Raw genomic sequence first — 57,671 nt, forward strand, 5'->3', positions numbered from 1 at the left:
AATTTCCTAGATCCGCTCGATAGCTCGCGCACGATCGAGGGCTACCCCGCCCCGCGCCGCATCTACGTGCGGCTTAGGGCGTGATCCGCGCCTTTAAAACGTGTAAAATTTTACTAAATTTAATCGGCTCGCAGGGAAAATTTTGATTCGGCGGGATGTGAAATTTAGCTAAATTTGACGGGCCCCAAATTGGATTAGATCGCATTGTAGCGACCAGGATCAGTGCGGCGCAAAATTTTAAATTTCGCCTCGTGTGTTACGCTTTACACGCGCGGCGGCACGAATTTTAAATTTTGCTTTTGCGTTACGCTTTGCGTCTTGCATGCTCGGCGGCACGGAATTTTACTAAATTTAATCAAGCGGCGGTAAATTTTAAAATTTTATCTACGCAGAGCATACTGGTGTAGGCATTTTGCGAACGCAGCGCAAAATTTAACGCTCGCAGCGGCAAATAAAGCTGTAAATTTTGGCGCCTGCAATGCGAGTCAAGCGGCATCAATTCCAGTGCCCGCGAGCAAAGCGGTATAAATTTCAAACGCCAACCAGCTTCACGCCACTTCGCCACTCTTTGTGTGACGAAGCGCAATTAAATTTAAACTATCAGCGCTCAAAAAGTTGCAAAAAATATTTTAAATTTTGCCTCTCGGCCGCTAGGCTCGTATTTGGGCCGTGTCCGGGATATAGCGTAAAATCGCCCTCTATCTGCAAAATTTTATGCAAAGATTCTCTCATCTGCGCGCCGCTTGAAAAGGGAAAATCCCACCTGCCGATAGAGCCTTTGAATATGACGTCGCCGCTAAAGATAACCCCGCCCGCTTCGATCATACAGCTGCCCGGCGTATGTCCTGCAAAAAGGCTAAATTTAACGTTAAAGCCCGCTATTTCAAAGCTTTGCTCCTGTCCTTTTACGAGTACGTCCGCTTCTATGGGCTCGGGCATCGTCTCAAAGGGATCCGCTCGCAGCATAAAGGCGTCTTCCTCGTGGATATAAATTTTGGCGCCCGCCCTTTGCAGCTTCGCGTCGTCATAAACATGATCGAAATGCCCGTGCGTATTCAAAACCGCGGCGATCTTTCCCGTATTTTGCATCACCCAATCAAAGCTGCCCTGCCCCGGATCGATCACTAGATCGCCCTGCTCGCCCTTTAGGATGTAGCAGTTCGTCGCGTATTCACCGAAAGCTTTTTTTAAAATTTGCATTTAAATCCTCCTTTTAAGCTTAAATTAAAGCCGTAATTTAGCCAAAAATAGTTAAAATTCGCGCAATTTAACGTAAAATTTTAAGGCTAAATATTATGTTTTTGGACGATTTGCTGCCGCAACTGACCGATTTTTTATCGGAGAAGCTCGATGAAACGGGCGCGGACGCCTTTGTAGTGGGTATCAGCGGTGGGCTTGACAGCGCCGTGGTTTCTGCGCTTTGTGCACTTACTGAGATCCCTACTTACGGGCTTATCCTACCTAGTGCGGGTTCAAATTTAGAAAATATGGCAGACGGCATCTTTCACTGCGAATCCTTTAATATCCCCTACGAAATCCAAGAGATCGCGCCATTTGTAGAAAATTTTACCGCTTTAAATCCCGGTGCAAGCGCTCTTCGCATCGGGAATTTCGCCGCGCGCGTAAGAATGAGCTTGCTTTATGATTACAGCGTGGCTAAACGCGGCGTAGTCGTAGGCACGAGCAATCTTAGCGAGAGGATGCTAGGCTACGGCACTATTTACGGAGATTTAGCCTGCGCGTTTAATCCGATCGGAGAAATTTTAAAAACCGATCTGTTTAAATTTGCAAAAATTTTATGCATAGACGATGCGATCATCAAAAAAGCCCCAAGCGCCGATCTATGGGAAAACCAAAGCGACGAACGTGAGCTTGGATACAGCTACGAGATCTTAGATAGCGTGCTAAGAGATATTTTTTCGCACGAAACGCTGCGGACGAAATTTCGCTCAGGCGAGCAAATAACCGTAAACGATCTAAAATATCTGCAAAACTCGCACCACAATCAAGAGCTGGTAAAATTTATCGTCCGTAGAATTCTTAAAAATAATTTTAAGCTTCGCGCGCCCGCGGTCGCCCGCATAGAGCCCGCGCACTAAGGAGAGATTTATGAAAGAGATACCGTTTTATAAGGCTCAAATCGATAAAAAAGAGGAAGACTTAATTAAAAGCGCCCTCTACAACAGCGATATAAGATATAGCGAAATTTTTGAAGAGGATATTTGTAAATACTTCGGCGTAAAGCACGCCGTATCGACTACGAGCGGCACGACGGCGCTGCATCTGGCGCTTTGTGCGATGGATATTAAGCGCGGAGATAAAATTTTATGCTCCGTAAATTCCTTCCCCAACGTCGCCGAAGTGATCCGCCATTTCGACGCAGAGCCCGTTTTCGTAGATATCGATCCGATAAGCTTTAACATCACGAGCGAAAGCCTTGCTCGCACGATAGATCAGAACCGCCACAAGAAGCTAAAATGCGCTTTCATCTCGCACATCGCGGGGCTTGCTGCGGATATAGACGCCATCAGCGAGGTCGCCAAAAGCGAAAATATCATCCTCATAGATGATGCGTGCCGCGCCATGGGCGCTACCTATAAGGGCGCAAAAATCGGAGCGCTTAAAAGCTCGCTCATATCGTGCTTTCAGATCAATCCTCAAGCGCAAGACGCAATCTCTACGGCAGGCTTTTTCGTTACGAACGACGATGAGATCGCAAGCGCCGCTCAAATTTTAAGAAACGGCGGCATCGTGGGAGACGCCTTTTACAAAGACGGCAATATGTCCTTTACCTACGACGTCGATCGCATCGGTCAAAAATACGATCTTAACGCCATAAATTCCGCCTACGCCATCGCTCAGTTTGAAAAAACTGACGCCTTCATAAAGCGCCGCAAGCAGATCGCCGCGGCCTACCGCGAGCAGCTCGCAAACTGCCCGCACGTGACGCTTCCAAGTGACAGCGAGGAGCATATCTACACTCAATTCATCGTAAAGATCGACAAAAACCGCGACGATTTCGCCAAAGCACTGATCGCGCGCGGAGTAAGCGTCTCGCTGCACTACGTGCCGGTGCATCTGCTAAGCTACTATAAAAGCAAATATAATTACAAGGTCAATGATTTCCCGAATGCGCTTAAAAACTATCAGCAAATTTTATCACTGCCGATCTACACGGCGCTTAGCGACGACGATGTGAGCTACATCTGCGAGCAGATCAAAGAGATAGCGCAAAATCGTGTTTAAACTCCTAATCGAGCGAAACTTATACGACCCGAGCCCCGCATGGCTTGCGCTCGGAGTGATTTTAGTGCCTTTATCGCTGCTTTATACGCTTATCGTCTGCCTAAAAAGGCTCTTTGCTAAGCCGCAAAAATTTAAAATTCCAATAATCAGCGTCGGAAATTTAACCCTCGGCGGCAGCGGAAAAACCCCGCTAGTGCGGGCGCTTTTTAAAGAATTTAACGGGGAGTTTAAAACCTGCATCATCCTTCGCGGATACGGGCGCAAAAGTAGAGGCTTGCTCGAAGTAGCTCTCGGCGGACGGATACTTTGCGACGTAGAGCAAAGCGGCGATGAGGCGATGGAATACGCGCTGTTTTTACGCGGCGCAAACGTAATCGTCAGCGAAGATCGCGCCGCAGGGATTTTGCGCGCGCAAACTCTCGGCTTTGAGCTGGTGATCTTAGACGACGGATTTTCTAAATTTAATATCTCTAAATTTGATATCTTGCTGCGCCCGCAAAGTGCGCCGAAGCTGCCCTTTTGCCTGCCCTTCGCTGCGTATCGCTACCCGCCGTTTTTTTATAAATTTGCGGATTTCATACCCGCTCCGAGCGACATTTCGCAGGAGCTTAGTATCGTTTCGGCGGCGGATCTGCAAGAGGGGCTAAACGGCACGGATGAAATTTCAAATCTTGCGGATGAAAATTCAAATTCCACCGCGGATAAAATTTCGGATTTAAATTTAAATCGCGTGGCAGATGAAATTTCAAATTTAAACCCCGCCGCCGCGGATAAAATTTTAAATTCTAAAGAGACTGTTTTTGAAAAATCCCGCACGATCTTAATCAGCGCTATCGCCAAACCTTGGCGCTTGCAAGAGTTTTTGCCGCTCGCAAAAGCCCACGCATTTTTCCCCGACCATTATGATTTCAAAAAAGAGCAGATTTTAGAGCTGCTAAGGCGCGAGGATGCGGAGCATATCCTTTGCACGGCGAAAGATTACGTGAAATTGAGGGATTTGAGCGCGGAAATTTCGGTGATTTTGTTAAATTTGAAGCTAAGCGAAAACTTTATCCGCAAAATTCAAAACTACATAAACCAAGCTATGATAAAATAAGGTTTTTAAAGGAATTTTATGATAAAAAAGAGCAAAACCGCCGAAGTCATCATCTCTGCGCTGCCCTATATCCGTAAATTTAGAGATAAAATTTTCGTCGTTAAATACGGCGGCGCGGCGCAAACCGACGATGCGCTCAAGCTTGATTTTGCCCGCGATATCGTGCTTTTGCATATGGTCGGCATCAAGATCATCGTCGTGCACGGCGGCGGCAAAAAGATCAATCAGACCCTGGATAAGATCGGCGTGCAGAGCGAGTTTCGCGATGGACTTCGCGTAACGAATAAAGACGCTATCGAAATTACAGAGATGGTACTAAGCGGCGCGGTAAATAAAGAGATCACGGCGCTTTTGAACCAAAACGGCGCGCCTGCGATCGGCATTAGCGGTAAGGACGGCGGGCTTTTGAAGGCAAAATTCCTCGATGAGAAAAAATATGGCTTCGTAGGCGAGATCACCGAGGTAAATACCAAGCTGATAAACGACCTGCTACAAAAAGACTATCTGCCAGTGATCGCCCCGCTTGCAGGCGGCGAGACGGACGAAAACGTGAGCTTTAATATCAACGCCGATCTCTGCGCCAGCAGGATTGCAGCCGCGCTAAAAGCGAGCAAGGTGATATTTTTAAGCGACATTGACGGCGTGCTTGATAAAGAGGGAAATTTAATCAGCAAACTCGATGCCGCGCTCATTTCGAAGCTTAAAAATGACGGCACGATCGCAGGCGGCATGATCCCAAAGGTCGATGCGTGCCTGCAATGCGTGCGAAACGGCGCAAATGCCGCGCATATCATCAACGGCAAAATTCCGCACTCGATCCTGCTTGAGCTTTTCACGGACGGCGGTATAGGAAGTTTGATAAAGGAAGAAATTTAGGCGCGAGGCGGATGCGGCAGGCTTAAAACCGCAATGCCGCAAGTCCGCGCAAGCAGTGTAAGCGATCAAATTTAAAGCGCCTAGGCGGGCGTAAATTTTAAAATTTTAAAAAGGAAAAAGATGAAACTGGTTTCTACGAGAGATTTTTCGCAAAAAGCGGATCTTAGCTACGCGCTACTAAATCCGAGCGCGAACGGCGGCGGGCTTTTCAGCCCCGAGCGGCTGCCGCTTTTGAGCGAGGATTTTTTTAAGCAGTGCGAGGATTTGAGCTACAAACAGATCGCGCTTAAAATCATCGATAGCTTCGATTTTGACGTAAGCAGCGAGATCTTTGAGAGTGCGCTAAAGCGCTACGATAAATTTGAAAATCCCGCCTGCCCCGTCCAGATCAAAAAACTAAGCGAAAACGCCTATATTTTGGAGCTTTACCACGGCCCGACGCTTGCGTTTAAGGATATGGCGCTACAGCCCTTCGGCGCGCTTTTAAAAAGCATCGCAAAATCCAGAAATGAAAAATTTTTAATAATGTGCGCCACGAGCGGCGACACGGGGCCTGCGACGCTGGAAGCGTTTGCGGATGACGAAAACATCAAAGCGGTCTGCCTCTATCCGCAGGGTGGCACGAGCGAGATACAGCGCCAGCAGATGGTCAAACAAAGCGCGGCAAATCTTAAAATTTTAGGCGTGCGCGGCAACTTCGACGATACGCAGCGCGCGCTAAAATCACTGCTGGCTGATGAGGATTTCAAAAACGAACTCGCGCGGGCGAATTTAAATTTAAGCGCCGCAAACTCGGTAAATTTCGGCAGGATTTTATTTCAGATCATCTACTACCTCTACGCTAGCATCTATTTCTCAAAGCACGGTGTATTGAGCTTTGGGCAAAATTTAAACCAAAGCGATCAGTGCACGGCGTGCAGTCAAAATTTAGACGCCGCGACAAGCGCAAACGGCGCGCAGAGCGCAAAACAGAACGCTAAATTTAACACATTCGACGTCATAGTGCCTAGCGGGAATTTCGGCAACGCGCTGGGAGCGTATTTCGCCAAAAAAATGGGCGCAAAGATCGGCAAAATCAAGATCGCTTCAAACGCGAACAATATCCTGACCGAGCTTTTTACGCGCGGCATCTACGATCTACGAAATCGCGAGCTCATCCGCACGATCAGCCCTGCGATGGATATTTTGATTAGCTCCAACGTCGAGCGGCTGCTAAGCGATATGTTCGGCGATGCGCGCACGAGCGAGCTGATGCAAAGTCTGGCGCGAGATAAATTTTACAAACTCAGCGCGAGCGAGCTTGCGAAGCTGCGCGAGGTCTTCGAAGCGGATTTTTGCGACGATGCGCAGTGCGCTAAGTTTATCAAGCAAGAAAGTAGTCGCGGCGTGCTGATCGATCCGCACACGGCGACCTGCTTCAAGCTACTTGACGAAAGCCGCCTAAATCTCGTCATCTCGACCGCGAAGTGGATTAAATTTACGCCGTCGATGATCGGCGCGATCAAAGGCAGGGTTTGCGAGGACGAGCGAGCCGATATGATCGCGCTTTCGAAGGAATTTCGCAGCGACATTCCGCCGCAGATCTCGCGCCTTTTTAGCGCGCCGCAGGTTCACTCCAGCGTCGTGGAGCAAAGCGAGATCAAAAACGCCATAATGGAGTGGATAAAAAAATGATAGTAATCCCCGCGCGCCTTGCTTCGACGCGCTTTAAAAATAAAATTTTATGTGAGTTTGACGGCGTGCCGATGTTTATCAAAACGGCTCAAAATGCCGCCAAGGCAGACCGCGTGCTAATCGCCGTGGATGAGCCGCAAATTTTAAAGATCGCGCAAGATTACGGTTTTGACGCCATTCTCACCGCGCGTGAGCATCAAAGCGGTACCGATCGGATCAATGAAGCGGTCGCAAACGCAGCGCTTGCGGAGAACGAGATCATCATCAATATCCAAGCCGACGAGCCCTTTTTCGAGAGCAAAAATTTGATTAAATTTAAAGATTTCTCCAACGCCATGATCACGCAAAAGGGCGCATTTATGGCGAGCTGCTACAAATACATAAGCCCTCAGGCGGCGGAGGATCCGAATTTAGTCAAGCTGGTGCTTGATAACGCGGGCTTTGCGATCTATTTTTCGCGCTCGCTCATCCCCTACCCGCGCGCGGCATGCGAGTGCTACCTCGGTCACATCGGTATCTACGCATACAGCGTGCGAAATTTAAAGCGCTTTTGCGCCCTGCCCGCCTCAGCGCTGGAAGATACCGAAAAACTCGAGCAGCTTCGCGCCATAAGCGCGGGCGAAAAGATCGCAATGCTTGAGATCGAAACTGCAAGCATCGGCATCGACACGCCGGCTGATTACGAGCGCGCGCTAAAGGAGTTCGGCAATGAAAATTGATCGCGCCTTTTTAAACACGAAATTTAAAGCGAGCAGGCTACGCGACATAAAATTTAACTATAACGAGCCGTGCGACACGGAATTTGGGATGCAGGGACTCGCCGCTGAGCGTAAAATTTTAACGGAACGCGGAATTCTAGCGACACACGGAATTTTAAAATTTAAAGATGCGAGCGCAAGATGAATTACGATGAATACAGATCCGCGGTAGATACGCTAAATGCGTGGGCGCGGGCATATTACACCGACGATAAACCGATCGCAAGCGACGAGGAGTACGACGAGCTTTATTCGCAAGCGGAGAAATTCGAGGAGCAAAATCCCGCGCTAGCACTGCCCTACTCGCCCACAAGGCGCATCGGAGGCGCGATCAGCGAGGGTTTTTCCAAGCTCGCTCACGGCGCGCAGATGTGGTCGATGGAGGATATTTTCGACGACGCGGACCTTTTAGCGTGGCTAGCTCGCGGCGAGAAGAGCGGCGCGCAGTTTTACGTCGAGCCGAAATTTGACGGCGCGAGCTTAAATTTGACCTATGAAGGCGGCGTGCTGATAAGCGCGGCGACGCGCGGCGACGGGCTTATAGGCGAGGACGTGACGCAAAACGCAAGAGCGATCAAATCGGTGCCGCTTCAGATCCCCTACGCGCAAAGGATCGAGATCCGCGGCGAGACGCTGATCGCAAAGAGCGATTTTGACGCGCTAAACGACGAGCGCGCTGCAAACGGCGAGAGCCTGTTTTCAAACCCGCGCAACGCCGCCGCCGGCAGCCTAAGGCAGCTAGATAGCGCGATCGTAGCGAAGCGGAAGCTAAAATTTATCCCGTGGGGAGTGGGCGAGCATTCGTTAAGCTTTGCGCTGCACTCACAGATAATGGAGTTTGTGCGCAGTCTCGGCTTTTTGCGCGACGAGTTTTGCCGCATCTGCAAGAGCGCAAGCGAGATCAGGGGTGCGTACGAGGCGCTGCATAGCATGCGCGCGAGCAAAGACCTGATGCTAGACGGCATGGTAATCCGCGTAAACGAGCTTTCAAAGTGCGCGCAGATGGGCTATACGGTGAAATTCCCGCGCTTTATGGTCGCATACAAATTCCCCGCGGTCGAAAAGGTAACGCGGCTGCGCGAGATCAATCTGCAAGTCGGCCGCACCGGCGCAGTCACCCCCGTAGCCGTCGTAGATAGCGTAAACATCGACGGCGCGAATGTTTCAAATGCGACGCTTCATAATTTCGACGAGATCGCGCGGCTGGGGCTGATGAAAAACGACTTCGTGGGCATCATCCGCAGCGGCGACGTGATCCCGAAGATCACAAGCGTTTACAAACAGCGCAGAGACGGCACGCAGAGCGAAATTTCGCGCCCGGATCGCTGCCCGGTTTGCGGCGAGAAGCTACTTGACGAAGGCGCGCTCATAAAGTGTCAAAACCTCGATTGCAAGGCGCGCGTGATAGGCTCGCTGATCTATTTCTGCTCCAAAAAATGCATGAATATCGAAGGGCTAAGCGATGCGACGATCACGCAGCTTTTTGAAAGCGGCAAAATTTCAAAGATCGGCGACATTTACGCCCTCGGCGCGCAGGATTTGGCGGATCTTGAGGGCTTTGCGGATAAAAAAATTTCAAACCTTTTGAGTGCGATAAATGCGAGCAAAAACGCGCCGCTTGAGCGCTTCATCGCTTCTTTGGGGATCGAGCACATCGGCGAGGTGGCCGCGCGCAAGATCGCCGCGGCATTCGGGCAGGATTGGCTGGATGCGAGCGAGGATGAAATTCTGCGACTGGATGGCTTTGGAGAGGCGATGGCAAGGAGCCTAGCGGAGTTTTGCAAGATAAATCGCGAAAAAATTCTAAATTTAAGCGAAATCATCACGCCGCGCGCGCCCCAGATGCAGACCGTCAAAAGCGCCTTCACGGACCGCAGCGTCGTCATCACCGGCACGCTCAGCCGTCCGCGCGACGAGTTTAAGGCCAGGCTTTTGGCGATGGGCGCGAAGGTGCAGGGCTCGGTATCTGCCAAGACCGACTTCGTGCTTGCAGGCGCAGAAGCGGGCTCCAAGCTACAAAAAGCCCGCTCGCTTGGCGTGCGGGTGATCGACGAGAGCGAGTTTGAAGCGCTTGCGAGCCTAGCGACGCCCGGCGCCAATTCACTTGACAAGAGCGAGCCCCAAATGCTTGCAGGGAGCGGCGAGTGAAGGTTTTTTGCTGGGTGCCGAACCCACACGCAAACGGCGCAGGATTAAATTTTAAAAGCAATCTCCGCTCTGCGGCGCTTGCGTGTTTTACGAAGTGCGAGAATTTTAAAAATTTTGTAGCGTACGAACGAGCGGCAAGAACAAAAGCGACAAATCGAGCAGCCGATGTAAGATCGCTGGGCTTTAAGGCGCATGCAAAAATAGCAAACCGAGAGGCGGTCTCTGCTAGGCGCGCGGGCTCCGCTTGCCGCGGTGCCAAGACGGCGAGCGCGATGCCGATAGATACGGCTGCAAGTAAGAATATCTCAAATTTTGCGCCGCTCAAACACTGCGCCGATAGGAAAAATTTTAAAATTTTAGCTAGCGGCAAGATAAAATTTGCAACGCACGGCGAGTCAAAATTTACACGCAGTATGGCTAAATTTGCGGCACGGCGCGGGCTAAAGTTTGAGCCTTGCGGTACTGCTGCGCACAATTTTGCTATGCGCGATAAAATTTTAAGCTCAAGGCCGCTCAAAAGCTGCACAAGCTTTAAAATTTCATTGCGGCGCGGAGAAAAAGTAAAATGAGATTTGATCTGCTCGTCGCAAACACGCTTAAAATCAGCAGAAATCAGGCCGCTGCGCTGATAAAGCAGGATAAAATTTTGCTGCGAGGCGCCGTGCAAAACAGGCCCTCCGCGCAGATAGCGCCCGAGCAGAGCGGCGAAATCAGTACTGCCGAGCAAATTTACGTAAGCAGGGGCGCGCTCAAGCTTGCAGGCTTTTTGGACGAGCTCGCCGAAAACGGGCTTTTAGCAAGCTGCGGCGCAAATTCGCCTAGCGCGGCGGCAGAAATTTCAAAGCCGTGCAGCGCCGCAAAGGACGCGGATAGAAAAGCGGCAGTGATGCAAATTTCAGGTGCAGATTTTGCGGCTACGGATAAAATTTTGGGCGCGAAAGAGGCTGATAAAATTCCAAGCGCGGCTACCGCGACGACAAGGAGCGCTAAAGCGACTACCGAGGCGATCCGTACCGCAAAAACTAGCGCCGATATGGCGGAGCTTTTACAAACCGGTGCAGGCAAGCAAACAGTAGAATTTTTACAGACGAGCGCGGGCCCCGAGACGGCAGGACTTTTGCAAACGGACGTAGACGCCGAAACGGCAGAGATTTCAAATGCGGCAAAAGCCTTCAAATCGGGAGGCAAGGCGGGCGCGTGCCGCAGCGAAGGCGGCACGGAGCCGCTACAAACAAAGCCCTCTCAAAAAGAGGTTTTAAATTTAGCGGGAGCCGATGTTTTGGACGTGGGCAGCAGCACCGGCGGGTTCGTGCAAATTTTATTGCAGCGCGGCGCAAAGAGCGTGACCGCACTTGACGTCGGCAGCTCGCAGCTAAGCGAAATTTTGCGGCGCGATCCTCGCGTGATCGTGCGCGAAAACACCGACATCAGGGAGTTTGAAAGCGAGAAAAAATTTGATCTCATCACCTGCGACGTGAGCTTCATCTCGCTAAATTTGATCTTAAAAAGCCTCGCGCGCCTTGCAAAAAGCGCTCTCATCGTGCTATTTAAGCCGCAATTTGAGGTGGGCGCGGAGGTGAAGCGAAATAAAAAAGGCGTGCTCAAAGATGAAAAAGCGGTGTGCGCCGCGCGAGCGAAATTTGAGCGGCTATGCGCCGAGCTGGGGCTTGCTGTGCTGCACGCTAGCGCCTGCAAAATCACGGGTAAAGAGGGAAATAGGGAATTTTTCTATCTTCTAAAAAGGATGAACGATGAAATTTAAAAACTTAATTATATTGGCGTTTTGCGCGCTATTTTTGGGCTCATGCGCCAAAAGCCTGAGCCCGAAAGCGCCGCTGGTAAAAAATTTCGACATCGCTAAATTTAGCGGCGGCTGGTATGAGATCGCCCGCATGAAGGGCGGCGGCGAGCTGCAAAACACCGCATACGAGTGCTTCGTCGATAAAAATTCTACGATCAATCTTCTAAAAACCGCCAAAACAAGCTCGGGAAAAATCGAAAACGAGCAGCACGTGTTGGAGTTTGCGGGCGATAAAAACGTAGGCCTGCTCTATCAAAAAGGCCTGATTTCCGACTCCCTCTACCGCGTGGCGCAGGTGGACGGCGACTATCGCTACGCCCTGATTTTCGGCGCCGATACGAGCGAGCTGTATATCCTCTCGCGCACCAAAACCCTGCCCGAGCCGATCCGCATCCTCTATCTAAAAAAGGCGAAGCACAGCGGCTACGACACCAAAAAAATCGTCTGGACAAAGCAGAAGTAATGGCTAATCAAAAATCAGGTAAAGACCATACAGAGGCTTCGCTGCGGAATTTTAAGGAGCAAAATTTCGTATCGCAGAATTCCAGCTTGAAAAATTTTACGGAACAGAATTTCACAAGCAATGGGGAAAATTCATCTCAAAATATCAAACGTCCAAGGCAAGAGCTCAGTGAAAATAAAACCGGCGATGCACACCGCGCAGATGAAGCAGACACCGACACCGCTTGCAGTAACGAAACGGCTTATGGCAACACTTGCGGCAATGGCGTAGACGCGCAAGCCCAGGGCATGCTTCCTGCTTGTGCGGAAGTACTGCGCGTGCGCCTAAACGAGCAGTTCGCACGAGGCGAGATTTTCGCAACGCTAGAAAGCGCAAACCGCGATGACGTATGCGCCGTAGCGATCGGTAACTTCGACGGCATGCACCTTGGGCATCAAAAATTATTTGAGCACCTAGGCGAGCACGGCGCAATAATCGTAATCCTAGCAGGTGGTGGCACGAAGCTAACCCCTTTTGCGTCGCGGCAGGCATTTACGAACAAAAAGATTTTTTATTGCGATCTACGCGCTATCAAAAGCCTTAGCGGAGGCAAATTTATCGCACTTTTAAGGCAGAATTTCATAAATTTACAAAAAATTGTCGTCGGCGAGGACTTTAGATTTGGGCGTGATCGGGCGTGGGACGTGGAATTTTTAAGGCGCGAATTTCGCGGGCAAACCTGCGTCGTAGGGGAGTTTTGCTTAAGCGGCGGCGGCGTGCATTCAAGTAGGATCAAAGAGCTTTTATCGCGCGGACGGTGTGAAGAGGCGGCGGAACTTTTAGGGCGAGATTACGAGATCTGCGGGCGGATCGTGCGCGGTCAGGGGCGCGGGGCGCGGGAATTAGTAGCGACGCTAAATCTTGATGCGAGCGGCTATTTTATGCCAAAAAGCGGCGTGTATGCGACCCTGATGCGCGCCGGAAGCAAGGAATTTGCAAGCGTGAGCTTCTTGGGGCACAGGCTCAGCACCGATGGGGCTTTTGCGCTTGAAACGCACATTTTAGGGGACTTTGCGGGTTTTGAGGCGGGTTTAAATTCCGCGCAAGATCGCGCGCCGTGCTGCGAGGGGCAAGCTGCACATTCTGCGCGAAATTCAGATGAAGTTTCGGCTCGTAATTCGGCCGAAATTTCTACGCAGAATTTTGCAGCGAGCGAGAGCCTGGACGCCAAAAATAAAATTTTAGAGGCTGCGGACAAAAACAGCGGCGCGAAATTTGCTTGTGTGAAATTTATAAAGTTCCTACGTGAAAATCGCAAATTTAGCGATCTAGCGCAGCTTAAAGAGCAAATTTTAAAAGACGCTACGGAAGCGGAGGCGGTACTACGAAGCCGCAAATTTTAATCTACGGCTTGTAAGCTTAAAGATGAAATTTGCGGGCTGTGCGCTTTGAATTTAATGCATTCGTCTGCGCTTCGCATCTATGGCGCATTAAATGAGCCGTCTGCGTCATCCCGTATAAAAGTCGTGTGCCCGTTGTCACTGAGAATACTTGGCGCACCGCCACATGGCTTTAACGCACTTGAGCTTGGGTTTATGTAAGACGAGGCAAGTACAAGCTGCGCCGAGAATTAAGGGCAATAACAAATCTTAGTTGCGCTGCGAAGCTTTAAAATTTAGCAGGGCTGAGCTGCCGAGCAAGAGTCAAGCGGCTAAATTATGCGCCTAGCTAAACGCGGGATTTTGTCAAGAGGCCTCATTTTGCGGCGCGTAAAATCGCAAAATGGGCGCGAAATTCTACCAATGGAGCTTCGACTATGCTTTTAGTTTAAGTTCGTAATTAAAGAATTTAAAGGAGCTGTTTTGGCAGTGCTAGATTTGGCGACGTAAAATTAATGCTGCGAAAATACGGCGTAGAATTTTAAAGATGTATTTGCGCGGCGCGGAATTTTAAAGCCTGTCAAGCAAGACGTGAAATTTAATCATGCATCGAGCGTATCTGGGCTAGAAGTTGGGCGCAAACTGGGATGCAGCTCGCTTGCATCAAAAGTGCTCATGCTGCGTTTAAAATTTAGGTATGCTTCGCGCGGGGCAAACTAAGCGCAAAAATTCCATGCGTAGCGGTCGCAAATCGAGTGTCGCGCAAGTGCAGGAAGCACGGTGTGAGAATTCTGCGCTTAGCATGCACAGGAAGTATAAATCGAGTGCTGCGCGAATAGCGAAACTAAAAAGGAAACGGATGAAAGACGAAATTTTTAAAGAGCCTATCAAAAAACAGTTTGAGTTTGACGCCAGCGTCGCGTCGGTTTTTGATGATATGATCGGGCGCAGCGTGCCGTTTTATGAGGCCAGCACGCGGCTTAGCAGCGAGCTTTTGGCACGTATACTGCCGCAAAAGGCCCGCGTGATCGATCTTGGCTGCTCGACTGCGACCGCGCTGCTGGCGCTGTTTGCGCTGCGCCCCGATCTGCGGCTGTGCGGCATTGACAGCTCGGAGGCGATGATACAAAACGCCCGCGCTAAGGCGGCGGCATTCGGCGCCGAGCTCGAGCTTAGCGTATCGGACGTGCTGGATGCGAGCCTCGCAGACTGCGATGCCGTGATTTTAAACTACACTCTGCAGTTCATCAGGCCGCCGCGCCGCGCCGCGCTCGTGAGTAAAATTTACGACGGATTGCGTGAGAGCGGAGTTTTGATCTTTAGCGAAAAGATCGTCTACGAAGAGCCTGCGCTCGCGCGTCGGATGATCGAAATTTATGAGGATTACAAGCGCACGCAGGGCTACTCGCGCTACGAGATCGCACAAAAACGAGAGGCGCTTGAAAACGTGCTCGTGCCCTACACGGAGGCGGAAAATCGCGCCTTGGCACTAAGCGCGGGCTTTAAGCGTGTCGAGAGTATCTTTAAATGGGCGAATTTTATGAGCTTCGCGGCGTTTAAATGAAAGTTTAAATTGCAAGAAGCAAAATTATTTTTAAAAATTCCAAAAAATGAAATTCTACGAGCCGCCCTATTTTTGGCGGCATGGTAAAAACTCCATCTAAATTCTTTGGAATTTGACAATTAAATTTTGATGCAGATTAGATAACCCAAACAGAGCGAATGTATAATTCTGGCTGCACGCAAGATGGCGCAGACAAAATTTATCGCCGCTCGTAATTTCAAAATTCCGTCGCGGATATGAACTGCGCAAATTATTATAATCCGGCAAAATTTCAAAATTTCTATGGAATTTTAAAATTTCATAATCTAAGCAGAATTCATAAATTTTACAAAATTCTCAAAAAATTCAAAGATTGAAAAAGTGTGGCTATCTAAATTCCGGGCATAAAAAAAGCGTCCGCCGTTTGACGGACGCCGTGTATAAATCGCAGTGACGAAATAAACGCCGCCACGAGCAAAGGAGCTTATTTATCTCTTAAATTTAACTCGCTAACGAGCTTGGAGTAAACTGCGTAGTCTTTGTTTTTAAGATATTTCATCATTCTTTTGCGCTGACCTACTAGCTTTAGTAGTCCTAAGCGAGATGAAAAATCTTTCGGATTTGCTTGCAAATGAGTGGTAAGAAGCGTGATCCTCTCGGTAAGAAGCGCGATTTGCACCTCTGCAGAGCCCGTATCTTTCTCTCTTCTAGCGAATTTCGCAACTATCTGTGCTTTTTGAGCCGTGTCTAAAGCCATGATGACCTCCTGATCGGTAAAATAGGGAGCGATTATACTTAATTAACCTAAATTTTTGCTTTCTTTGTGTAAAATGCACGCTTTGACACCAAAGGAGAGAATAAATGCTTTTTACAAAAGCAAGCGAATACGCCCTGCTTTCAATGATCTGCATCGCGGGCAAGGAGGAATCGATGGATGTCGATTCGATCTCTAGCGAGCTTGGAATTTCACGCAGCTTTTTGGCTAAAATTTTACAAAATTTAGCTCGCGCGGGACTTTTGAATTCCTTCAAAGGCGCCAAGGGCGGCTTTGTGCTCGCGCGCAATGCGGATGAGATCACGCTAAGCGAGATCATCAAAAGCGCCGAAAGACGCAAGGCAACGGTGTTTGACTGCACCGCCGAGGGGATCGACGCCTGCCCGAACGGTCGTACGCTGTGCCGCGTCAATCTAATGTTTGGCGAGCTTCAAGAGAAAGTCGATGAGTATATGGACACGATCACGCTAGCAGACATCATCGGCAAAGAGCGCAAATGAAAATATATCACCTAAGCCACACCGATCTGGACGGCTACGGTGCGCAGTTCGTCGCGGCGCACTATTTGACGGACGTAGAATTTTTCAATGCCAACTACGGCAAGGAGATAAACGAAAAATTTGATCTCATCCTCGCTAGTATCGATGAAAGGCTCGCTGCAGACGCGGACGAGAAAAGCCTGGTTTTAATCACCGATCTAAATTTACTACCTGCGCAGTGCGAGAAATTTAACGGCGAGCTGGCACGTCGAAACGCTCGCGTAATCCTTTTGGATCATCATCAAAGCGGGCTTGAGTGCGCGAAAAAATTCCCGTGGTATTTTTTGGATTCATCGCGCTGCGCCACGAAGATCACCTATGATTTTTTCAGCGCGATGTTTGGCGGCTCGCCGCGGCTGGATAAGTTCGTGCGCGTCGTAAACGCCGTGGATATCTGGCTAAAGGAGCAGAGCGAGTTTGAGCTCGGCAAGGTCTGCCTCGGCATGGTCTCGGGCGCGAAAGAGATTAACAAGATCATGTTTGAGCGGGAGAGCAGGGATTATATCTTTTTCTTGCTAGAAAAAATTTTAAAATTTCAAGATGAGGCGGACGCACACATCGCGCTAGATAGCGCGCTGCACGGCATAAAGAAAGAATTTTTTAAAAGCGATCACGACGATACGCTAAGCAATCTCGTCTCGCATTTCGTAGTCGATCGCCTAAGCGCGCAAAAGCAGCGCTTCGAGATCAGCTATCTAGGTAAAAAGGGCATTTTGACCTACAATATCGGCAACGTAAGCGTCATCGGCAACGACTTTTTGACGCAAAACCCCGATGTCGATTTTTTCATCGACGTAACGAGCAAGAAAACACTCAGCTTCCGCGCCGACGGCAAGATCGACGTAAGCGAAATGGCAAAGCTGCTCCTCGGCGGCGGCGGGCACGTAAACGCGAGCGGCGGGATGTTTGCGGGCTTTAAGGACGCGAGCTCGTACGAAGCCGTAAAGGCGCAAATCGTGGATCTGATCGAGAAAAAAACCCAAATTTCAAAGGAAGAAGATGAAAACTAATGACGAAAAAATCGCCGAGCAGGACCTCATCTACGAGATCAATATCCTGCTTGACGCGATGCTGCTTTATGCGGGCATCAAGCGCGAGCGGCTCGCCGATGCGGCGCAGCTATACATCGAAAATATCGACACGGTGCTTGCAAACTCGGACGCTAGCGGTGCAGACGAGGTGATCGCCGTTGTCGAGTTTTTACGCAGCAAACACGCAGAGCTATTCGAAAATAAGGGCTAGCTCGCGGAATTTTAAGCGAAATTTTGCGAGCTAGAATTTTACGAAGCACAAACTATGCGGAGTAAAATTTTATCGAGCGTGAAATTTATGGAGCGAGAAATCCGCGAGATAAAATTTTGCGAAATAGAATTTATAAAACGTGAAATACGAATTTTTGCGGACTTAGGCTCAAAATTTTAAAATTTAGCAGGCAGGCTTTGCGAATAAAATTTTATGGCATGGCGGTTGCAAAATTTACTTTTAAAATTTTATGCCGTCAAACAAGAGCAAAATTTCAAGGCTTAGATTTTCCGCGCAATAGCAAATTTAAAAATTTAAGTGCATTTTGCAGCACGAAATTTTGCAAAAAATTTAGACAACGCGGGGCGGCTCTGCGTAAAATTCTAATCTAGGCTTCGCGCGGAATTTGCATCAAAACTCCGCGAGGAATTTTGCGCTCAACTAAAGCGCAAAATTAAAATATAAAGGCGCACTCTCCGCTTGCCGACGCGGTACAAAGAGTGCACTGATCGTGGAATTTTAAATTTAAAAGCACAATTCTGCCGTCAAAGATCAGAGAAATGGCGTGGCATCCAGGCTTGCCGATAATGACAAAGCTCGCTTTGAAAGGAAGGGAGAATTTTATCTGCAAAAGCGCAGAGATGGCATTTTAAGATACTTTTGCCATTTCTAAGCGAAAAAGATCCGCGCTGGAGGCTTTTAAGAAAGCGCGCTTGATAAAATATTATCGCTAGATATGGCACAGGTGCAGGTAAGTACGCCCGAACGCGGCGCTCTATAGTCGCAAAGCCAGGCGTTGTAAAATAAAAAGCTTGGGTAGAGCGCTTAGAAACAAAATATCGCGAAATAAGACGTCTGCAAAGCAAGGTGCCTATAAGATGAAGCGTCGTAAAATAGAATAGAAAGCAACACGTGGATAAAATAAGTACCGTGAAGCAGGATTTTGTAGCAGTAACGCAGGACGCGAGTAAATTTTAAGCCGGCGATGCGCTAAATTTTGAAATTTTATGAATTTAAAACTTTATGAAAGGATAGAAATGAAAAAGATTTTTTTGTTTGCATGTCTCATGCTTTTGGGTTCGCAGCTTTTCGGCGACGATAAGGTTTATCGCCTAAGACTTGCTAGCACGTGGGAGGCGACTACGCCCGTTTTGGGCGCTGCTGCTGAGGATTTTAAAAACTATGCCGAAAGCCTTAGCGGTGGTAGGCTTCAGATCCGCATCGATACGCCGAGCAAGCACAAGGCAAGCTTTGGCGTATTCGACTTCGTCAAAAGCGGTCAATACGATCTAGGATATACTTCGCTTTATTATTATAAAGGCAAAGACGCCAAAACTATGCTCTGGACGGCGGTGCCTTTCGGTATGACTACTGATGAGCAACACGCGTGGTATTACTATGGTGGTGGGCGAGAGCTTAATGATAAGATGTTCGCGCAATACGGCATGAAGACCTTTTTGATGGGATCTACCGGCATGCAAATGGGCGGCTGGTTTAAAAAAGAGATCAACTCAGTCGCGGATTTACAAGGGCTTAAATTCCGCATACCGGGGCTAGGTGGAGAGGTGATGAGTAAGCTGGGTGCCACTATAAACACAGTGCCTACGGGCGAGCTATTTATGGCGTTAGAAATGGGTACGATCGATGCGGTCGAGTGGGTAAGCCCTGTCTATGATATGCCACTTGGATTTCATAAAGTGGCTAAATACTACTACACAGGCTGGCAAGAACCTATGGGAGACTGCCAGCTGCTGGTAAATCAAAAGGCGCTAGAGAAGCTGCCTGCGGATCTTCAAGCGATATTAGAGGCTGCGGCAAGACTTGCTGGCGAGAACTTCCAAAATAAGGGCTTTTACGAAAACGCTCGCATTTGGGCGGAGTTAAAAGCGCAGTTTCCGGATGTGCAGGTGCGCGACTTTCCTGCGGACGTAATAGCCGCGCTTAAAAAAGCAACGAATGAAATCTTAGACGAGGAAGCGGCGAAAGATCCGATGTTTAAAGAGATCTTAGACAGCCAGCGCGCGTTTTTGAAAATCGGTAGAGAATGGAATAAAATAAGCACCGTAGCCTACATAAATAACGTAAGCGGTATTGCGGGCGAAAGTGCAGCAAATCCAATCTCCGCAGGCTCTAGCGGTACAACAAACTCAGATTCTGCAAGCAGCGAAAATCACGGCGCTGCGAGCGATTCTAACGCGACGGACGGCAAAAATTTAGGAGCGACAAAGTAAAGTAGGTGCTGCTAGCGATAAAAATTAAAGCGAGACGAACAGACCGGCACAATAAGTAGCTCAGGCACGACAAGCGGCAGAAATTTTAACTACTTTTGCATAAAGTAAATGGAATTCTGCCGCAGCAGCTTTGGTGCAATAGCTTCAATATCAGAGCCTAGTTTCATAAATCTCGTCCGCAAGCAGGCAGAAGCTTTGGCGCAATAGCTTTAACATCGCAAGCAGCGTGATCTGGCGCAGCAAAGGGCTCCCGCGTGAAAATAGAACGCCAAAAACACACGATAAAATAAAATTATAAAAATTGTGAATTCCAAGCACAACGGAATTCGGAATTTTAAATCTAAAATTTTAAAATCAAAATTTATGGATTTCAGACGGAGCGCGAAACTACTCCGGTTATGCTAGAAACCGGCATTTGCGACCATTAAGACTAAAAGCCGCGTCTAGCGTTTTAAAAGTCTATGAGCCTTTTGCATTCATCTATTAAAATCACAAAAATCGCATTTGCGTTATTAAAATTACAGCGCTACTTGATACATAAAATCAGCCTGCGCGCGTTAAAATTTAATCAATAATGTAATTTGGTAAGATTTGTCGCGATAAAATAGCCTTATTATCATGCTTATTTTTAAAATTTACTTTATTGCGCCACTTTTATTAAGACTAAATTTATTAGGATTTGTTAAATCACGAACGACTGATCTCTTGCCGCCGCATCTATTAACGCAATAGCAGATAAATTTCTAACCGTGCTCTTATCGATAGCGTAACTACGCCACAAAAGCATATTAATACCGCGGAATTTATTAAATTTTTGAAATTTTTGATCTTTAAAATATCACAAGACGGCTAGATCGCTAAAAATTTCATATTATTTGAATTGATTGTTAAAAAATAGATTCGGAAGCATAGCCCCCGAATCTACGGATAAAATTAAATTCTTAGAATTTAATCGGATGGTGGTGGAAGTCGTCGTAAACGACTTTATTGGTTTGAAATTTAATGCGCTTAAGCTCGCGGATACGCAAAAATTCCTCTTCATCGATCTTTTTAATCTGAATCGCTGCCTTAAACGTAGGCGTTTTGGCGATGAGATCCCAGCCGCCGCTGGTTAGCTCGTTGCAGCAGCTCTCCCAGTAGTGATAAGACATCTGAATGATACCATCCATTATACACTCGGTGATGTCGGCCTTGATCGCGATATAGCCGTAGCGGCTCCACGCGACGATGAAATCGCCCTGCGAAATTCCATATCGTTCGGCGAGTTTCGGATTCATTTCCGCAATCGGTCCTATCGCGTCGCCGCCCTGCTCAACGGTCTTAGAGCGCCTAGTCATCGCGCCTCCTGCGTACTCGTAAACCTTACGCGTAGTTAGAAGCTGTATCGGGAACTCTGCATCGGTCTTCTCGTCCACGGAGCCCGCCATTACAGGATAATCTTTCGGCATATTCATACGCTTTGCGAACTCCTCTTTGGCGCTTTCAATCTTGCTCTTATCATCCACGAATAGAACTGGGACGAAATTTCCTTTACCGTCCGGAGTAAAGAATTTCTTATCAAGATACAATGCAGGTCCGCCCATAGAATTCTCATCAGGGCACGGCCAGTGAAGTCCGTGGTATTTTTTGATGCGGTAATAGCTCATTCCGCCGTAATTGTGCGGAGCTACTCTGCGCACCTCTTCCCAAATCTGCTCTGGAGATTGAAATGTGAAATAATCACCTAGTCCTAGGCGTCTGGCAAGCTCGCAGATGATAGCCCAATCTTGTCTAGCTTGTCCCGGAGGGGCAACTACAATTTCGCTATGCTGTACGCGGCGCTCGGCATTAGCATAAGTGCCCTCCTTCTCGCCGCTGCAAGCTCCAGGAAGCACGACATCTGCTTTGCGACTCGTCTCAGTTAAGAAAATATCTTGGATCACATACATCTCTACCTGCGAAATCGCGCGCAAGAAGTGGTTTGCGTTCGGATCGGTCATAACCGGGTTTTCGCCCATCGTCCAGAAAAATTTTACCCTACCGTCAAGAATTGCGTCAGGCACTTCGGTTTTATGAATGCCGATCTTGCCGTTTAGATGACCTTTTGGTAAATTCCACTGGCGCTCAAACCAATCACGGGCACTCTCATCGGTCACAGCTTTATAGCCGGTAAATACGTTAGGAAGCATTCCCATATCGCAGCAGCCTTGAACGTTTTCTTGTCCGCGGATCGGTAGATCGCCGCTTCCGAGCTCGCCTACGTTGCCCGTTACGAGCATTAAATTTGAAATATCACAAACCGCACCCACGCCGTGGTTGAAGTGAGTTACACCCATTCCGTGCGTGATAACCGCAGGTCGCGTAGTAGCGTAAATTCTAGCCGCTTTTCTAATATCCTCGGCATTTAGCCTAGTGTATTTAGCTACGGCTTCAGGCGAATAATCCTTAACCGCCTCTTTTACATATTCAAAACCCTTAGTGTATTTCTCAACGAATTCGTGATTTACCAAATCCTCGTCGATAATAGCATGGATTAAAGCGTTTATAACCGGGATATTGTGCTCCGGCTCAAGCTGGAGGTGGATATCTGCGCGATTTGCAAATTCCGTCTTAACCGGGTCAATGACGATGAGTTTAGCGCCTCTATTTAACGCTCTTTGAACGTGCATAGCTACGATCGGATGGCCATTTTCCGGGTTTGAGCCGATCATCATAATGCAGTTGCTGTGAGTTCCGATCTCCGTGAAGCTATTTGTAGCCGCTCCGTTACCGATTGTTTTGGCAAGACCTGCCACAGTCGGAGCGTGTCAAATGCGCGCGCAGTGATCGATATTATTCGTGCCTAAAATTCTAAGTAGCTTCTGCGCTACGTAGTTATCCTCATGCGTACAGCGTGCGGAATAGTTTCCGGCTATCGCGTCGGCGCCGTATTTTTCTTTAACTTCTAGCATTTTTTTAGCAACTAGATCAAGCGCTTCATCCCAGCTAGCTTCGACCAAATCGCCGTCTTTGCTAAATTTACCGTCCTTTTTTCGGATCAACGGTGTCGTAAGCCTATCTCTAGAGCCTACGTAATTCCATCCGTAATAACCTTTCAAACATAAACAACCCTGATTTACGGGGTTGTCGCTTACGCCGGTTGCGGATTTGATATAATTGTCTTCCGCAGTCAGCTCGATTTGACAGCCTGTGCCACAATAAGGGCATATGACCTTGCCTTTATTCGCCATATTTTCTCCTTTCGAAAATACTAAACATGCAAAATTACCATATATGCAATTTCGGCACAATTATATAAATTCTTACCTAAAATAAAATTGAAATTTTGCCTTAAGCTAAAAGAATTTTTTCAATTATAATTAGGAGTAAGTTGGGGTAATTTCAGTAGTAATTTAAATTTTAAAATATACTTTAATACTGATATACTAGACTTTTAAAGCAAATAATCAACGAACCGGTTTAAAAAAGAAATTAGTTTTTAAATTTAAGCTTTTAAAGCAAATTTATCAAATAAATTCCAAATATCGTCAGATAAATGACGGAATTTTTTTACGGACTTAAATATAATTACACCAAAATTTTTAGTAAAAAATTTTTAAAATTCCTTAAGTCAAGGAGAAAGGTATGAAACAACATAAATTTGTAATCTGCGATTACAAACGATGTATCGGTTGCACGACGTGCATGGCAGCCTGTTACTCAAGTGCCTACGAGCGCGGCAAGCTTGCTAAATCGCGACTTACCGTGCTTAGACAGGCTTACGGTGTTATGCCTACGCAGTGCAGGCAGTGCGATGACGGACCATGCGCAAACGTCTGTCCTACCGGTGCGCTTCGCTTCGATAATAACTATATCGAATTGCACGAAGAAATTTGCATCGGATGCAAGATGTGTACGCTCGCCTGTCCTTATGGCGCGATCAGCTCGAATGCCGAGCTTATGCCGTCAGTAAATTATGCGGTCGAGCCGAAGTATTATCTAGAGATCGAAAGCCAAGCGGGCGCCAAAAGCACCGCCATCAAATGCGATCTATGCAACGGACGCGAGAACGGTCCTGCATGCGTTGAGGTTTGCCCAACTAGCGCTATCATTATGATAGATCCTAAAGAGGGCAAGCATAAATTGGGCTTTGCGATAGACTACGATGCGGCTAATGCTTTTGCAAAAGACGTGTTAAACGGCGAAATCAGTTGCGTCGCCAAAAAAGAAGGAGGCGCAAAATGATAAGCGTCTATACTTTATTTATCGTCAGTGCAGTAATTAGTATTCTTTTATACTGCGCTCCAAAAACTGCCGTTAAGGTGGGATTTGGATTAGGTGCTATCAGCTGTTTTTATGCGATGTGCCATTTCGTAGCCAATATGGGCGTAAGCGACAGCTTCGTTTTAGGCGGCACTTTCTTATATGCGCCAAAATTTGCTTTAAGTCCGCTTGGAAATTTCTTCAGCTTCGTAGTCGTTTTTATAGGCTTTGCAAGCAGCGTTTACGGCATGAGCTACGCCGAAGAATATATCGGAAAGGCAAATATCGGCGTTTTTGCATGTTTATTTAATACCTTCATCTTATCTATGCTTTTAGTTATCAGTGCGGATAATGTATTTTGCTTCGCTGTTTTATGGGAGCTTATGACGTTAATCTCGTCATTTCTAATCATAGTAAACGATGGCAAAGGCACGCTCAAAGCCGTTATGGTATATCTAGGCATAGCGCAGATCGGTGCATTTTGTATCACCTGTGGATTACTTATCATTGCAAACTACGCAGGCAGCTTCGAATTCGCGGAGTGGGGAAAAGTAAATATGCCTATGGGCGCTTCTGTAGCAGCATTCATCTTGTTTTTGGTCGGCTTCGGCTCAAAAGCGGGAATGTGGCCTTTTCACGTCTGGCTACCGCAAGCTCACCCTGCGGCTCCGTCAAATGTCTCTGCACTGATGAGTGGCGTCATGATTAAAGTAGCGCTCTTTACGCTTGTTAAATTTACGCTATTTTTGCCATTAAGCATCTATTTTGGACTTGCAGTTTTGATCCTAGGAGCAGCTAGCTCGCTTTTCGGCGTTTTATACGCGTTGTGCCAGCACGACTTTAAAGCGCTTCTTGCGTATCACTCGGTCGAAAATATTGGTATTATCTTGCTAGGTCTTGGCACCGGAATTTACGGCGTCGCAGCAGGCAATGTAACGCTAGCTGCAGTCGGATTTTTAGCAGGCTGCTACCACGTAGTAAATCACGCGATATTCAAAGGCTTACTATTCTTATGTGCAGGCTCAGTAATCCACGCTACTCATACGCAGAATATGGACGTGCTAGGAGGGCTAGCTAAAAAAATGCCTCTAACTGCCGTCGGTATGTTTATCGGTATCATGGGTATCGCGGCACTTCCTCCGGTAAACGGCTTCGTTTCAGAGTGGTTTACCTATCAAGGAATGCTTCAAGGCGCTAAGGAAAGCGGAATTTTCATTAGATATGCCTTCTCTTTAGCGGTGGTCGCTCTTGCGCTCACCGGCGTTTTGGTCGGTATGCACCTTAAGCTTTATGCGGTAATCTTTGCAGGAACCCCAAGAGATGAAAAAATTTGGGAGAACGCAAAAGAAAGCCCATTAGGAATGGTTTTAGGAATGATCATTTTGATGATAGGCTGCGTGGGATTTGGTGTAGGCGCACACTTCATAGTCGATTACATAATGCAGGCGGTAAATTCTATCACTTCCAATAGAGAATTTGTCGCAAGCCTAGGCGCTTCGTCAATCACTTCGCCTTTGGGAAGTATCGTCTCAACTCCTCTTATTGCAGTGATTTTGTGTTCTACAATGCTGCTTCCGTTTATCATCCTAGCAGTTATGAAAGCAAATCGTGACAAACCTCGCGAGACCGATCCTTGGGCATGCGGCTTTAAATATAGCCCTCGCATGCAGATGACCGGCGGTCCTTTTACCGGTGATTTAAGAAAGATTATGGACTGGTTATTTAGAGGTCATAAACGCAGAATAGAGCAAAACGGCTACTTCGGACCGATCGAGTATCACAACCACCCACAAGACATTTGGTGGACGATGATTTATCAACCGGTAATCGATTGGAGTAAGAAGGTCGCCGATAAGATAGGAATTATTCAAAGCGGCTATGCAAATTTATATACGCTTTACATCCTAATCTATCTTTGCGCGATACTGGGCGTGGGCTTTTTCTTGATCTAGGAGGTTTAAGATGCAGACTATACAAACTATATTTTTAATGATATTTCAAGTAGCGGTTATCGTCCTAGTCGCTCCGCTTTTCGACGGTATGGCGAGAAAACTTCGAGCCAAGCTTCAGTCGAAACAAGGAAGCGATTTTTTTCAAACTTACCGCGATATTATTAAGCTTTTTAAGCGCGGTAGAACCGTTCCTGCGTGCAGCCACTGGGTATTTAGATGGGCTCCGTTTTTCCTTTTCGCTACTTCGGCAGCGATCTTGGCGGCTATTCCTATTACTTACAGCGATCCAACCACCGATAAAATTTTCGGAGCATATTCGGATATTTTCGTTATCTTATATCTAGGCGCACTTTTGCGCTTCGTATTCGGTGCGGCATCACTAGATAGCGGTAACCCGTTTGCCGCAACCGGCGGCGGACGCGAGCAGATGCTTGCCGTTTTTGTCGAACCCGTGATGATGATGTGCCTAATCGTAGTAATGATGGCTGCGGGAACTTCAAATTTAGTTGAGATTCAGGGGATGGTACGCAGCGGTCAGATCGGCTATCAAATTCCAAGCTTTGCCGTCGCCTCGATTGCATTTTTATGGTGTATGTATGTCGAGACCGGCAGAAAGCCATTTGATCTTGCCGAAGCCGAGCAAGAGCTTCAAGAAGGTTTACTTGGCGAATACGCAGGCAGCGATCTAGGCTTAGTGCAAGCGGCGCTTATTTTGAAGCAATTTGCGATGATCGGATTATTCCTAACGATATTTGAGCCGTGGAATTTTAGCAATCCGTTTTTAGCAATCATAATCTTCGTGCTAAAAACCGGCGTATTTTACGTAGCAGCCGTTTTCATCGACAACTTTGGACCACGCTTCAGAATGACTTCGAGCATGCGCAAAATTTCATGCGGCGCTCTTGCCATCGCTTTTGCGGCATTAACGCTTTACGTAGTAGGATTTTAAGATGAATAGTATCGATATTTTAGCAATTTGTATGATCGTAACGTCACTCGCGGTATTCGGACTTAGAAATTTAAAACTTTCGATCGGAATTTACGCGATTCAGACGCTACTTTTGGTAAGCATATTTTTTATGTTGTATTCTAACTTTAATGCGCCACAGCTTAGAATTTGGGCGATAGTGGCGTTTTTTACGAAGGTTCTTTTCGTGCCAGGAATTTTATTTTGGCTAGTTAAAAAGCTGGATGTGATCAGCGAGGATGAGCCGGTAGGCGGCTTTTTCGTAAGCCCCGTTATTGCGATGGGATTTTCGCTAGCGATTGCGATGACAATCAATCCGATCTTGCTTAAATTCTCTCTTATTCAAGAAAGAATCGTTCTAATAGCGGCGGTAACCGTATTTATGATGGGAATTTTCGGCTTCATGCTAAGAAATTCTTTCATCAAGCAAATTCTAGCCTACTGCCTCTTTGAAAACGGCATCCACCTAAGCCTTGCACTTATGGCTTACAACTCTCACGAGCTAGTCGAGCTTGGAATTTTAACCGACGCGATCTTTGCGGTTATTATTATGAGCATTTTGGCGGTTAGATTTTACAAAGCTTATGACGGGCTTGATACGTCTAAAGCTTCGAATTTAAGGGGTTAATGATGAATAGTTTAGCTTTTATATTAATTTTTCCGTTGCTCGGAGCGCTGATATTATTCTTATGCCCTAAGAATTTCAAGCTCCTAAGCTCGCTACACGTTTTGATTTCTGCAGTTACATCCGCAGGGCTACTCTGTAACGTAGGCAAGCTTATCAGCGGCAACTTTGAGGCTTTTTACGCATACGATAAATTCCTATTCCTAGATAGCCTAGGCTGCGTATTTTTAGTGCTAATCGCTGTAACGGGCTTTTTGGTAAATTTATACTCCACCACCTATATGAAGTGGGAGATACAGGGCGGTCATCTGGATCTTAGCGATCTTAGAAAATACTATGCGCTCTGCCACGTTTTCGTTTTTACGATGACGCTTAGCGTTATCTGCAACAACGTCGCGTTTATGTGGGCTGCAGTAGAGGCCACTACGTTAGCATCGGTATTTTTGGTCGCTATTCATAAAGACAAAAAATCTACCGAGAGCGGTTACAAATATATCGTTATCTGCTCGATCGGCTTAGCATTCGCGCTTTATGCTACCGTTTTACTATATGCGGCTACATTCAAAATCACGGGCGATGGCGAGGCTTCGATGCTTTGGACTAGCATTATGGATCACGCCAAAGGCTTAAACAAAGATGCCGCTAAGCTTATCTTTATATTCGCTCTAATCGGCTTTGGAACCAAAGCAGGACTTGCTCCTACTCACACTTGGCTTCCTGACGTTCACGCAGAAGGTCCAGCTCCGATTTCGGCACTACTTTCGGGTGTGCTTTTAAAATGTGCGATGCTAGCGATATTTAGATATTACGCGGTAACCGCCGAAGCGATAGGGCCAGACTTCGTTAAGCACGTGATGCTGATCTCGGGCACGATCACGCTATTTATAGCAGGAATTTTCCTCGTTCGCCAGCACGACGTAAAGAGGATGTTTGCTTACCACTCGGTCGTTCATATGGGTGTTATTGCATTTGCGCTAGGTATCGGCGGATATTTTGGCTTGCTTGCCGCGATCTTTCACTGCTTAGCTCACAGCTTTACCAAGGCTCTTGCATTCTGCTCTACTGGCAATATTGCTAGAATTTATGGTCACAAAGATATGACTAGAATGGGCGGTATGGTAAAAATCGCTCCGCTTACTACGATAATGTTTGGTGCTGCGGTTTGCTCGCTCGTAGGCGTTCCTGCGTTTGCGATCTTTGTAAGCGAATTTAACGTTTTCAAAGGCGCGATAGCCAGCGGTCAATACATAGCCGTAGCATTATTTGCGATCGCGCTCGTAATTATTTTCATCGCGGACTTCGCGCACTTTAATCTTGCGAGCTTCGGTACGCCTAAAGGTGAAGTGGTTTATGCTAAAGAGATGAGCTTGTTTGAAAATTTACCGCTAATCTTGCTTTGCGCTTTAGTGATAATTTTCGGCGTATGGCACGTAGGTGATTTTTGGATGCTCGTCGAAAACGGCGTTAGAATAATGATGAGAGGTTAAAAATGAGAGGCGATAAATTTATAGAAATTTTAAAGACCAAAGTCAAGGTCTTAGAAGTTACCCGCCAAGCCGAGGATCAAATCACCGTTTTAGTGGATAGAAATGATCTACCGCTTGCGGTTAAGACGCTATATTATGACATCGGCGGTTTTATCAGCACGATGATCCCTAACGATGAGCGCGAGCTAAACGGAAATTTCGCGCTTTACTATGCGATATCTATGGAAGGCGGTAAGATGACTGAAGCGGAGGATTTCGCCGCAGAGGATAAATGCTTCATCACCGTTAGGACGCTAATTCCTGGATCGGATCCTACGTTCCCGTCGGTTACTCCTTTAGTGCCTGCTTGCGTATGGTACGAAAGAGAAGCTTTCGATATGTTCGGCTTAATCGCTGAGGGCTTGCCTGATAAACGCCGCTTGGTGCTAAGCGACGATTGGCCAGATGGGCTTCATCCACTTCGCAAAGACGCAATGGACTACCGCTATAGGCCTGATCCTGTAGATCATAAAGACGAGCCTAATGCAGAGTTTTTATTTCCTAGCGGTGACGGCGTAGTGGATGTTCCGCTTGGACCTCTTCACGTAACGAGCGATGAGCCGGGACACTTCAGACTATTTTGCGACGGCGATGAGATTATAGATGCGGACTACCGCTTATTTTATCAACACCGCGGTATGGAGAAACTAGCTGAAAACCGAATGAACTACGATCAGATGGGCTATTTAGCAGAGCGCGTCTGCGGAATTTGCGGCTACGCTCATGCGATTGCGTGTATTGAAGCAGCAGAGAAAGCTATCAGGCTTGAAATTCCGCTTCGTGCGCAAGCCATCCGTGTCATCTGCCTTGAGATCGAGCGCCTTCACAGCCATCTTTTAAATATCGGTCTAGCTTGCGAAGTAACGGGTAACTACAACGCCTTTATGCATATCTTTAGGGTGCGCGAGTATTCTATGGAGCTAGCTCAGCTCGTAACCGGCGGTCGCAAGACTTACGGCAATGTAATTATGGGCGGACTTCGCCGTGATATGACCGATAATGAAATTCGCAAGAGCATCGAGATCATTAATAAACTTGACGTTCAAATTTCAGAAATTTGGGACGCCGTTATGGAGGATAAACGCCAAATCGGTCGCTGGAAGGGTGTGGGCATATTAGATCGCAAAGTGGCGCGCGATTTCAGCCCGGTAGGTCCAAATATGAGAGCTTCCGGTTTTAAACGCGACAACCGCTACGATCATCCTTACGATTTCTTCAATAAGATAGAATTCGAAGTAGCCGTAGAGCACGGTGGCGATGTATTCAGCCGTGAAGTCGTAAGATATAAAGAGCTTAAACAATCGATCCACATCATCAGGCAGTGCTTGCATCAAATGCCGCAAACTCCGATAATGATCGATCCACAGACTATGATCAGACCGGAAAACTACGCTTTAGGTCACGACGAAGCACCGCGCGGCGAAAACGTCCACTGGATCATGCAAGGAAACGCTCAGAAGGTTTACCGCTGGAGATGTCGCGCCGCTACGTATAACAACTGGCCGAGCTTGCGATTTCAATTCCGCGGAAATAACATCTCCGATGCGGCGCTAATCGTATGCTCGATGGATCCGTGCTACTCATGCACCGAGCGCGTAACTTTAGTCGATATTAATAGCGGAAAGAGTAAAATTCTAACCGAAAAAGACCTTAAGAAATTTTGCCAAGACGGCAAGGTTAGCAAAAAGGATTTAAGATGATGAAATTATTCGACATTACCGAAAAATATGGTAAGGCGACCTATGCTTATCCGTTTGAGCCATACATCGTGCCCGAGAATTTTCGCGGGCAGCCTGAATACACCTATGAGCTTTGCATAGGCTGTGCCGCGTGCGGAATCGCCTGCCCATCTAATGCGATTGAGCTTAAGATGAACGAAGCCCAAACTAAACTTATTTGGGAATTCGATTGCGGACGCTGCATATTTTGCGGTCGCTGCGACGAGGTATGCCCTACGGGAGCGGTAAGGCTAGGCAATAGCTTTGAGCTAGCGGTAAAATTTGACAAAAGCGCGCTTATCCAACACGGCGAGCTTGAGATGGAGAAATGCAGCTGCTGCGGCAAGCCGATGACCCCAAAAAGACTAATCAACTACACGCTAGAAAAGTTAAGTACGGCAAATTTGCTCCCAGGCAGATTAGAAGAAGCTAAAAAATATCTCTACATCTGCCCTGAATGCAAAAAAGCTCAAGCGGTTGAGAGAATGACTAAAGGCTTAGAGGAGGCAATAAAATGAGTTTGTATCAAGTCCCCGAAAATATTAAAAACGCAAACGATCTAACCGCAAAATTGGAGCTTTTGAAAAATATCAAACGAAGCTTCAGCGTTTATCGTATCGACTGCGGAAGTTGCAACGGCTGTGAAATCGAAATTTTTGCTTCTATCACGCCGATGTGGGATCCGGAGCGCTTCGGATTTAAACTCGTAGCCAACCCTCGCCACGCAGATATCTTAGTCTGCACCGGCCCGGTTACTCGCCAGATGTATTATCCGCTGCTTCGCGCTTACGAAGCCGCGCCCGATCCGAAGATCGTAGTAGCACTAGGTGCTTGCGGAAGCAGCGGTGGAATTTTCCACGACGCATATAGCGTATGGAGTGGCATCGATAAGATTGTGCCGGTAGATGTATATATCCCAGGCTGCCCTCCGCATCCTGCTAGCATCATCTATGGTCTTGGCATGGCGCTTGGCATCATCGATCAAAAGCTTCAAAAGAAGAGCTACGAGCAAGATAGCACTCTTCCGCCACCGGTTAAGAGTTCAGTTATCGGCGATATTTTATTCGAGCGCGATCTGCAAGCTGAAGCTAAGAGGCTGATGAGCTATATTTTCGGAAGAGTTTTGTTCGCTAAATACATGGATGCGATCAAAACCTCATCTGACGTTCACGATCCAAAAGCTTCTCGCGAGGCTCTACTTAACGCTATCCATACCGAAGAGGATCCTAGATACGCGGAGTGCATGGCGCTATTACACAATGACGTGTATCTAAAATACGCCCGCGCTACGGAGGAATTTAAGATCGATCCGCAAAAAGAGGTCTGGAGCAAACGATGATTGAGGTTTTTAAGCTTACAAAGCGGCATATGGACGAAAACGAAAATTTACCCAAAGAGCTAAAGGATATCAAGGTTTTTTCCACCTGCGTCGGTCACGGCGTGGGTACGATAGATTTTAGCGAAAAGGTACTTGAGATAGACGATGAAGAATTTAAACGCATCATCGAAAACTCGGGCGACTACGTTAAATTTAAGATCGGTAACCTAAGCAAGTATTTCGAGATTGAAATTTTTGCCGAGCACGCAGCCAAGCTAATCCCTCAGCTTTGCGAATGTGAGCTTAAAGATCTACTAAAAAATATGCGCGAAGGATACTTCGTGCTAAGGAAGGATTTTTGATGCGAAAGGCGTTGCTTTGTATCGGCAATCCCCTTCGCGGTGACGACGACGTGGGCAATGAAACAGGGCGAATAGTCGAGGCGAACCTAAAGGACTGGCGCGTTTTTTACGGGCAGGATGTGCCCGAAAACGAATTTGCGGCCCTTAGGGGATTCGCCCCTGAAATTCTGATCGTAGTAGATGCGATGAGCGGCTTTGATGAGGATAAGATAGAATTTTTCGACCTCAGCAATGATCGCGACTACATATACTCGACGCATAACCTACCTACGCCGGTGCTTCTAAGCTATCTGCGCAAAATTTGCCCAAAGACGCTGTTTTTGGGCATCAGCGTGCTGCTAGATAACGTCCTTGATTTTAAAGAAGGACTGAGCGAAAGCGCAAAAAAAAGCGCGCAAAAAGCTTATGAGCGTATCTTAGAGATTGATTCAAATTTAAATGAGGAGGAGTAAATGTTAAATCCTGCAGAAACCGCGCAAGCGGTGTCTAGTTCGATGCAACACAAGGCGCATACCCCGCTAATTAGCATAATTTTTCTAGCTATAATGGCGGGCGCTGCAATCGCTATGGGCGATATTTTCTGGGCTCACTCGACCGTCGGAATGGCTGAAAAGCAATCTATTGGCTTATCGAATTTCATCGGTGGTATTACCTTTAGCTGCGGTCTGATGATGGTGGTTTTTTACGGCGGGCATCTATTTACCAGCTCGGTTTTAACGGGTGTACCTGCTGCCGACGGCAAATTACCGCTAGGTAAAACTATCGGCTATTGGGCTATCGTTTGGTGCTTTAACTTCGTAGGCGGCGCGTTAATCGCGTATATGTATTATTACTCAGGACTTCCGCTTAAATATGATGGCTACATCTTACAGCACTTCATTCCTGCAGCAGCAGGCAAAATAAATGCACCTTTTCATGAGCTATTCATCCGCGGAATTTTTTGTAACGTGTTTGTATGTATGTCTATCTGGACTGCGACCAGCGAGAGCAATCTATCGGGTAAATTCTTTGCAATTATGTGGATGATCGGCGCATTCGTAGCTTGCTCGATGGAACACTGCGTTGCAAATATGTTTATCCTAACCGAAGGTATCATCGCTAAAGGCCACTATCTTGCGGCTGCAGGTGGCGATGTAAATGCTCTTGCAAGCTCGCTTCACGGCGTAACGGCAGCTCAAATAGATTCAATAAACTGGGGAAATTTCATCGTTAAAAATATGATCCCGGTTACGCTAGGTAACATCTGCGGCGGTCTATTTTTCGTAGGCTTGGTCGGATTTATGGTAAATAAATACGATATGAAAAAGAAAGACTAATCTATCGCGCTTCAGCACGATATAAACAAAATACGGCGCGGCACTTTGCCGCGCATTTTTAATTTCTTAAATTTTAAAAATTCCGATGCGTAAAATTTCGTTCGATTCAAAATTTTAAATTCCATTGCAACCCATAAAATTCCAGCTTGATTCAAAATTTTAAATTCCATAGCCTGCCACTAAATTTAAAATTCCAAAGCTTTGCATTTTAGGATAGCGGATAAAATCAAAAAGCGAATTGCACGTTAAAATTTTAAGTAAATTCAAAACAGAATTTTAAACGAGATCACAAACCCAAATTTTATATAAGTTAAAATTTTAGACGAGATCCTAAGCTAAATTTGGGATGAAATTCCAAAACCAAGCTCTTGATAAAAATTTTACGCTGTAAATCTAGGCAAAATTTTGCGCCGTAACTTTAGACAAAATTTCGCGCTTAAGCCGTAACGTAAGCCGCATAAATGCTTTAAAACTCTAGCCCGAGCCTAAACGCAGTAGCTAAGCAACCTGTCGTAGTCCAGGATCAAAAACTCGTGCTGGCTGATTTTTTGAATTACGTTATCTTTTACAAGCTCGTTAAACGCGGTACTCGCGCTTTGACGCTTGAGCCCTACGAAGGATGAAAGCACCTTTAGCGAAAAGGGCAAAAAGACGTATTTGTAGCCATTTTGATGAAAATTCTGCTCGTTTGCAAGCTCGATCAAAAAGCTCGCGATGCGCCCTTTTGCATTTTCAAAAAGTATAGAGCGTGTGATTTTGCGCTGCAACAGGATTATCTCTGTTAAAATTTTTATATACGCCTCGCAAAAGCTGCGATTTGCCAAGATCTCCCCTAGTCCACTCGCATCGATCGTGTAAATCTCGCTGTCCTCTAAAAACTCAAGCGCGCAAATTTCATTAAGAATGGTGATATTGTCCTTATTTAGGTAGTTGATGATGAATTCTTCGCCGTCTTCAAAAAACGAAAGCTTCGCCTGCCCACTTTTAAAAATAAAAACTTTAGGCGCCTCGCTATAAAAAACATAGCCTTTTTTGATGACTTGGTGCTCGAACATTGCAAGCTCCTCGTCGCTAAGCGTGGCGATAGCCTCGGTTTGCAGTAGTCCCAGCCGCGATTTTTCCATATAACCTCCAAAAGCTAAGAATTATACAATGAAATATTTAGACAAAGATAAAGCTGTGCGGATTAAATTTACCATCCGCACTATGGCTGCGTATCTGGGTCGCCAGAGCTAATAAATTTTATAGCTTTTAAAATTCTAAATTTTACCCGCGCTTTGCATCGCGTAAAATTTCAAAAATTTATTGAGCTTTACGCGGCAATATTATAGCCAAAACCCGCGACGCGAATTTAAAATTCTATCTCTAAATAAAAACTCATATCATTTTATTGAAATTTTATTTAGTAAGGATATAATAATGCATATTAAAAATAAGCAGTATTTTGCTCGCAACGATACCGCAAGAAAGGCACTTTATGCAAAAGTTAAATTTTAAAAATAACGTCTCCGAGACGCTGCTAATCAATGTCTATATGCGCCATTTGGATTTCAAAGACGCGGATCCGATCCTAAACGATCCCTTTTCAAGCGCCGTGGTCGAACAGATCGATTATGATTTTGCGAAATTTAACGACGCGCGCCTTAGCAAGACGGGCACCGTGATCCGCGCGAAATTTTTCGACGACGAGACGCTGCGGCTAGCTAAAGAATTTGATCGCCCTATCATCGTGCAGCTCGGCGCGGGGCTCGACACCCGCCCGCTTAGATTGCAAAAAGCCCTACCAAACGCCCTATTTTACGACCTCGACTTGCCCGACGTCATCTCCGTGCGCGACGAGCTGTTGCCCAAAGCAAAGAATAATTTCAGCCTGCCTTACTCGATGCTAGATCCCTCGTGGATGGACGAGCTAGTCGCAAAGCACGGCAGCGCGGGCTACATATTTATTTTAGAGGGCGTGAGTATGTATTTTGAGAAAGAGGAATTTAAAAAATTTTTTATCGCGCTCGCGCAAAAATTTAGCGGCTACGTGCTGAGCGACTTCATGAGCGAGTTTTCGGTTAGGAAATTCGACTCCAAGCGCCACGACGCGATGCGGCACATGCAAAACGTGCCCTTTAAAATGGGCATCAACGGCGGCGCGGAGGTGCAGAGCTGGGAGCCCGCCCGCATCCGCTTCATTAAGGAGGCCGCGATGATGAAAATGTACCGCGAGCACTGGAGCCTCAAAGCGCGCCTATTTAGCCTAATCCCCGCCTTTTGCAACGCGTGCAAGATGTTCGTTTTCAAAATCGAAGGCGGTGATGAATAGGCTTAAAATTTCAGTTGATTGCTTTGCAAATTTAGGTAGCTAAGGCGCTAATTATAAGCTTCTTGCCAAGCAAGCTGGCATGCAGAGCAAACGGCACATACCGCTTTGCTTAATGCTTGAGTAAAATTATAAAAACGCTTTAAAATTTCGCTTAAATTTCTCTCGATTTATAGGAATTTAAGAGTTTTTAAAATATATTTTCGCATCTTAAATTCACGGAAAAGATCATGCAAAATTTTCTCGACAAACTCACCGCCACAATTGACGTAATCAACTCCTTTTTGTGGGGTCCATACTTTTTGATCGCCCTACTTTGCGGCACCGGCGCGTATTTTACGGCGCGCTTGCATCTGGTGCAAATTTTTAAATTTAGAATGGGCGCGCGCAAGCTTTTTGGCAACTTCTCCCTGCACGGCGAGGCTGCGGGCAAAAGCGGCATGAGCTCGTTCCAAGCCGTCGCCACGGCGATCGCGGCACAGGTCGGCACGGGCAACCTGGTAGGCGCCAGCACCGCGTTAGTTATGGGCGGACCGGGCGCGATATTTTGGATGTGGTGCGCGGCGTTTTTGGGCATGGCGACGAACTTTGCAGAGATCTGCCTGGCTCAAATTTACCGCACCAAGGACGATAGCGGGCATATGATCGGAGGGCCCGCGTTTTACATCAGCCGCGGACTTAAAAGCCCCTTTGCCAAGCCTTTAGCGGCGTTTTTTGCGCTAGCCATCATCTTTGCTCTGGGCTTCATGGGTAATATGGTGCAGGCAAACTCCATCTCAGACGGCTTTAGCAGCGCATTCGGGATTCCGAAGTGGGTGAGCGGCGCGGCCTTAGCGCTCATCTGCTGCGTCATCTTTTTCGGCGGCGTCAAGGCAATCGCGCGCGTAGCCGAAAAGGTCGTGCCTATAATGGCGATCTGCTACGTGCTGGTGGGTCTCATCATCATCGGCTCAAATTTCGACAAAATTCCATCTGTCATCGCGCTGATATTCAAAGCTGCGTTCGATCCATCGGCTGCCTGGGGCGGCGCTACTGGCGCTACGATCGCCACTGCGATGAGATACGGCATCGCGCGCGGACTCTTTTCAAACGAAGCGGGCATGGGCTCGACGCCGCACGCACACGCCGCGGCGAACGTCAAACACCCCGTAGATCAAGCCGTGCTCGGCATAATGGGCGTTTTCGTCGATACATTCATCGTGCTTAACATCACCGTTTTCGTCGTGCTTAGCACCGACGTAGTCGCCTTCGAAAACGGCAAGGCGGTATTTTCGGGCATCTCGCTGGTGCAGGAAGCCTTCGGATCGCAAATTTTAGGTCACAGCGGCGGCTACGGCTTCGTGGCGATCTGCCTGTTTTTCTTCGCATTTACCACGATTTTGGGCTGGTATTACTTTGCCGAGATCAATGTGCGATACCTCCTGGGCGCAAAATTCGTCAAGCTCTTGCAAATTTTAGTCGTCGCGTTCGTATTTATCGGAAGCGTGCAAAAGATCGACCTAGTCTGGGGGCTAGCCGATATGTTTAACGGACTGATGGTGATCCCCAACTTAATCGCAATCATCCTACTTAGCCCCGTCGTCGTGCGGCTTTTGAGCGACTTTAACGACGGCAAAAGCTACGACGTGAACGACTACAAATAACGCCGCGCGCTAAATTTCAAGCCCGCACTTGGAATTTAGCGCAAAATCGCCGCAAAATTTAGAATTTTAAAATTCTTTTCTAGCTAAAATCCTAGCCTAAATTTTATGATTTAAGGAGAACGCATGCAAATTTTAAGGAGCGAAAAATGCCCGTTTTAAAGGCATTGCTGACCGGGCAACCGCGCGCTTACGGCGACGAGCGCGCTACGCAGCCTCTAAAAAGGCGCTGGGAGACGGCGATTTTTAAGCAAGCTAGAGCGGGCGAAGTGCGCGCAAACGAGCTTGGGTTCGAGGGCGACGCGGTAGCCGACACGCTGCATCACGGCGGAGAGGAGAAGGCGATTTTTGCCAACTCGCTGCAAAATTACGCCGCGTGGGAGAGGTTTTTGGGGCTTAAAAATCTAGCCTACGGCGCAATGGGCGAAAACCTCACGATCAGCGGATTACACGAGAAAAACGTCTGCATCGGCGATGTGCACCGCATAGGCTCGCTGGTGCTGCAAGTAAGCCAGCCGCGCAAGCCTTGCTACAAGCTCTCGATGCGCTGGGGCAACGCGGAGATGACGGCGGAGATCGCGCGCAGCGGACTTACCGGCTGGTACTACCGCGTGCTAGAGGCGGGCTCGTGCCGCGCGGGCGACGAGATCTACGTCGTGGGACGCGACCCCGCTATGATGAGCGTGATGGAGCTAAATCATCTATTTTACGGCGACCGCCTCGATGAAGGGTTGCTAGCAAAATTTAACCTACTTACGACGCTTACGCCAAAATGGCGCGAGGATATGCGCCGCAAGCTAGAAGGCAGCTACGACGACGGCTTTATGCGACTATGAAATTTAGCCTCGAAGCGGCGTGATAAAACCAGCAAAGCAACGCCGTGCTTTGTTATTTCACACTCTTGGCGCGGATTCCAAAATACTTTCTAAGCCGCCGATGCTAAGTTTCAAGACACTTCTTGGCTACTCAATATCGGCTTACAAAAAATACTTTCTTGATGCAAGCCGTAAATTCAGACTAAATTCCAAAGACGAAATTTTAATTTGCTCCGCGCTGATCGCGCGCAAATGCGATCTATTTTCGCACTCTGTTTTGCAGTGCGACATAGGCTACAAGCAAAATTAAAGACGCAAATTTAACCGCGCTTAGAATTTAATCTTTTATGAAATCTAAATTTAGCCGCACATTCAAAGCCGCAAGCGCCGCTCTTTGTAAATTTTAAAATTTAAAAGCCGTAAATTTAATCCCCTTGCTACGCAGCGATTTTTTCCAAAATCAAAAAGCGAACTATTTTTACTCTCGCAACACACTCATCTCGCACATTTAGCGGCGTGGCTCTTACGCTGCAAACGAGCTTTCTCAAAGCTTTGTAACGCGCGCCAAATTAGACATGTCAGATGCTTTGCCAAGCGCCTTTCAAAGCTCATTTATAGCGCTTGCTATAAGTAGAATTTTGCGCGGCACAGTAACGATTGTGACCTTTTTAAAGAACGTGCCGCGAGAGTTTAAGCTTATTTAAATTTTCTCAAAAACGCGCGCCGTAAGGCTCAAAGTCCATTTTCACGCGCTTAATCAACTACCGCGATCCCCGCATCTGCGCATGCTTTTCGCGCCTTTTTCGATATACCGATGCCGGTCGTTTCGATTTTTTTAAGATTTTTGAATTGCGCAAGCTCGGCAGCATCGATATTTTTGATGTCAAAAAGCCCGTCCTCGCCGTCCCAATCAGGCGCGATTTTCAGATAAATTTCATTTCCGCCGTCAAGATAGAGCTCGCTCACCCGCTCCGCCAGATTTGCGGGGATCGGGTAGTTCTTAAACCACTTTTTGGCTTGTGGCAGGGCGCCAAAATCCGCATACGGATCGATGCCGCGCTCCTCGCAGTACTCAAACACGTCAAATTTAGGCTGTAGCAGGGCTTTTTCATACATCAGCTCGTTCATCACGGCGATTTTGAAATTGAAATTTTTAAACAGAAGCGTCTCGCCAGCCGCGCACGGAAGCTTAAATTTATCGCTCGGCTTTCGCTTTAGCTTTTTCTCTTTTTGATTGATGCAGACGCGCCCTATCGGCATTTTCGCAGCTCGCACGATGTCTGCGATCTCGTCGGTGTCGCGCTTAGCGAAGCGCTCGGCGAAATCCATCGCGCCTATACGCTCCTGCACGGCCTCGGCTAAAGCTAGCGATACTTCGAATTTGCCCAGGCTAAGCTCCAAAAATATATATGCGCCGCGCAGCTCCTGCTCTGGCACCGCCTCAAGCGGCGGCCTGCCCTCTAGCGTGAACGCGCCGCCGTAGAGCTTGCGCGGAACCTCGTGCTGCACGCCTTTTGCGACCTCAAGCATCAAAATTATCTCGGCAAGCTTCGGTTCTGCGAGCTCGCCTGCGCGCACGAAAGCAAAAATCCCCGCCTCATCCCAAAAATAGCGGCTTTTACCCTCTCCGTCATCAATCACGCGCGGCTGGCCCAGGGCTTCGTTAAATTTAGCCAGACCAAACCCGCAGTTTACGCCGCCAATAGAAACGCCGTCCGAACGTACATCGACGTCAAAATTTTGCTTTTTAAAAATGTCAAACAGTCCCATTTCGCCTCTCCTGATTTTTTGCTCTAAATTTCATCTTAAAATTTTTCCAAAAACCCATAAAAATCGTCTGCGAACAGCCTATCCTCACTCTGCGCGTAGTCGCGCACATAGACCTTGTATTCGCACGGCGCATCGCCTGCCGCTTCGCTCGCTATCTCTTTCGTCGCTCCATTTGCCGCCTCGTCTGCCATCTCGCTCGTTGTCGCGCCTGCAATTTTACACGTCGTTTCATCTGCCGCCTCGACATTCATATCGTGCGCCGCATCCGGCGATCTCTCCGCGCGCGCTTCGTCGCCAGATGCCCTATTTTCCGCACCGTCGGCTACCGTCGCGACGACCGTATCACGCGCCGTCGCGCCCATGGCTTTGCCGCTCGTACTCTTCGCCGTCTTGCCGCGCGCCGTATTGGGCGAGCCGTCCGCTATGTCGCTTGCAGGCGAAATTTTAAAATAATACTCCTCGTCCTCGAGCTGCAAAAACACAAGCTCGTCCGCGGCGAATAGCCCGTTTTTTAGATTTACATCATGCGTGTAGCAGATGTCGGCGTCGGCACTATCCGCAAACTCGGGCGGCGCGATCGTTTTTAGCTCCGTCCCCGCCGCGCTGACGCTGGCGTATCTTAGCAGCATCTGCTTATAGCTCGCAGGCAGCGCGAAACCGAGCCGCCGCTGTGCCTGCGCGATCCATGCGGGCTCTATGTCGCTGCGCCCCGCGGCTGCGATATTTTTAGATTTTTGAATAAGTTTTTCTATCGTTTTGATCCCGTTTCGAGCGAAAAATTTTAATGCCTTAGCGCACCAGACGCGCTGTTTGCATAAACCCGCGAGCATTTGGCGCGGCTTTGAAAATCTAAATTTAAAAGCACGCTCGGCTTCAAAACCAAAGCTAGCCGTTTAAAATTTCGAGCAGTCCGCGCATAAAATTTTGACCGCAAACGCGAACCGGCAGAGTTCTAGCGATCTAAATTTAGCGCTAAGCCCTAGCCAGCGCTATTACTTCGATCTCCACAAGCGCGCCTTTGGGGAGCATGGCGACCTGCACCGTGCTGCGAGCGGGCTTGTGCTCGCCGAACGCCGCTGCGTATATCTCGTTCACCGCGGCAAAATCGCCCATATCGGCCAGAAAAATCGTCGTTTTGACGGCATCCTGCAGCGTCGCGCCCGCTTCTTTCAGGATCGCGGCGAGGTTTTGCAAAACCTGCCTGCTTTGCGCCTCCACGCCGCCCGCGACAAACTCGCCGTCCGGCTTAAGCGCGATCTGCCCCGAGGTAAAGATGAGTCCGCCCGCCTTGATCGCCTGGGAGTACGGTCCGATGGCCTGCGCCGCATCGGGAGTCGAGATGATCTGCATAGTAAATCCTTTGTGAAAAATTTCGACCATTTTATCGCAAAATATTTTAACTTTGTTTTAGGCGGCGGAATTTCGCGAACGAGGTTGCGGGTGTAGAGGGCGCGACGGTGCAGCTAAAATTAATGGGCGAAAAAGCGGTGGCACGGTAAAATTAATAAGCGCGGGGCGGCTAAATTTCGTTTATGCAAACACTGCAATGCGGTGAAATTTAAATGGCATGGATGGGCAAAATTTCGCCTACGATAGCAGAATGAAATGGCAAACGCAGCGGTGCGGTTAAATTTATCGCACAAAATACAGCGGACAATATGCGAGAAGCTAGCGCGGAATAGCGAGCTGTGGCGGCGAAACGGCAAATTTAAAAGAGCTGACGGGCACAGAAAACAGAGCGTGAAAGTGCGGCTAAATTTAATCGATACGGGCACGGCGGCGAATCTGCACAGCAAATGGTTGAACTGTGGGCACGAGCACAGGGCGAGTAAAACGACTCGCTAACGGTGGCGTGTATTTTAAAAAGCAAGTAAGCGGGAAAGAGGCGTACGTGACGGTGCCCGATTAAATTTCATCAATGCGAGCATGATAACGCCACGCGCTCGGCAATACGACAACTCTATCAGCGGCACTGAATGAATGCATGGCGATACGACAAAATAGATACGGACAGTACGGCTAAATTTAGCCGATGCGAATGGACGAAACTTCATCGGCATCGTTACGGTAATAAATTAAATTCCTTGCGGTAGTAAGATCATCAATGTCTCGACCAGTAAAATCAAGCCGCCTATGGTAGTGATACGGGCGAAGGGGCGGTAAAAGCAGCGCCAAAATCGCTACCATCGCAGCAGAAAGAACAGCGCCGTCATAAAAAAATCAATGCGACACCGCGCAACGCAATTAAAATCCTCTCAGTAGCAAGCGCGACAACGAAGTTGTCGATGTAGCGGAGCAAAATCAGCGCCACCAAAATAATAAAATCAAAGACCTCATGACAAGCAAGGCATCCGACGTAACGCCAATAAAATCAACATCGCAGCAGCGGGAAATTAGTGCCATCAAAGCGAGACTGGCGCGACCCTACAGCAAGATCTGCGCTACTGCGGCAAGTTCGGTGCGACGTTACGACAATATTCGCGCGTTATTCCAGCAACAAGCTAGGCTCCGTCGCAGCACAATAGATACGGAAGCTACGATAAAATCGACACTACAATTAAATTTGCAGTGTAGCAGTAAATTTGGTGCGACACTGCGGCAAGATGGCGCCGCAGCAGCAAACTAAGCACCATCGAGGCGGCAAGATCGGCGCTGCCGTAGCATATCGGCGAGGGTTCATAAAATTTTACGCGAAATTTTATACGAAATCCTGTATAAAATTCTATGATTTTGGCTTGAGATTGGTCTGCGATCGGCCTTCAATCGGTCTGTATCAATTTGCAATCAGTCCGTAAAGTAGCTTTAAAATCGTCGCGGCAACGACGAACAGAAGCATCTTGCGCACGAATTTCACGTCGCATCGCATCACTAGACTTGAGCCTGCGAAGCTGCCTGCGATCTGTCCGACCGCCATCACCGCTCCGACGAGCCATAAAATTTGCCCGCCGATGATAAAAACGCCCAAAGAGACGATATTTGAGGTGAAATTTAAAACCTTCGTGTGCGCGACCGCCTTTTTCATATAAAGCCCTAAAATTCCAACCATCGCAAACGTCCAAAAAGAGCCTGTGCCCGGACCGAAAAATCCGTCGTAAAAGCCCAAAACAAGCCCAAAAATCGCGTAAAAGCTATTTTTTGACATCTTGGGTTTTGCGGGCACTTCGCCTAGGTTTGGCGAAAAAATCATATAAAAGAAAAGTGCCAGTAGCAGGATCGGAATGAGGTAATTTAGGAATTTCGCATCAATTAGAAGCAGGACATAAGCGCCTACGAGTCCGCCGATAAACGTAAAAACTACGCCGCGCAAGATCTCCGCCGCATCGACGTAACCCTTGCGGATGAAATTTAAAGCGGCGGTGAAGCTTCCGAAACTGCCTTGAAATCTATTTGTAGCGATCGCTACATGCGGCGGAACGCCCACGGCAAGCAGCGCAGGCAGCGAAATCAACCCGCCTCCGCCCGCGATCGAGTCGATAAATCCGCCGAAAAACGCCGCTGCAAAAAGCACCGCAAACTGCCAAAGCTCAAGCTCCATTTTTGTCCTTTTTTTTCAAATCACGCAGGCACGTGCTATGAACGCCTGTCAGAATTCTCGCAATTACGATCGCAAACCGCTCATGCACCGCAAAGTGCATACGAGCGCCTGCTAGAATTCCATGCAATTTTATAAAATTCCACGGAATTATATCGGATTTTGCCGCACGGCTCCTGCTTAAATTTTATGAAATTTACCGCGCGATTGCCGTTTTAGCTCCATGCATTTTATCGCGTCACGCACAAGCTGCAAAATTCTATAAAATTTTAGCAATGCAAAGCGGCGAAATTTTACCCAAATTCTACAAGATAGCCCTATAAATTTCGCGCAGCTATCCGTGAAATTTGCAGAATTTTATAAAGCGATCTTTTGCTAAAATTTTATGAAATTTCGACGCGCTATACTTAAGGCGCGCGGCAAAATCCATAAAGCCAGCCCTACTTATGCGGCAAAACAGCGCAAAATTCCGCCGCACAGCCGCACTAAAACTTCATAAAATTTCATCGCCCCGCTCGTACCAGATAAAATTTCGCCGACTTACTTCGCAGTTTTACCTAAACTCGCGCTTAGTTCGGGTAAAATTTTATCTATCTCGCCGCTCTGCCCGAGGCGATACAGCGCGAAGTCGTATTTGATGGGATCGCTCGGATCGAAGCGTCTTAAGCTTTGCGTAAGCTGCAAAACCGCCTCAAAATCGTAACTCTTGCGATCGATCAGCCCAAGCTTAAGCGAAACTTTATGCGTATGGGTATCGAGCGGGATGAGGAGGCGCGATTTTTCGATCTTTCTGTACAGCCCCAGATCGATGTCGCTGTCGCGCACCGCCCAGCGCAGGAAGAGATTGTAGCGCTTGTACGGCGACGTGGGCTTTTGCGCGAAACCGCGCCCGAAAAAAAACTCATACCCAGGGCTACGGTAGGGATTTAATCTGTAAATCTCGCCGATTAAAAAATTTATCCCATCCTCGATCCGTCCGCTTTTTTGCATGCCGCGAAGCACGCTCTCCTCGATGCTAAGACTATTTTTAAGCCGCTTTAAAGTTATAAAAATTTCAGCGACGTCGCGCGAGCTTTGAAATCTATATTTTTTGCCCGCAAGCTCCGCTCTCATGCGCTCATCGCTCCCATCTAAAAGCGAAAAATCAAGCGAGTGGAGAAATTTTAAAATTTGAGCCGCGTTACCGTAAGCAAACAGCGCGCAAATAAGCGCTACGACGTCGTTTCGATGTTGCTTTGCGACCTGCAGCGGATCGGGCGCGCCGAAAAGATCCGCGTCGCAATTTTTCAAATCGGCGTAATAATCTAAAATTTGCTTTAAATTTTTCATTTTGCGTAGTAGCTCATCGTCGTAGCGCCGAATTTACGCGATTTAAGCAGCACGAAATCGCCGATTTTAAGCGGCAACCCAAGCTCGCTCATATGCTCGATCGCGATTAGCAGCTCGAACTGCGCGGAGCCTAGGCGCGCTATCAGCGCCAGCATCCGCTCATAAATCCCGCCAAAGCCCTGTCTGATCGCAAACGGCGGGTCCAGATAGACAAACACTCTGCGCGCAGGATCGAAGACGGAATTTTCTATGGAATTCGCAGTAGAATTTTTTCTTGAATCATAGATGAAATTTGCGTTTGAATGTAAATTTTCTCCGTAGCTAGCGTTAAAATTCTCGCCTAAATTTAAGATTTCTTTCTCTTCGCAGCTCACGTCTAAGCCCACACCGCGATTTGCGTCAAAATTAGAACTTACGCCGCATTTTGAGCTTAAATTTACGTTGCAATTAACGGTCTCGGTGCCGCTTGCATCGTATTGCGAAGCGGAGCTCGCGTCAAACTTTTCGCTAAAGCTCGCGGCGTCCGTAGCTAGCGAATCCACGCAGTATTTTATGCTAGTAGCACCCGCGTAATCGAGAATCTGGGCACAACCGCCAAAGCTCTCATCGCCTGCGTAATCACCATTTGCGCCGCTCTGCGCGCCATTTTGCGCTCTGTCAGACATACTACTTCGCGTGCTGCATTTAGCCAAATCTTTCACGCCGCTTTGCGTGTCGCTTTCCGCTCCGATGCCTTGCGCGGCGCAGTATCCGTTCTCGCCCTGCTCTACGCTACTAAAGCTTTTGCGACAACCCTCTTTTTCGCTGCTTAAATTCTCACAGCAGGCGGCATCGGAAGCGCGGTTTTTGTCTAAATTTTTGCCGCTCAAATTTAGCGAATTCGCGCCCGAGCGTCCGTTCATATCCGCTTGTAGCTCATGCAAAATTTCGCTCAGTCGCTCGAAGCAATCGCCCAAAATCGCATTTGCGCCGAGCCCGAAAAACTCGAAATTTTTCTGCATTATCTTATGCGCCGCAGCGTCCTTTTCGATCGCATAAACGTTTTTTGCGCCGTTACTTAGCGCTTCAAGCGCCATCGCGCCGCTACCGCCGAAGCACTCGATAAACGCCGCGCCGCGCAACTCCGCCCGCCAAGTATCGAAAAACGAACCCTTTACGATGCTTTTCGTGCTGCGCGTGCTCGAAAGTGCGGGCAGAGCGAGCTTTTTGCCCTTATAAATGCCGCTTGAAATTTGCGTAAAGAGCGTGCCGGCGGGTTTGGAAAATTTAGCCATTTTGTCTTCTTAAAATTTCGATAATTCTTGCCTTAAACTCATCAAACAGCGCACAAATTTCCTCTTCCGCCGCGTCGTATTCGCTAAGATCCTGCTTTAGCGAGCCTTGAAAATCTTCTAACTTCAATAGCAGAGTATTCTTTGAGAACGGTAGCGCCAAATCTCCGCCCTCGCCGATCAAAAATAGCGGTTTTGCCGAGCTTTGCGGCTCATCGCTTATCACAAAGTCGCAATCCTGCGCGCTTACGGTATGGTCCTTCAAAAATAGCTCCAGCGTCTTTTGCAAAATTTCGCAGTCGCAATCGATAAAAGCTTTCATCAAAGCCCCTTTTTAAATTTTATCATCTTAAACTTCTCGCCAAACTCCGCGCGCAGGTGATTGAACTGCAAAAGCGCGTTGTGATAGCCCTTCTCGCCGCTTTTTTGCATAAAAAGCTCTAAAAGCTGGACCGCGCCGAAGTCTATCAAAGCCGCGATCTGTCTTTTAAAATCCGTCGTCACGGCGCCCGCGTCCTCAAACGCCGCGCGTAAAATTTCAAAATTTACGTCGTAGGTAAGATCGCTTTTGCCGTAAAAATCGCTCAAGTTTTGCACCTCAAAGAAGCTAAAAACTTCGTGATTTCGGTAAATTCGCAGGCTAAAATCGCCGCTAGAGCCCATCTGTCCGTAATCAAAGACGATGAAATAAAACCGCTGCGCGCTGGCACAAATTTCGCGCGCGAAGCGAAAGTATCCGATCGGGATTTCGCCGCGCGATATGCCGAATCTGCGTGCGAGGGTCAAAATTTCGCGTTCTTTTATGGGGGCAAATTTTACCGCGCCGCTTTCGATAAAAAGCATATTTTCGCCGTCCACCGCCTCGCATTTAAAGGCGTCGAAAAGCTCGTTTGCCACAAAGATCGCATCTTTAAATTTCGCCTCGTGTACGCTCGCAAAGTGCTTTAGCGCGATTTCGTCACCGAAGCTCTCTGCAAAGCTCGCTCGCTGCAGCTCGCGCAGGCGCTCGTGCGGCTCGATAATCGCAAAGCTAAATTTATCAAGCGCCGCCGCACCGCCCAGCGTAAAGATCGCTTGCGCTATGTCGCAAAGCAGCCGCCCGTCGTGCGAGCCGATCTCTACGATAGCGATTTTGGCGCTCTTTTGCGGCTTTTTTGCAGGCGCAGCGTCTAAATTTAACTCGCTCGCCGCAAGGTTTTGCCGCGACCTATCTGGGTTCGCCGCCGCGTCTAGGCTTAACTCTTGCGCCGCGCAAAAATCCGCGCTTAGGCGTAAAATTTCGCGTGCGATGCAGATCCCAAAAAAGCTTCCTACGCTTACGGCAGTGTAAAAATCGCCGATCTTGCCGATTTTAGCGGCATTTGCGTAGTAACTCTCGTTAAGCCAGCCCTCGAAAAAATCGCTAAATTTCACGCCCGCACTATCTCGTCCAGGCTCTTGCGCAGGCGCGCAAAGCCCTCTTTGATCTCCGGTTTTTTGATATTTAGCGCAGGCAAAAATCTAAGGGTGCGCTTGCCGGATTTTAGGATCAAAAGTCCGTTTTGCAGGGCTTTGTTAAAGATCTCGCTCAGATTTTTTTCATCGCGCAGCACGAGGCCTTGCATCAGACCGAGCCCCACGCGCTTTTCGATCAGGCTAGGATAGTCTGCGGCGAGCCCGTCTAATTTTTTGATAAATCTTTTTATAGTCTTATCAAGCTTGCCGCTCGCTTTTAAAAACTGAAGCTGCGAAAGCACCGCAAGCGCCGTAGAGGTCGCCAAAAAGTTACCGCCGAAGGTGCTGCCGTGCTCGCCCGGAGCGAAAATGTTTTGCTGCGCCACGCACGCGCCGATCGGCACGCCGCCCGCAAGACCTTTGGCAAAGGTGATGATGTCGGGGCGGATATCGTAAATTTGCGACGTCGCGAACTCGCCCGTGCGATATACGCCGCACTGCACCTCATCGGTGATCAAAAGCAGCTTTTTCTCTTTCAAAACCGCCGCCAGCCTTTGCACGCTCGCCTTATCCAGAGGCTTGATACCGCCCTCGCCCTGGACTAGCTCGATCATCACGGCGACGCTGTTTTCATCGATATGCGCGATGATATCCTCGATATCGTCGAAAAATTTAAATCCGGGCATATAGGGCGCAAAAATTTCCGGATGAAATTTTTCCTGCCCGGTAGCTTGCAGCGTCGCTAGCGTGCGGCCGTGGAAGGAATTTCGCAGAGTTAGAATTTCAAATTTCTTATTAGGGAAGTTTACTGTGCCGTATTTACGCGCCATTTTGATCGCCGCTTCGTTCGCCTCCGCGCCAGAGTTACAAAACACGGCGTAACTGCGATACCCCAAAAGCTCGCTAATCTTTTGAGCCAGGGCTTCTTGAGGCAGAATTCTATAGATATTTGAGCCGTGGATGATCTGCGCAGCTTGCGTGCCGATCGCTTCTAAGACGATTTCGTTTGCGTGCCCCAGGCAGTTTACGCCGATGCCCGCGCCAAAATCCACGTAGTCCTTGCCCGCTTCATCATAGACTATCGAGCCCTCGCCTCTTACTAGCGCTACGTTTACGCGCGCAAAATTATCCATCAAATAGTTCATTTTTTATACTCCACTTTAGGCAGATGCCAAGATTTGTAATAAGCCACCATGCGAAACGCAACCCCTAAAACCAGCAAAATAAGCACCGAAACTACGCCGCTAAGCCCCAATCCATCAAGCACGAAATATATCAAGCCCACGCCCATGCTTATCGTGCCATAAAGCCCCGTATGTAAAAACCACGGCACTTCGTTCAGCAGTACGTCGCGTAAAATGCCGCCGCCCACGCCGTTGCAAAATGCGATTAGCACCACGCCAAAAACATTATGATTATAGCTTAGCGCAACCATCGCTCCCACGATCGAAAAGCTTACGACGTCGATCGCATCGGTTAGAATAAATAAAAATTTACCCTCCAAATCGCGGTTTTCGTAAAGTTTGGCAAAAATGGCTACGGCGCTTACCGCGAGCACGATGGTTACGGGCGCGTAGTGCGTGAACGAGTAGATCTCGCGACTTACCAAGGTATCGCGCATGATCCCGCCGCCAAGCGCAGTCAAAAACGCCGCGATAAAGATCCCAAGCCAATCGCAGCCCTTCTTTACGCCGAATAAAAACCCGCTAAGCGCCGCCGAAGCGATGCCTACGCACTCAGTAAGCTCTAAAATACTCATATCACAAACCGCTAAAATCCTTTTAAAAACGCATTTTACAACAACTAAATATAAATTTCGGTAAAGCGCGATGAGCGGGAGAAATTTAGGCGCTGCGGGATAAATTTCGGAACGTCGGATAAAATTTGAGCGCGATGAATTGAAATCTACGCAGCAGAATTTTGTTAGGCAGTATTTTATGCGGCAAAATTCTACACGGCTAAAATACGGCGCCGTCAGGGCGCAAATATAAAATTTAGACTTGAAATTTGTAAACGGCTGCGGAGATAAAATTTCACAGAATTTTATCGCGGCTAAAACATACGGCGTCGCAGTCTGGCGCAAATTTTAGCTTTAAATTTACGGCACGTGCGCACTAGAAATAATTTAGCGCCAACAAGACGGGCTCTATATTTACACTAATGGCACATAAATTTTGATTTGAAATTGCGCCCTTGTTTTGGCGCCGTGTTTTGCCGCTATAAAATTTTATGAAATTTTACGACGACCTAGCCCGCGCGGAATTATACGTAAAATTTTAAAATTTAGCGATCGAATTCTGCGTGGAATTTTACGCCCCCGCTAGATTATTGCAGTCTTTCTTTTAAAATTTCCCAAATACCGGGCATTGCCAGCAGTCCGTTATGCCGCGCATCTGGTATTTCATAAAATAGATCGCCCGCCTTAAGAGATCCCGCAAGATCATACGAGTGATGCACCGGTATCAGCTCGTCGGCGGCGCCGTGGATGAGCGTGATCTGCGTGCTGCGCGCCGCTTGCAAAAATTCCGCAGTCGGAATCTTGTAGCGGATCAAAAATTTCGGCACGAAGGGGATCTTTTCGTGCGCAAGCCGCTCGAAGCTAAAATAGGGTGCGAGCAAAATCAGCCGTGCCGCATCCCACTTCGCGGCCTGCTGCGCCGCGATGCCGCTTCCGATCGAGTAGCCGATCATCGCGAGCTTTCTTGGTGGATGCTGCTCAAAAACGTAGCGGCTCATCGCATCCGCACTCGCCAAAAGCTGCTGCTGCGATGAAATTTTGCCGTCCGATTTACCGTAGCCCGGGTAATCGAAAATATAAAAATCGTATCCCAAAGCCGCAAAATCCGCGCCGTATGCGCCCCAGCCGCTCACGTCGCCGAAGTTGCCGTGAAAGAATAAAATCGCGCCTTTAGGCTCTGCCGCGCTAAATTTCAGCCCGTTTATAGACCCGCCCCCAAACGGGATATTGATCTCTTGAAATTTTATCACAGCAGCGTTTGCGTTATTGCCTGCAGCGACGTCCTGAGAAGTATTTTCGCCGATATGCTCGCCGTTAGTTTGAGCGTTTTTGTTTTTGATCTTATCAGCTGCGGCGGCGTTTTCTTTTGTACCGCTCGCTGCAGAAGCGCTTTCATCTGCGCTGCTCTTCGTAGAGGCGCTATTTTGCGTAGCGGACGCCTGCATATCTAAATGCGCGCCGCTCTCGGGCGCGTTCACAAGTCCTGCAAATTCGGAATTTTCAAAGCTAAATTTGAAGTTTTTATCCAGCGGCTCGCCCAAAAATATCAGCCGCTCCTGAAAGATATAAAGTGCCACCGCGATCGCCGCATAAAGGCATGCCGCGATAACGCACAGCCTAAATAAAACTTTCATCGCCGTCCTTTAAATTTAAAGCCGAGACGCAAAATTCCGCCTCGGTACGCAAACGTGACACGCGAAATTTAGCCGTGAGCGCAAAAGCGCGCAGCAGCATGCAAAATCCAGTCTCGCCGCTAAGCTTTAAACTCGCTCAAAAACCACTGAAACGCCAAGATCAGCCCCGGCGCGCGCACGATCTTTTCGTCAAACATAAACTCCCGCGCCTTAGCCGCAGGCAGGTAGAAAAGCTCGATCTTCTCGCCGTCCACGCCGCCGCTGCTACCGATCTTCATCGATTCGTCGATGCACGCGAAGTATAAAATTTGACGGTTCGCTGCAAAGCCCAGGGCGCTGTAGTAGCTCGTGATAAATTTCAAATCCTTCACGGCATAGCCTGTCTCCTCGAGCACCTCTTCGATCGCCGTTTGCTCCTCGCTGATGCCCTTGTCTAAAATGCCCGCGCAAAGCTCATAGGTGTAGCCCTTCTCGGGCGAATTTATCAAATTTTCCTCTTGATAAAACCACACGCTGGGGCGAAACTGCTTAACGAGCAAAAGCGCGTCGCGCTGCGTATGGTAGAGCAAAATCGAGACGCTATCGTGCACCTTTACGCAGTCCCATGCGCGCGCTACGCCGTCCATTTCGAAATTTAAGCGAAAGGGTTTAACGAAATTTGAGCTTTTAAGCTCGGAAATTTTGAAATTTTTTATAGTAGTATCCACGTCGCAAGTCCTAAAAAGCTAAAAAATCCTACGATATCCGTTACCGTGGTAAGCAGGACGGAGCTGCCGACGGCGGGGTCGATATTTAATTTTTTAAGCGTGATTGGAATGACGGCGCCAAAAAGCCCCGCAAGAGTTAAATTTAGCACCATCGACATCGCAATCACTAGCCCCAAAAGCTTAATACCGAACCAAAAATACGCCACAAACCCCATCAGCGTGGCAAAAATGAGGCCATTTATGAAAGCGATCGTGATCTCGCGAAAGAGAACCTGCTTTTTGTCTTTAAACGCTATCTCGCCCAAGGCTAGGCGGCGCACGGTTACCGTAAGCGCCTGCGTGCCGGTATTGCCGCCCATGGAGGCGACTATTGGCATAAGCACGGCGAGTGCGACCAACTTCTCGATAGTGGCGTCAAAAAGCCCGATGATCGTGGAGCTTACGATCGCCGTGCATAAATTTACCGCTAGCCACAAGGCGCGCGCGCGACCCGCTTTAAAGATCGTAGTTTCATCGTCCTCCGCTTCGTCATCGACGCCCGCGAGGTTGTAAATTTGCTCGGTGGCGCGCTCTTGGATGAGATCGTGGATATCATCGGCGGTAATCCGCCCGATAAGCACGCCGTTAGCATCGACTACAGGAATGACATTAAGATCGAATTCCTCAAAATCCTTGATCACATCGTCGATCTTATCGGTATCGGTGGCGAAGTGGATTTTATTTTCGGCGCCGAATTTTTGTGAAATTTCTTCCAGCGTGAGCGAAAAATCGTATAAAATCAGATCGGACGTCGAAAAGGTAGTAAGCAGATGTCCCTTTTTATCGAGCACGAAGAGCTGAAAGACATTCTCGATCTCGTCCTTTTCGCGCATAACGCGCAGCATCTCGACCGCCTGCCCCAAGGTCTGATCCTGCCTCGTGCTAAAGACCTCGGTCTGCATATACGCGCCCGCCTCATCTTCGCTATATTTGGAGATAGTAAGAATATCGTGGCGATCGTCCTCATCAAGCCCGTAGAAAATCTGCTCGGCCTTGTCCTCGTCGATTTCGCCGATATTTTGCAAAAGCTCCGCCTGATCGTCGCTTTCGAGCTCCTCGATCGCTTTGACGATCTTTTCGTGAGGCAGAGTTTCGATGACGTCTTCGAGCATATGCTCGGGCATCTCAAGCGCAGCATCGGCAAGATCCTCAGGATCTAGCTTTTTTAAGAATTCTACGTATTTTTCTTCGTCGTGCTTCTTTAGAGTTTTTAAATGCTCCGTAAGATCGGCGGCACTCAGCTCATGCTCAAGCGTATCGCCTAGATGCGCATCAAGAAGCGCCTTAGCTTCCTCGACGTCGTCCAGCTGCTCTTTATTTTCCATTTTTGGCCTTAATTTATCGTGATAAGCGACTCGTAGTTTTCAAATTTAGCAGGGTTTTTCGAGCCGTCTTTAGCCGCAGCTATTCTAGCATCCATATCTTTGACGAGAGCTTTAAATTTAAGCTCCTCAGCGCTTATAACGTTAGTTTTTTCAATCTTGACTACTTTAAGGGGATCTATCGCCTGCTTATTTTTATAAAGTCCGAAGTGCAGATGCGGTCCCGAACTAAGCCCGGTCGAGCCCACGTAGGCGATTAATTGACCTTGCTTGACGCTAACGCCTGCTTTCGTGCCGCTAGCAAAGCCGCTAAGATGCGCATAAAGCGTGCTAATACCGCCTCCGTGGTTGATTTCAACGGTATTGCCGTAGCCGTTTTTACGCCCTACGAAGCTAATCTTGCCCGCCCCTGCGGCATTTACCCTAGTGCCTTTGGGGGCTGCATAATCTACGCCTAAGTGCGCGCGATATCGCTTTAAAATCGGATGAAATCTTTTAGGAGTAAAATAGGATGAAATTCTAGTATAAACAAGCGGTGTGATTAGTAGAAAAGATTCGACCTTTTTACCGCTTCGGTCGTAGTATTTATCGTCGAAAAAATATAGCGATTTGGGCTTTTTATTTTCCTCGATCATTCCTGCGGTAATATTTACTCCGCCAAAAGGCTTGCCAAGGCGCGTTTTTTGTTCGTATAGGATCACGAGCCGATCGCCCTTTTGCAGCTTTTTAAAATTTACCTCATTTTTAAAAACAAGCATAAACTCATTCGCTAAAGCCGCATTGCCCGTAGCTTTGATGATGTCTTGATAGGGCGAGCTTTCGATCTGAATTCCTAAAGAGTAGCTGTTTTCCTCATAAACTATCGGAGTATAAACGAATCTAAAAGTGCCGAATTTATCTCGGTAGATGTGGATCTGAAGCTCCTCACTAACGGGGATTAGCAGCTGGGAGACACGGCCTGCGGGATCACGCAAAATTTGACACTCCACGCCCGCGCGCACCTCGGCGGCAAGCTCCTGATCCTCTTTATCCAGGTCGTAATATACAGATGCGGGGATGCCCGCGGTTTCCATAAATTGCAGCAGACTCACGCCATCGGGCCAGGCAAACTTCTCTACGCTGGGGTTGTTCGCAAAAACTACGCCTATCCACAGAAAAAGCAATATAAAAATTCTAGTCATATAAAACCGCTTTGAAATATTATTTTAAGGCGGGATTGTAACGAAAAAACGCTTATATTTCGTAAATACCGCGGAATTTTATCGCTAATTTCAAAGTTTTATGTATAATTAGCCGAAATTTTATTCAGGAGCAGAATTTTGAAAAAAGCTTTACTTATTTTAGGTCTATTTTTAAGTGCGGCGATAGGAGCGGAATTTAATATGCCGCGATACGAAACCGCCTTACTTAGCGTAAAGGATGGTTCGGGCGAGATCACAGATAGCCCTACGATTGCCGTAGGTAGCAGCGGAGTGGTGATGCATAATTTCGGTAGCGGCGCAAGCTCCATCATCGCGCGCGCAGTCGTGACGCAAAAAAGCGCAGGCAAGGCAAAGGTGCGATTTGAGGTCTTTGATATGTTAACTCAAGAGGCGCTGCCACTGCCTAAAATTTTACCCTCAAGCGGCGATAAAGTGATCTTAAATTTCCTCTATGACCGCGCCATAATCGTCGCGCCTAACGCTGAAATTTACGAGCAGGTTATCAAGGCTTTTCCGAATATAAATTTTATCCACCCGGATCTTGGCGGCGCCTATCTTAGCTATAACCACAAGCCAAATCCTAGCCGCGACGATTTTCGTAAAATTTGCGCGCAAAACAGCGCCGGACTGATTTTTATCGCGATGGATAAACAAGGCGTATTTGCCGACTGCGGCAGCTTCAAGCCTTTGCGCACGTTCGCTAGTGGCAGCGTAGCTTATTATCAGCTGCCATTTTACTCACGCGTAGGCGAGATAAAGACCGTCATTTGGGATTTTACTAACGGCCCGATCAGCGATTACGACAAGCACTACCGTTATTTGCTGGGCTTAGACGGCGATGAATAGCGCCGCGCGAGCGTTTTTTACAAATCTATTAGGCGCAGATAACGCCTATTTTGACGAGGCTCATCGCACGGCATACTGCTACGACGCGACGAAAAGACGCTGCCTGCCGGACGGCGTGCTTTTCCCGCGAAGTGAGGACGATGTCAGTCAAATTTTAAAATTCTGCAACGAAAATTTAATCCCCGTAGTTCCAAGAGGCGCAGGTAGCGGTTTTACGGGTGGATCTTTAGCTGCAAACGGCGGAGTGATTTTGGCATTTGAAAAGCATATGAATAAAATTCTAGAAATCGACATGCAAAATCTACTCGCCGTAGTCCAACCCGGCTGTATAAATATCGATCTGCAAAAAGCAGCCGCAGCGCGCGGGCTGTTTTATCCACCCGATCCTGCAAGCCAGGATTATTCCACGCTAGGAGGCAATGTCGCCGAAAACTCAGGCGGTATGCGCGCGGCAAAATACGGCATCACCAAAGACTACGTAATGGCACTGCGAGCGGTACTGCCTAATGGCGAGGTAATTCGAGCGGGTAAACGCACTATAAAAGATGTCGCAGGCTTCAACGTGGCAGGAATTTTAATCGCAAGCGAAGGTGCGCTTGCTGTCATCACCGAAATCACGCTCAAGCTCATCCCAATGCCAAAGCTTAAAAAGACCGCGATGGGCGTTTTTCCTAGCGTAGATGCGGCAATGAATGCCGTGTATAAGACGATGGCTGCCGGTATCACGCCCGTGGCGATGGAATTTTTAGACGCGCTGTGCATAGCCGCGGTCGAGGAGAAATTTCACAAGGGCTTGCCGAAGGGTGCGGGCGCGATTTTGATCTGCGAAACAGACGGCAATTTAGAAGCAGTGCTTTTGGAGGAGCTCGCGCTCATAAAAGAAATTTTCGTTCAAAACGGCGCGAGCGACTTTCGCATCGCAGAAAGCGAAGAGGAGCGCGCGGGCATTTGGTTTGCGAGACGCAACTGCTCGCAGGCGATCAATATCTACGGCACGCTTAAGCTAAATGAGGACATCACCGTCCCGCGCTCGCAGCTGCCCGAGCTACTGCGCCGTATCGCGTGCATCGGCGATAAATACGGCGTGCGCGTGCCCTGTTTCGGGCACACGGGCGACGGCAATGTCCACACCAACGTCATGGTCGCCGACAAAAAAGATGAAGCTCAAGTGCGACGCGGACATGACGCAATCACCGAAATTTTCAAAGCTGCAGTTGGTCTTGGCGGTACGCTCAGCGGCGAGCACGGCATCGGGCTAAGCAAAGCAGAATTTATGCCACTAGCTTTTAGCGCAGCAGAGATGGAGCTATTTCGCGCAATCAAAAGGGCTTTTGATCCAAAAGGCATCTTAAATCCCGGAAAAATGGGGCTTTAAAATTAAAATCCTCATCCAACTTCTACGGTGATTTGAAATCGATTTATCCCGCTTACCCCATCTAAAATTCTACTTTCTTACAATATGCCTGCTTAAAATTTATCTTGCTTGCAATTTAGCTTATTTACAGGCTACTTCGAGTTAGTTTTAAGCTTGATCTACCCATTGACAGATCGATTTTGCTTGCTTTGCAATGAATAATTTTACTTGTTTATTGATAGATTCCATCCACTTGAGAATTGATTTTACTTACTTCGCAGATTGATTATCCCGTGCGATCTTTTTCGGATATTTTTGCCATATCAGCTGTGATTGCATAGCTACTCGCTAATTTGCACAATTTTTTCTCTTTCAGGGATGCGCTAGGATTATGATGAAATCCCTATATCGCGATGGATAAGTCTATGACAAATTAAAATTATGTCAATAAAATCCATAGCATAGATTAAATTCCAAACTTCCAAAATACTGAAATTTTAAAATCACTATCTATCGCCATTATCGCAATATGCGAAATTTCAGCAATAAAATTTAAAGATAAAATTCCGCAAAATTTCATAAAATCCCATAAAGCTCCGCAAAATTTCTAAGTTAATTTCGATCTCGCCGTGTTATCATCTAGTTAGCCCTGCCATCTATTTAGTAGCATTAGCCTCGCTTGCATTTATTTTATTCATCGCGGCTACTACGTTGCAGCTAAACTCCGCTCCCAGCTTGCAGGCTTTGTCGTAGTAGATCATCGCTTTATCCAGATCCGGCTCGCCAAATTCCTTCTTTGAATACGCTAGCCCGACCCTCTGGCATCCCTCCGCCAAAGCAGCATCGCAAGATTTGAGGAAAAACTTAAGAGCGCTCTGATAGTCTTTTTCTTCGTAGCTAGCGACCGCAGCGTTTAAGCAGCCCTCGCCTAGTCCCAAATCGCATGATTTAGCAAAAAAAGTGAACGTATTTTTC

At 47.8% G+C, this 57,671-nt stretch carries 53 protein-coding genes and 2 pseudogenes (1 of these 55 running past the window's edge); 35 read left to right on the forward strand and 20 right to left on the reverse strand.

Annotated features, from left to right (window positions below; genetic code table 11):
• On the forward strand, positions 1-84 hold an 84-nt coding region (locus Q0460_RS05660; protein WP_299086006.1), incomplete at its 5' end, for a DUF1698 domain-containing protein.
• Positions 85-600: 516 nt separating this feature from the next.
• Here the strand turns inward: Q0460_RS05660 and Q0460_RS05665 are convergent.
• A complete protein-coding gene (locus tag Q0460_RS05665; protein WP_299085782.1) occupies positions 601-1,200 on the reverse strand; it encodes an MBL fold metallo-hydrolase in 600 nt (199 codons plus the stop codon).
• Between the two features lie 95 nt (positions 1,201-1,295).
• Between Q0460_RS05665 and nadE the strand changes: the two genes are divergently transcribed.
• From nadE to cmoA, 13 genes and pseudogenes are all read left to right on the forward strand, one after another.
• Positions 1,296-2,099, forward strand: coding sequence for an NAD(+) synthase (nadE, locus tag Q0460_RS05670; RefSeq protein WP_299085784.1), 804 nt, complete (start codon positions 1,296-1,298; stop codon positions 2,097-2,099).
• Positions 2,100-2,109: 10 nt separating this feature from the next.
• The gene (locus Q0460_RS05675; RefSeq protein ID WP_297879897.1) at positions 2,110-3,246 is read left to right on the forward strand and encodes a DegT/DnrJ/EryC1/StrS aminotransferase family protein; all 1,137 of its coding nucleotides are present in this window, start codon (positions 2,110-2,112) and stop codon (positions 3,244-3,246) included.
• The gene (locus Q0460_RS05680; RefSeq protein ID WP_299085786.1) at positions 3,239-4,342 is read left to right on the forward strand and encodes a tetraacyldisaccharide 4'-kinase; all 1,104 of its coding nucleotides are present in this window, start codon (positions 3,239-3,241) and stop codon (positions 4,340-4,342) included. Before Q0460_RS05675 ends, Q0460_RS05680 begins: the two co-directional genes overlap by 8 nt.
• A gap of 18 nt (positions 4,343-4,360) precedes the next feature.
• Positions 4,361-5,218: an acetylglutamate kinase gene (gene argB / locus Q0460_RS05685; protein WP_298028701.1), complete on the forward strand. Its 858-nt coding sequence runs from the start codon at positions 4,361-4,363 to the stop codon at positions 5,216-5,218.
• Between the two features lie 120 nt (positions 5,219-5,338).
• The gene (gene thrC / locus Q0460_RS05690) at positions 5,339-6,892 is read left to right on the forward strand and encodes a threonine synthase (protein ID WP_299085789.1); all 1,554 of its coding nucleotides are present in this window, start codon (positions 5,339-5,341) and stop codon (positions 6,890-6,892) included.
• Entirely contained in the window at positions 6,889-7,611 is a 723-nt protein-coding gene (kdsB, locus tag Q0460_RS05695) for a 3-deoxy-manno-octulosonate cytidylyltransferase (RefSeq protein ID WP_299085791.1), read from the forward strand. Before thrC ends, kdsB begins: the two co-directional genes overlap by 4 nt.
• Positions 7,601-7,795 carry a hypothetical protein gene (locus Q0460_RS05700; RefSeq protein WP_299085793.1) on the forward strand — a complete coding sequence of 65 codons (195 nt, stop codon included), beginning with the start codon at positions 7,601-7,603 and terminating at the stop codon, positions 7,793-7,795. Before kdsB ends, Q0460_RS05700 begins: the two co-directional genes overlap by 11 nt.
• Positions 7,792-9,798 carry an NAD-dependent DNA ligase LigA gene (gene ligA / locus Q0460_RS05705; protein ID WP_299085795.1) on the forward strand — a complete coding sequence of 669 codons (2,007 nt, stop codon included), beginning with the start codon at positions 7,792-7,794 and terminating at the stop codon, positions 9,796-9,798. Before Q0460_RS05700 ends, ligA begins: the two co-directional genes overlap by 4 nt.
• Entirely contained in the window at positions 9,795-10,367 is a 573-nt protein-coding gene (locus tag Q0460_RS05710) for a hypothetical protein (protein ID WP_299085797.1), read from the forward strand. The genes ligA and Q0460_RS05710 overlap by 4 nt, the downstream gene beginning before the upstream one ends.
• 692 nt (positions 10,368-11,059) lie before the next feature.
• A pseudogene (locus Q0460_RS05715) lies at positions 11,060-11,560 on the forward strand (SAM-dependent methyltransferase); the annotation flags it as partial.
• On the forward strand, positions 11,550-12,062 hold the full coding sequence (locus tag Q0460_RS05720; protein WP_299085799.1) for a lipocalin family protein: 513 nt from the start codon (positions 11,550-11,552) through the stop codon (positions 12,060-12,062). The pseudogene Q0460_RS05715 and the gene Q0460_RS05720, both read left to right, overlap by 11 nt.
• Positions 12,062-13,444, forward strand: coding sequence for a riboflavin kinase (locus tag Q0460_RS05725; protein WP_299085801.1), 1,383 nt, complete (start codon positions 12,062-12,064; stop codon positions 13,442-13,444). The genes Q0460_RS05720 and Q0460_RS05725 overlap by 1 nt, the downstream gene beginning before the upstream one ends.
• Before the next feature lie 835 nt (positions 13,445-14,279).
• Entirely contained in the window at positions 14,280-14,984 is a 705-nt protein-coding gene (gene cmoA, locus Q0460_RS05730) for a carboxy-S-adenosyl-L-methionine synthase CmoA (RefSeq protein WP_299085803.1), read from the forward strand.
• Between the two features lie 463 nt (positions 14,985-15,447).
• On the opposite strand, the gene rpsO is transcribed toward cmoA, so the two are convergent.
• Entirely contained in the window at positions 15,448-15,720 is a 273-nt protein-coding gene (gene rpsO, locus Q0460_RS05735; RefSeq protein WP_005871877.1) for a 30S ribosomal protein S15, read from the reverse strand.
• A gap of 104 nt (positions 15,721-15,824) precedes the next feature.
• On the opposite strand from rpsO, the gene Q0460_RS05740 reads away from it, so the two are divergent.
• The 4 genes from Q0460_RS05740 to Q0460_RS05755 all read left to right on the forward strand — a co-directional run bounded on the left by Q0460_RS05740 (position 15,825) and on the right by Q0460_RS05755 (position 19,750).
• Positions 15,825-16,238, forward strand: a complete 414-nt coding sequence (locus Q0460_RS05740; RefSeq protein WP_177387765.1) for an Rrf2 family transcriptional regulator — start codon at positions 15,825-15,827, stop codon at positions 16,236-16,238.
• Positions 16,235-17,287 carry a 3'-to-5' oligoribonuclease B gene (locus Q0460_RS05745; RefSeq protein ID WP_299085805.1) on the forward strand — a complete coding sequence of 351 codons (1,053 nt, stop codon included), beginning with the start codon at positions 16,235-16,237 and terminating at the stop codon, positions 17,285-17,287. Before Q0460_RS05740 ends, Q0460_RS05745 begins: the two co-directional genes overlap by 4 nt.
• Complete coding sequence (locus tag Q0460_RS05750; protein ID WP_299085807.1) at positions 17,277-17,519, forward strand: hypothetical protein; 243 nt, start codon at positions 17,277-17,279, stop codon at positions 17,517-17,519. Before Q0460_RS05745 ends, Q0460_RS05750 begins: the two co-directional genes overlap by 11 nt.
• A gap of 1,037 nt (positions 17,520-18,556) precedes the next feature.
• Complete coding sequence (locus Q0460_RS05755; protein WP_299085809.1) at positions 18,557-19,750, forward strand: TRAP transporter substrate-binding protein; 1,194 nt, start codon at positions 18,557-18,559, stop codon at positions 19,748-19,750.
• A gap of 941 nt (positions 19,751-20,691) precedes the next feature.
• Here the strand turns inward: Q0460_RS05755 and Q0460_RS05760 are convergent.
• Positions 20,692-22,959 carry a molybdopterin-dependent oxidoreductase gene (locus Q0460_RS05760; RefSeq protein WP_299085811.1) on the reverse strand — a complete coding sequence of 756 codons (2,268 nt, stop codon included), beginning with the start codon at positions 22,957-22,959 and terminating at the stop codon, positions 20,692-20,694.
• A 394-nt stretch (positions 22,960-23,353) separates the two neighbouring features.
• Here Q0460_RS05760 and Q0460_RS05765 point away from each other — a divergent pair, with 394 nt between their 5' ends.
• From Q0460_RS05765 to Q0460_RS05815, 11 genes are read left to right on the forward strand one after another with little or no spacing between them, the layout of a single operon-like run.
• Positions 23,354-23,953, forward strand: coding sequence for a 4Fe-4S dicluster domain-containing protein (locus Q0460_RS05765; RefSeq protein WP_005871891.1), 600 nt, complete (start codon positions 23,354-23,356; stop codon positions 23,951-23,953).
• Entirely contained in the window at positions 23,950-25,923 is a 1,974-nt protein-coding gene (locus Q0460_RS05770; RefSeq protein ID WP_299085813.1) for a proton-conducting transporter membrane subunit, read from the forward strand. The genes Q0460_RS05765 and Q0460_RS05770 overlap by 4 nt, the downstream gene beginning before the upstream one ends.
• A 10-nt stretch (positions 25,924-25,933) precedes the next feature.
• Positions 25,934-26,872, forward strand: a complete 939-nt coding sequence (locus tag Q0460_RS05775; RefSeq protein ID WP_299085815.1) for an NADH-quinone oxidoreductase subunit H — start codon at positions 25,934-25,936, stop codon at positions 26,870-26,872.
• Position 26,873: 1 nt separating this feature from the next.
• Positions 26,874-27,518 carry a hydrogenase 4 membrane subunit gene (hyfE, locus tag Q0460_RS05780; protein WP_299085816.1) on the forward strand — a complete coding sequence of 215 codons (645 nt, stop codon included), beginning with the start codon at positions 26,874-26,876 and terminating at the stop codon, positions 27,516-27,518.
• A 2-nt stretch (positions 27,519-27,520) separates the two neighbouring features.
• Complete coding sequence (locus Q0460_RS05785; protein WP_299085818.1) at positions 27,521-29,002, forward strand: hydrogenase 4 subunit F; 1,482 nt, start codon at positions 27,521-27,523, stop codon at positions 29,000-29,002.
• 2 nt (positions 29,003-29,004) lie between these two features.
• The gene (locus Q0460_RS05790) at positions 29,005-30,741 is read left to right on the forward strand and encodes an NADH-quinone oxidoreductase subunit C (RefSeq protein WP_299085820.1); all 1,737 of its coding nucleotides are present in this window, start codon (positions 29,005-29,007) and stop codon (positions 30,739-30,741) included.
• Positions 30,738-31,277, forward strand: coding sequence for a formate hydrogenlyase complex iron-sulfur subunit (locus tag Q0460_RS05795; protein ID WP_005871902.1), 540 nt, complete (start codon positions 30,738-30,740; stop codon positions 31,275-31,277). The genes Q0460_RS05790 and Q0460_RS05795 overlap by 4 nt, the downstream gene beginning before the upstream one ends.
• On the forward strand, positions 31,274-32,098 hold the full coding sequence (locus Q0460_RS05800; RefSeq protein ID WP_299085823.1) for an NADH-quinone oxidoreductase subunit B family protein: 825 nt from the start codon (positions 31,274-31,276) through the stop codon (positions 32,096-32,098). Before Q0460_RS05795 ends, Q0460_RS05800 begins: the two co-directional genes overlap by 4 nt.
• Complete coding sequence (locus tag Q0460_RS05805; protein ID WP_005871907.1) at positions 32,095-32,439, forward strand: formate hydrogenlyase maturation HycH family protein; 345 nt, start codon at positions 32,095-32,097, stop codon at positions 32,437-32,439. The genes Q0460_RS05800 and Q0460_RS05805 overlap by 4 nt, the downstream gene beginning before the upstream one ends.
• Positions 32,439-32,891: a hydrogenase 3 maturation endopeptidase HyCI gene (locus tag Q0460_RS05810; protein ID WP_299085825.1), complete on the forward strand. Its 453-nt coding sequence runs from the start codon at positions 32,439-32,441 to the stop codon at positions 32,889-32,891. The genes Q0460_RS05805 and Q0460_RS05810 overlap by 1 nt, the downstream gene beginning before the upstream one ends.
• On the forward strand, positions 32,892-33,755 hold the full coding sequence (locus Q0460_RS05815; protein WP_005871911.1) for a formate/nitrite transporter family protein: 864 nt from the start codon (positions 32,892-32,894) through the stop codon (positions 33,753-33,755).
• 485 nt (positions 33,756-34,240) lie between these two features.
• Here Q0460_RS05815 and Q0460_RS05820 read toward each other — a convergent pair whose 3' ends face one another.
• A complete protein-coding gene (locus tag Q0460_RS05820; protein ID WP_005871915.1) occupies positions 34,241-34,879 on the reverse strand; it encodes a Crp/Fnr family transcriptional regulator in 639 nt (212 codons plus the stop codon).
• 353 nt (positions 34,880-35,232) lie between these two features.
• On the opposite strand from Q0460_RS05820, the gene Q0460_RS05825 reads away from it, so the two are divergent.
• The 4 genes from Q0460_RS05825 (at position 35,233) to Q0460_RS05840 (ending at position 38,828) form a co-directional block, all read left to right on the forward strand.
• The gene (locus Q0460_RS05825) at positions 35,233-36,066 is read left to right on the forward strand and encodes a class I SAM-dependent methyltransferase (protein WP_299085826.1); all 834 of its coding nucleotides are present in this window, start codon (positions 35,233-35,235) and stop codon (positions 36,064-36,066) included.
• A 227-nt stretch (positions 36,067-36,293) separates the two neighbouring features.
• A complete protein-coding gene (locus Q0460_RS05830) occupies positions 36,294-37,706 on the forward strand; it encodes a sodium:alanine symporter family protein (protein ID WP_299085828.1) in 1,413 nt (470 codons plus the stop codon).
• Positions 37,707-37,852: 146 nt separating this feature from the next.
• Positions 37,853-38,539, forward strand: coding sequence for an MOSC domain-containing protein (locus Q0460_RS05835; RefSeq protein ID WP_299085830.1), 687 nt, complete (start codon positions 37,853-37,855; stop codon positions 38,537-38,539).
• Between the two features lie 100 nt (positions 38,540-38,639).
• Entirely contained in the window at positions 38,640-38,828 is a 189-nt protein-coding gene (locus Q0460_RS05840) for a hypothetical protein (RefSeq protein WP_299085832.1), read from the forward strand.
• Between the two features lie 443 nt (positions 38,829-39,271).
• Here Q0460_RS05840 and Q0460_RS05845 read toward each other — a convergent pair whose 3' ends face one another.
• The 15 genes and pseudogenes from Q0460_RS05845 to Q0460_RS05915 all read right to left on the reverse strand — a co-directional run bounded on the left by Q0460_RS05845 (position 39,272) and on the right by Q0460_RS05915 (position 54,475).
• Complete coding sequence (locus Q0460_RS05845; RefSeq protein WP_299085834.1) at positions 39,272-40,288, reverse strand: hypothetical protein; 1,017 nt, start codon at positions 40,286-40,288, stop codon at positions 39,272-39,274.
• A gap of 35 nt (positions 40,289-40,323) precedes the next feature.
• Positions 40,324-41,118 carry a hypothetical protein gene (locus Q0460_RS05850; RefSeq protein ID WP_299085837.1) on the reverse strand — a complete coding sequence of 265 codons (795 nt, stop codon included), beginning with the start codon at positions 41,116-41,118 and terminating at the stop codon, positions 40,324-40,326.
• A gap of 142 nt (positions 41,119-41,260) precedes the next feature.
• Positions 41,261-41,638, reverse strand: coding sequence for a RidA family protein (locus Q0460_RS05855; protein WP_177386894.1), 378 nt, complete (start codon positions 41,636-41,638; stop codon positions 41,261-41,263).
• Positions 41,639-43,061: 1,423 nt separating this feature from the next.
• Positions 43,062-43,823, reverse strand: coding sequence for a TSUP family transporter (locus Q0460_RS05860; protein ID WP_298978836.1), 762 nt, complete (start codon positions 43,821-43,823; stop codon positions 43,062-43,064).
• A gap of 537 nt (positions 43,824-44,360) precedes the next feature.
• On the reverse strand, positions 44,361-45,149 hold the full coding sequence (locus Q0460_RS05865) for a TIGR02757 family protein (protein ID WP_298978838.1): 789 nt from the start codon (positions 45,147-45,149) through the stop codon (positions 44,361-44,363).
• Positions 45,146-46,051: an RsmD family RNA methyltransferase gene (locus tag Q0460_RS05870; RefSeq protein ID WP_367178670.1), complete on the reverse strand. Its 906-nt coding sequence runs from the start codon at positions 46,049-46,051 to the stop codon at positions 45,146-45,148. Before Q0460_RS05870 ends, Q0460_RS05865 begins: the two co-directional genes overlap by 4 nt.
• Before the next feature lie 15 nt (positions 46,052-46,066).
• Positions 46,067-46,423 (reverse strand): annotated as a pseudogene (locus Q0460_RS05875) (RsmD family RNA methyltransferase); the annotation flags it as partial.
• Positions 46,416-46,742 (reverse strand): hypothetical protein, encoded by a 327-nt coding sequence (locus Q0460_RS05880; RefSeq protein ID WP_299085839.1) that lies wholly within the window; start codon positions 46,740-46,742, stop codon positions 46,416-46,418. The pseudogene Q0460_RS05875 and the gene Q0460_RS05880, both read right to left, overlap by 8 nt.
• Positions 46,742-47,833, reverse strand: a complete 1,092-nt coding sequence (locus Q0460_RS05885) for an SAM-dependent methyltransferase (protein ID WP_297989802.1) — start codon at positions 47,831-47,833, stop codon at positions 46,742-46,744. Before Q0460_RS05885 ends, Q0460_RS05880 begins: the two co-directional genes overlap by 1 nt.
• Positions 47,830-48,999: an aspartate aminotransferase family protein gene (locus tag Q0460_RS05890; RefSeq protein WP_297989804.1), complete on the reverse strand. Its 1,170-nt coding sequence runs from the start codon at positions 48,997-48,999 to the stop codon at positions 47,830-47,832. The genes Q0460_RS05885 and Q0460_RS05890 overlap by 4 nt, the downstream gene beginning before the upstream one ends.
• Positions 48,996-49,613, reverse strand: coding sequence for a TRIC cation channel family protein (locus Q0460_RS05895; protein WP_297944697.1), 618 nt, complete (start codon positions 49,611-49,613; stop codon positions 48,996-48,998). The genes Q0460_RS05890 and Q0460_RS05895 overlap by 4 nt, the downstream gene beginning before the upstream one ends.
• A gap of 566 nt (positions 49,614-50,179) precedes the next feature.
• A complete protein-coding gene (locus Q0460_RS05900) occupies positions 50,180-51,226 on the reverse strand; it encodes an alpha/beta fold hydrolase (protein ID WP_299085842.1) in 1,047 nt (348 codons plus the stop codon).
• A gap of 119 nt (positions 51,227-51,345) precedes the next feature.
• The gene (locus Q0460_RS05905) at positions 51,346-51,933 is read right to left on the reverse strand and encodes an NUDIX hydrolase (protein ID WP_299085844.1); all 588 of its coding nucleotides are present in this window, start codon (positions 51,931-51,933) and stop codon (positions 51,346-51,348) included.
• The gene (mgtE, locus tag Q0460_RS05910; protein ID WP_299085846.1) at positions 51,918-53,297 is read right to left on the reverse strand and encodes a magnesium transporter; all 1,380 of its coding nucleotides are present in this window, start codon (positions 53,295-53,297) and stop codon (positions 51,918-51,920) included. The genes Q0460_RS05905 and mgtE overlap by 16 nt, the downstream gene beginning before the upstream one ends.
• 8 nt (positions 53,298-53,305) lie before the next feature.
• Positions 53,306-54,475: a peptidoglycan DD-metalloendopeptidase family protein gene (locus Q0460_RS05915; protein WP_299085848.1), complete on the reverse strand. Its 1,170-nt coding sequence runs from the start codon at positions 54,473-54,475 to the stop codon at positions 53,306-53,308.
• A 138-nt stretch (positions 54,476-54,613) separates the two neighbouring features.
• On the opposite strand from Q0460_RS05915, the gene Q0460_RS05920 reads away from it, so the two are divergent.
• Positions 54,614-55,342, forward strand: a complete 729-nt coding sequence (locus tag Q0460_RS05920; protein WP_299085850.1) for a plasminogen-binding N-terminal domain-containing protein — start codon at positions 54,614-54,616, stop codon at positions 55,340-55,342.
• The gene (locus Q0460_RS05925; RefSeq protein WP_299085852.1) at positions 55,335-56,717 is read left to right on the forward strand and encodes an FAD-linked oxidase C-terminal domain-containing protein; all 1,383 of its coding nucleotides are present in this window, start codon (positions 55,335-55,337) and stop codon (positions 56,715-56,717) included. The genes Q0460_RS05920 and Q0460_RS05925 overlap by 8 nt, the downstream gene beginning before the upstream one ends.
• Before the next feature lie 635 nt (positions 56,718-57,352).
• Here Q0460_RS05925 and Q0460_RS05930 read toward each other — a convergent pair.
• On the reverse strand, positions 57,353-57,671 hold the end of the coding sequence (locus Q0460_RS05930; RefSeq protein WP_299085854.1) for a tetratricopeptide repeat protein. 368 nt of this gene lie beyond the right edge of the window; 319 of the gene's 687 nt are visible here — the last part of the coding sequence; its start codon lies beyond the right edge, outside the window; its stop codon occupies positions 57,353-57,355.

The organism is uncultured Campylobacter sp. (assembly GCF_937980635.1).
In the GTDB taxonomy this organism is placed as follows: Bacteria; Campylobacterota; Campylobacteria; order Campylobacterales; family Campylobacteraceae; genus Campylobacter_B.

What these genes read in the sequence shown, in the direction of transcription:
- Q0460_RS05665 (WP_299085782.1), bottom strand. Translation starts at nt 1,200, where the DNA reads ATGCAAATTTTAAAAAAAGCTTTCGGTGAATACGCGACGAACTGCTAC.
- nadE (WP_299085784.1), top strand. Translation starts at nt 1,296, where the DNA reads ATGTTTTTGGACGATTTGCTGCCGCAACTGACCGATTTTTTATCGGAG.
- Q0460_RS05675 (WP_297879897.1), top strand. Translation starts at nt 2,110, where the DNA reads ATGAAAGAGATACCGTTTTATAAGGCTCAAATCGATAAAAAAGAGGAA.
- argB (WP_298028701.1), top strand. Translation starts at nt 4,361, where the DNA reads ATGATAAAAAAGAGCAAAACCGCCGAAGTCATCATCTCTGCGCTGCCC.
- thrC (WP_299085789.1), top strand. Translation starts at nt 5,339, where the DNA reads ATGAAACTGGTTTCTACGAGAGATTTTTCGCAAAAAGCGGATCTTAGC.
- kdsB (WP_299085791.1), top strand. Translation starts at nt 6,889, where the DNA reads ATGATAGTAATCCCCGCGCGCCTTGCTTCGACGCGCTTTAAAAATAAA.
- Q0460_RS05700 (WP_299085793.1), top strand. Translation starts at nt 7,601, where the DNA reads ATGAAAATTGATCGCGCCTTTTTAAACACGAAATTTAAAGCGAGCAGG.
- ligA (WP_299085795.1), top strand. Translation starts at nt 7,792, where the DNA reads ATGAATTACGATGAATACAGATCCGCGGTAGATACGCTAAATGCGTGG.
- Q0460_RS05720 (WP_299085799.1), top strand. Translation starts at nt 11,550, where the DNA reads ATGAAATTTAAAAACTTAATTATATTGGCGTTTTGCGCGCTATTTTTG.
- Q0460_RS05725 (WP_299085801.1), top strand. Translation starts at nt 12,062, where the DNA reads ATGGCTAATCAAAAATCAGGTAAAGACCATACAGAGGCTTCGCTGCGG.
- cmoA (WP_299085803.1), top strand. Translation starts at nt 14,280, where the DNA reads ATGAAAGACGAAATTTTTAAAGAGCCTATCAAAAAACAGTTTGAGTTT.
- rpsO (WP_005871877.1), bottom strand. Translation starts at nt 15,720, where the DNA reads ATGGCTTTAGACACGGCTCAAAAAGCACAGATAGTTGCGAAATTCGCT.
- Q0460_RS05740 (WP_177387765.1), top strand. Translation starts at nt 15,825, where the DNA reads ATGCTTTTTACAAAAGCAAGCGAATACGCCCTGCTTTCAATGATCTGC.
- Q0460_RS05745 (WP_299085805.1), top strand. Translation starts at nt 16,235, where the DNA reads ATGAAAATATATCACCTAAGCCACACCGATCTGGACGGCTACGGTGCG.
- Q0460_RS05750 (WP_299085807.1), top strand. Translation starts at nt 17,277, where the DNA reads ATGAAAACTAATGACGAAAAAATCGCCGAGCAGGACCTCATCTACGAG.
- Q0460_RS05755 (WP_299085809.1), top strand. Translation starts at nt 18,557, where the DNA reads ATGAAAAAGATTTTTTTGTTTGCATGTCTCATGCTTTTGGGTTCGCAG.
- Q0460_RS05765 (WP_005871891.1), top strand. Translation starts at nt 23,354, where the DNA reads ATGAAACAACATAAATTTGTAATCTGCGATTACAAACGATGTATCGGT.
- Q0460_RS05770 (WP_299085813.1), top strand. Translation starts at nt 23,950, where the DNA reads ATGATAAGCGTCTATACTTTATTTATCGTCAGTGCAGTAATTAGTATT.
- Q0460_RS05775 (WP_299085815.1), top strand. Translation starts at nt 25,934, where the DNA reads ATGCAGACTATACAAACTATATTTTTAATGATATTTCAAGTAGCGGTT.
- hyfE (WP_299085816.1), top strand. Translation starts at nt 26,874, where the DNA reads ATGAATAGTATCGATATTTTAGCAATTTGTATGATCGTAACGTCACTC.
- Q0460_RS05785 (WP_299085818.1), top strand. Translation starts at nt 27,521, where the DNA reads ATGAATAGTTTAGCTTTTATATTAATTTTTCCGTTGCTCGGAGCGCTG.
- Q0460_RS05790 (WP_299085820.1), top strand. Translation starts at nt 29,005, where the DNA reads ATGAGAGGCGATAAATTTATAGAAATTTTAAAGACCAAAGTCAAGGTC.
- Q0460_RS05795 (WP_005871902.1), top strand. Translation starts at nt 30,738, where the DNA reads ATGATGAAATTATTCGACATTACCGAAAAATATGGTAAGGCGACCTAT.
- Q0460_RS05800 (WP_299085823.1), top strand. Translation starts at nt 31,274, where the DNA reads ATGAGTTTGTATCAAGTCCCCGAAAATATTAAAAACGCAAACGATCTA.
- Q0460_RS05805 (WP_005871907.1), top strand. Translation starts at nt 32,095, where the DNA reads ATGATTGAGGTTTTTAAGCTTACAAAGCGGCATATGGACGAAAACGAA.
- Q0460_RS05810 (WP_299085825.1), top strand. Translation starts at nt 32,439, where the DNA reads ATGCGAAAGGCGTTGCTTTGTATCGGCAATCCCCTTCGCGGTGACGAC.
- Q0460_RS05815 (WP_005871911.1), top strand. Translation starts at nt 32,892, where the DNA reads ATGTTAAATCCTGCAGAAACCGCGCAAGCGGTGTCTAGTTCGATGCAA.
- Q0460_RS05820 (WP_005871915.1), bottom strand. Translation starts at nt 34,879, where the DNA reads ATGGAAAAATCGCGGCTGGGACTACTGCAAACCGAGGCTATCGCCACG.
- Q0460_RS05825 (WP_299085826.1), top strand. Translation starts at nt 35,233, where the DNA reads ATGCAAAAGTTAAATTTTAAAAATAACGTCTCCGAGACGCTGCTAATC.
- Q0460_RS05830 (WP_299085828.1), top strand. Translation starts at nt 36,294, where the DNA reads ATGCAAAATTTTCTCGACAAACTCACCGCCACAATTGACGTAATCAAC.
- Q0460_RS05835 (WP_299085830.1), top strand. Translation starts at nt 37,853, where the DNA reads ATGCCCGTTTTAAAGGCATTGCTGACCGGGCAACCGCGCGCTTACGGC.
- Q0460_RS05840 (WP_299085832.1), top strand. Translation starts at nt 38,640, where the DNA reads ATGCTAAGTTTCAAGACACTTCTTGGCTACTCAATATCGGCTTACAAA.
- Q0460_RS05845 (WP_299085834.1), bottom strand. Translation starts at nt 40,288, where the DNA reads ATGGGACTGTTTGACATTTTTAAAAAGCAAAATTTTGACGTCGATGTA.
- Q0460_RS05850 (WP_299085837.1), bottom strand. Translation starts at nt 41,118, where the DNA reads ATGCTCGCGGGTTTATGCAAACAGCGCGTCTGGTGCGCTAAGGCATTA.
- Q0460_RS05855 (WP_177386894.1), bottom strand. Translation starts at nt 41,638, where the DNA reads ATGCAGATCATCTCGACTCCCGATGCGGCGCAGGCCATCGGACCGTAC.
- Q0460_RS05860 (WP_298978836.1), bottom strand. Translation starts at nt 43,823, where the DNA reads ATGGAGCTTGAGCTTTGGCAGTTTGCGGTGCTTTTTGCAGCGGCGTTT.
- Q0460_RS05865 (WP_298978838.1), bottom strand. Translation starts at nt 45,149, where the DNA reads ATGAAAAATTTAAAGCAAATTTTAGATTATTACGCCGATTTGAAAAAT.
- Q0460_RS05870 (WP_367178670.1), bottom strand. Translation starts at nt 46,051, where the DNA reads ATGAACGGACGCTCGGGCGCGAATTCGCTAAATTTGAGCGGCAAAAAT.
- Q0460_RS05880 (WP_299085839.1), bottom strand. Translation starts at nt 46,742, where the DNA reads ATGAAAGCTTTTATCGATTGCGACTGCGAAATTTTGCAAAAGACGCTG.
- Q0460_RS05890 (WP_297989804.1), bottom strand. Translation starts at nt 48,999, where the DNA reads ATGAACTATTTGATGGATAATTTTGCGCGCGTAAACGTAGCGCTAGTA.
- Q0460_RS05895 (WP_297944697.1), bottom strand. Translation starts at nt 49,613, where the DNA reads ATGAGTATTTTAGAGCTTACTGAGTGCGTAGGCATCGCTTCGGCGGCG.
- Q0460_RS05900 (WP_299085842.1), bottom strand. Translation starts at nt 51,226, where the DNA reads ATGAAAGTTTTATTTAGGCTGTGCGTTATCGCGGCATGCCTTTATGCG.
- mgtE (WP_299085846.1), bottom strand. Translation starts at nt 53,297, where the DNA reads ATGGAAAATAAAGAGCAGCTGGACGACGTCGAGGAAGCTAAGGCGCTT.
- Q0460_RS05915 (WP_299085848.1), bottom strand. Translation starts at nt 54,475, where the DNA reads ATGACTAGAATTTTTATATTGCTTTTTCTGTGGATAGGCGTAGTTTTT.
- Q0460_RS05925 (WP_299085852.1), top strand. Translation starts at nt 55,335, where the DNA reads ATGAATAGCGCCGCGCGAGCGTTTTTTACAAATCTATTAGGCGCAGAT.